A 54,971-nucleotide genomic window follows, 5' to 3' on the forward strand; every position below is an offset into this window, starting at 1 on the left:
GGTTACAAATCACTGGGTTCCAACAAGGACCCACGTTAATCCGCTATACCATCAGGTTACCAAGAGGAATTAAATTATCAGATTTACAAAAGATCCGAACGGATTGGCAAACTGAATTAGGGATAACCGATTTATCCATCTTTCAGGGGAAGGAAAAAGGAACAGGTATGCTTTTGCTGCCACGGCAGCATAGACAAAGTATTTTTTTGCGAAATTTAGTCGATATCCAGGCTTTTCTGGACTTTACCAAAATAGCAACTTTGCCTTTTGTTGTGGGGGCTACTGAAATCGGTGAACCACTTTATGAAGATTTGACTCGGGTTAAACATTTGCTGGTAGCTGGCACCACTGGGAGCGGGAAAAGTATTTGGCTTTTACAACTCATTTTGTCTTTGTTGCTATGGGTGCCTTCTCATATGTTAATGATGTACCTTATTGATCCGAAGAGGGTAGAATTCCCGGGCTTTTCTTTCTTCGGTAATGTAAAGGTGTTTACTGAAGTTGAGGAAGCGAAGGGACTCATATCGTCACTTATTACGCTCATGGAAACTCGTTACAAAGAATTAGGGGAAGAAGGAGTCCGAAATATTGCTCAATATAATCGGAAAAGAAAAGAGCATCCCATGCCGTATGTGGTAGCTGTCATTGATGAATTTAGTGATTTTATCATGCAAGATGAGGAAGGAGAGATAGAAGGAAACATTGTCCGTTTAGCTCAAAAAGCAAGAGCTTGTGGGATCCATTTGATTATCACGACCCAACGGCCAAGTGTAGATGTAGTCACTGGATTAATCAAAGCTAATCTACCAAGTCGAGTCGTGTTTAAGTGTAGCGGGAGGAACGATTACCGAACAGTCCTCGATCAACATCCTCCGTTTAACTTATTAGGCAACGGGGATGGAGTTAGTTTGATGGAAGGGAAGACGCTTGTTCGATTCCAGGGCCCACTCATTGCCAAAGAAGAAGAACAAATGGATCAAATTATTGAGGACTATGGAAAAAATCAATCCGGACCCGCTCCCTTGTCTTTACCTAAACATACTGAACCACAACAAGAGGACGATATGGAAGGCCCGCTAGACGAATTGAAACGCTATATTGCTTTTTCAGGGGAGACTCGCATAACTTACCTTCGAAAACAAATGAAAATGAGAATGAATGATGTAAAAGAACTAATGCAACAACTTGTAGAAGAAGAGTGGTTAGAAGCACCGAAAACAAGGAATGCCGGATATCAGCTTATTTTATCTAGTGAAGAAAGAGAGAAGTATTTAAAAAAGAAAAATCCATAAATGTTACGAAAAAAAGAGCACTGAATTAGTGCTAAGGCTAAACGGTAGCAAACAAGAAAGGCGTTTTCCTTATATACGTTAAGAAATTCGCTTTGGTGAAATCACTGAGTATGCAAAGGGGAGGAAATGTCATATGGATCTGCAGCAAGAAAAGGTAAAAAACTTATTGGGGAAAACAATTATAACTTATTATTAGAACACGGATATTTTCCTATACAAATTGATTATTTTAAAATGGCCTTTGAATCCAGTGAGATAAAACAAAAATCAAATCCCATTCATTGAGTTTGGGCTGGATAAACCACAATCTGCTTAAGCAACCTATGTTACACCGAATCAAACCAAAATAGGGGGAAAAAGGGGATACCTCTAAAAAAGAGCAAAGGAAAAACAAATAATTACTACGTATCAACCGGTTACAAAATCACCAGTCAAAGAAACGAAAAAAAGGAAAACGAAAAGAAAGAGAATATCCAATCGAAAGTTCCTGTTAAGACCACCGTTCCAACGGAAAATGGGTTACAAGTGGATGAAAGAGATCCTGTAGAGGTTAATGAAGGTAAACCAAAAGAGGATAGCCAAATGAATGAAGAGTGGAAAGATACCATGCAAATGGGTGAATTGGAGATCGATTAAGGATTAGCCATTCACTTCCTTAATTATTTTCAGTAAAAGGGAGCCAGCAGTATCTGGCCTCTTTTACTTTTTTAAATCACTTAAAATAATGGTGGTGAGTGGGAATGCCCCCTTGTGGCACACATCACGATAGATGTTAACGCAGGAAAAAACCTGAGAAACGAAGCGATAAGACTTCTAACCGTAGGGACTACGAGGGTAGCCTAATCAATTAGAAACCAATAGGCTTCTGTACTTAGGAATCCCCCACTTCAAGCACTCGTAAGAGGTTCTAAGTGGTAGAATGGTACTTAAAGTTCTACAGGTGTGGCTATTTTGCTGATATGTCAACGGGTTATTGGAAAGAGAAATTTAATGGTCGGGTAAATTGAATATCAAAATACTAATTCTCTATTAATATATTAGTCTGACAAAAAGAGGTGTAAAAAAGTGTCTTGAAATTTCAAAAATGATTAAGTATACAACGTCAAAGGTGCGATAATAAAGGTTTCAAGCAATTCTTAAAAATTACTAATGATTGTTTACAGAACATTTTTAGGGTGATATGATTTTATTTGTAAATAAGTAATTTTTAAAAAATACATCTTTGAAGAGGGCGGGATATGAAGCTTGGAGATATTATAACTGTTAAAACAGGAAGAAACCTTTCTAGAGGAAATAAGAAAAATGATTTATCTTTAGTTGCTTATACATACGAGGATTTAATGAACGATTTAGATGGGGCATTTTTAGACTCAAAAGCTAGTTCTTATAGTGGTTCAAATCCAACAGTTGGCTATTTGAGCCGAGCTGAAGATGTTGTTTTTAGCTTTGTTAGTTCTAAGGCCGGGATAGTGAGTGGGTTAAACCAAGGGAAGATTATAAACCAAAACTTTGCAAAACTCATTATTGAAGATGAACATTTGGATAGCAGCTATTTATGTTTTGCATTGAATGAATCCTACTCAATGAAAAAGCAAATGGCAATTTCCATGCAAGGAAGTACTGTACCTAAATTAACTCCAGCGATTTTAAAAGAGTTGGAGATTCAGTTACCAAGTATTAAGAAGCAACAAATGATTGGAAAAGCTTATTTCTTGTTGAGAAAGCGTCAAGCATTGGCAAAGAAACAAGCAGAACTTGAAGAGCAGCTTTATTTAGAAGTATTGAATAAAATAGACCAACAATAGAAAAAAGTGAGGAAAATTAAAATGTCTGAATTAAACTCAAAATTATTTAGTGCTGCAGACAACTTGCGAAGTAAAATGGATGCATCAGAATACAAAAACTACTTATTAGGATTGATATTTTATAAGTACTTATCTGATAGGTTATTAGAAAAAGTAGTTGAAATAGCAGATGAATCGCTAGGAGAATATAACACACAAGCAAAACAAACTCAATTATATAAAGATTTATTAGCAGATGAAGCGATAAAAAATGACTTGATTGAAACTTTAGTGGATACATTGGGCTATGATATTGAACCAGATTATTTATTCAATGTATTAACTAGTCAAGCAAAACAAAACACGTTTCAGTTGAATGACTTAAATAAAGCCTTTATCGATTTGTCTACAAAATATGATCAATTTAATGGATTGTTTGATGATGTTGATTTGAGATCAAAAAAACTGGGATCAGATGATCAACAACGAAACATTACCATTGCAGAGGTACTAAAAAAACTAAATGATATCGATGTGATTGGACATAATGGCGATGTTATTGGGGATGCCTATGAGTTCTTGATTGGCCAATTTGCCTCGGAAGCTGGTAAGAAAGCAGGGGAATTCTACACACCTCATGAGGTATCCGACATGATGGCTCGTATTGCTGCAATTGGTCAAGAGGACAAAAAATTGTTTAGTGTGTATGACCCAACAATGGGATCAGGTTCTTTGATGCTGAACATTAGAAAATACATTAACCATCCAGATAGTGTAAAGTATCATGGACAAGAATTAAATACAACAACTTATAATCTAGCAAAAATGAACTTGATCTTACATGGTGTTGATAAAGAAGATATGCGATTACGGAATGGGGATACTTTGAACAAAGACTGGCCGACTGATGAGCCTTATACCTTTGATTCAGTCCTCATGAATCCACCCTACTCTGCAAAATGGTCTGCAGATAATACATTCTTAGATGATTCTCGTTTCAATCGTTACGGGAAGTTAGCGCCAAAATCAAAAGCAGACTTTGCTTTTCTTTTACATGGGTTTTATCATTTGAGAGATTCGGGAACAATGGCCATCGTCTTACCACATGGGGTACTATTCCGTGGGGCTGCAGAAGGTGTGATTCGTAAGAAATTATTAGAAGATGGCAGTATTGATGCCGTAATTGGTATGCCAGCAAACCTATTCTTTGGGACATCTATTCCAACAACGGTCATCATCTTGAAGAAAAATCGTACCAATCGTGATGTTTTATTTATTGACGCAAGTAATGAATTTGTAAAAGGAAAGAATCAAAATAAACTTTCCAAAGAAAATATTATTAAGATTGTCGAAACATATAAGAAGCGAGAAGTTGTGGAAAAGTATGCCCATGTCGCTACCTTTGATGAAATCAAAGAGAATGATTTCAATTTGAACATCCCTCGATACGTAGATACTTTCGAGGAGGAAGCTCCTATTGATATGGCTGCAATTGGGTCAACGATCAAAGACATTCGAGAAGAAAAAGCCGAACTAGAATCAAACCTGTATGATATGATTTCTTCACTACAGTTTGATGAAGAAAATGCTGAATGGATCAAGGGTGCATTAGAGGTGTTTAGCCGTGAAAAATAACCATACACCAGAAATTCGGTTTCCAGGGTTTACTAGGGATTGGGAACTGCGTAAGTTGGGTGAAATTTCAGAAAAAGTCACTGAGAAGAATAAAAATAATATTTACTCCGAAACATTGACGAATTCAGCTGAATTTGGAATTATCAATCAACGTGATTTTTTTGATAAGGATATTTCAAACGAGAAAAATTTAAATGGTTATTATACCGTTCGTCCAGATGATTTTGTTTATAATCCAAGGATTTCTACCCTTGCTCCAGTAGGTCCAATTAACCGAAATAAGTTGGGAAGAACTGGCGTAATGTCGCCTCTTTATTATGTTTTCCGTGCATTTGATGTTGATAAGACATATTTAGAAAAATACTTCTCATCCAATAGTTGGCATATATTCATGAAGCTGAATGGAGATTCAGGTGCTAGATCAGACAGATTTGCTATCAAAGATTCTTTATTTCGTGAAATGCCTATTCCGATACCTTCAATTAAAGAACAAACTAAAATCGGTAGCTTTTTCGAACAACTAGACGACACAATCGCTCTCCATCAGCAAGAACTAACAGCCCTTAAACAAACAAAACAGGGATTCTTACAAAAAATGTTTCCAAAAGAAGGAGAGTCCGTACCTGAGGTCCGCTTTCCAGGATTTACTGGAAATTGGAAACAGCGTAAGTTGGATTCAATGGTGGATAGATTGAAGTCCTATTCTTTATCTCGTGATATCGAGACGAGTGAATATACAGGATACAAATATATACATTATGGTGACATCCATACAAGAGTAGCGGATGTTATAGATGATGGAAGCAACCTGCCGAATATTAAAGCTGGAAACTATGAACTTCTAGAAAAGGGTGACTTAGTATTAGCTGATGCTTCGGAAGATTATCAAGGAATAGCTACACCTGCTGTAATCACAATAGATATGCCATATAAGCTAGTTTCTGGACTCCATACAATTGCTTTAAGGCCAAAATCAAAACAAGTAGATTCTTTGTTTCTTTATTATTTATTTTATTCACCAATTTTCAGGAGGTTTGGCTATAGAACAGGTACGGGGATGAAGGTATTTGGAATTAGTGTTACGAACGTTCTAAAATTTGAAAGTACTTTCCCTTCATTAGTAGAACAAGCCAAAATAGGCAAATTTCTAAGACAATTAGACAAGACTATCACTCTTCGCCAACGCGAACTAGAAGCCTTAAAAGAAACAAAAAAAGCTTTCTTACAAAAAATGTTTGTTTAAGCAAATAGAAGAGGGGGATAGACATGACAAAGATACCACATAATGATGAAGCTGAAGTGGAACGGCGGCTGATTAAAGTGTTAGGGGAAGGGCATAATCAGTGGAATTATCGCCCAGATTTAAAAACCGAAGAAGACCTATGGAAGAACTTGCGTCAAAAAATTACGCAAAATAACTTATCAGAAGTTGGGGAACATCCTATTACTGATAAAGAATTTGACAATATTAAAACAGAATTACTATCGAAAACCAAAACCCCCTTTGATGCTGCTAGATGGCTTAAAGGGGAGAATGGAATTTCTCGCATAACGATTGAACGTGAAGACGTTTCCCTGGGTTCAATGTCTTTGGTGTTATACTCCAACCAAGACATTGGTGGCGGAATTTCTACATATGAAGTGGTTCATCAGATTGCAAAACAAAAAGCAAACATTGATGGTCGTGATCGCCGGTTTGACGTGACACTTTTAATCAATGGGTTGCCAATAGTTCAAATTGAATTGAAACAGGTCAGTGCCAAAGATGGTGTATTCCAAGCCTTTTATCAAATCAAGAAATATGCAGAGGAAGGGATGTTTAGAAATAATATCTTTTCTACCCTTCAATTATTTGTCGTTTCCAACGAACAAACGACTCGCTATTTTGCCAATGCGATGCCAAAGGACATGCATAAGAAATTTCTCTTTAGCTGGCGGACAACGGACAATCGGAAAGTAGAAAATCTCTATGAATTTGTGAAACAAGTCTTAAATATTCCAGATGCTCATCGCTTGATTGCCAATTATACGATTGTAAGTGAGGATCAAGACAACAAAGCCCTAATGGTATTAAAACCCTATCAAATTCACGCCATTGAAGCCTTGTTTACATCTGCTATGAAACATGAATCAGGCTATGTTTGGCATGCGACTGGTTCAGGAAAAACGTTGACGAGTTTTGTTTCTACGAAGTTATTAGCTCGCAAACCAGGTGTTGATCGTACAATTATGCTCATTGACCGAAAAGACTTGGACAATCAAACTACCACTGAATTCACCAAATTTGCTTCAGAGTTCAATACCGGTATTTCTACTGGAAATGCTAAGTCTAATAGCTTAATTGTCGGTACCGAAAGTGCAAAAGAGCTAAGTAAAACATTACTGTCTGATGCGAATTCTAATACTGTGATTATTACCACTCGTCAAAAATTAGAAGCTGTCTTGCGTTATGCTCAAAAACTTGAAGAACAAAAAGGCACCCAGCGCTTTAAGAAACTACTAGGACAACATATTGTGTTTATTGTAGATGAATGCCATCGTGCGCTAAGTGCAGAAGGGATGGAAATAATTAAGGGATTCTTCCCAAATTCTACATGGTTTGGGTTTACAGGTACGCCGATCTTTGATGTGAACAAGAAACAAGCTAAGGGCCGATTAGCACGGACCACTCATGACCAATATGGAGATGTCTTGCACACCTATACGATTAAAAATGCGTTAGATGACGGGGCTGTTTTAGGATTCCAAGTTGAGCACGAAGATACCATTGACCCAACATCATTAAACAATTATATTTTTTCTCAACTACGTCACCATGAAAAATACGCTCATTTTAGTGATAATGAAATTAATGATGTTATTGATCAAATGGATGGAATGGAAAAGGAAGCGTACCTTGCCCCCTCTTCCTTCGACAGTGATGAACATATTCAAAAGGTCATTCACAAGATTTTTCGACCGGATAATGCCTATACCAAATTTGATTTCCAAAATGGTCGACCGCAAAAATCTGCTATTTTAACAACAAGTTCCATTGATATGGCGAAACGCTACTATCGGGCAATCAAGGAAATGACCAAAGATCCAGAATGGTTGACAAAGGAATTTGCTGGGCATCCGATTCGAACGGGTCGTACTATTGAAGATCCGGACTTTCCTCGGGTTGCCATCACCTATTCGATACAGGAAAACGATGATAATTCTAAACAAAATCAAGATGAAATAAAAGAAATTATCAAGGACTATAATGAGTATTATCATACAGCTTGGTCGATTGAAGATATTGAACGATATAATGGCGATATCAATAATCGTTTAGCTCGAAAAAAGGGGGAATTTAAGGAATTTGGGAAACAAATTGACCTTGTCATTGTAGTAGATCGCTTATTGACTGGATTTGATGCACCAACGATCCAAACATTATTTGTAGATCGTAATTTAAGTTATGCCAATTTGATCCAAGCCTTTTCTCGAACGAATCGTACCTATCCAGGAAAGTCAAAAGGATTGATTGTGACATTCCGAAAACCTTCTACAATGGAACAAAATGTTAAGGATGCTACGAAGTTATATTCTCAAGAACAAGAGGAATCCAATCTTATTTATCCTACTTATGATGAATCGAACAAACGCTTTAAGAAGGCTCACAAAACGCTAACAACGTTAGTTCAAAATCCAACCGATATTAATGAACACTCACCACTTGAAGCCCGGATTGAGTTTGTCAAAGCATTCCAGGAGTTAAACAATGCCTACGAAGCCTTAGTTACTTATGATGATTACAACGATGATATGGAAAAATCAAAGGTACTTCAAGAACAGGTAAAAGCCTTGGAAGAATATATTGGTATATACAACACGGTTAAAGGGTCACTAATAGATGAAGAGGATCAAGGTGATGAACCGAATCTAGATTTCTCTGGCATTGAGTTCTATGGAGAAAATATGATCAAAATCTATGATATTGACTCAACCTATATTGACCGACTATTAGAAACATACTCAGCCAATAATCAGAATATCCGTGACGATATTGAAAAGGCACTTCAAAAATTAAAGAAATCGGAAATTGTTAAAGGGGTATACCGCGATATCTTGAATGCTATTGACGCAAAAAAAATAGATGTAGAGGAAGATATTCTTGTTGTAAAAAGACGTTTTTTCACTGAAGCCTATGATTTAGCGGTTGAAGAATTTGCAAATACTTGGTTTGTGGATGAAAGGGAATTGCATACATCTGCCATTCAATATGTGATAGGAAAAGACCCTATTCCTAATATTGGAGGAATTATTAACAGCAAGCAATTTGACAAGTACAAAGCCATACATCCAGATGCAAAACCGTTGAAATACGGACCAGAAATGAAGCGTCAGTGGAGAAAAACATTAGATGAGGTAATTGTACCTTTAAATGAAGAGTTGAGATAAAATGGTTTGAAATTAATGTTTTTTAGAATTCCTGTAAATAGTCTTAAAATAGCCGTATATCCTGATTTTTATCGAAAATACGGCTATTTCATTTCTTTGCTACATTCGAGCCGAATCCATTTTGACCAGGTATGTATCACACCAAGCCATTTTGCTGTTACGACCTAGTCACTTCCTTTATTCGGAAAATGGAGGTTTATCCAGATTTCTTCTTCGCCTGTCTAGCTTCTCTGCAGCCCTTCTTTGTTTTTCCCTGGTTGTATTAATGTAAAGTAACGAAATATCCGAATTGGTATGGCCTAGCTGATTCATTATTAATGAAATATCCCCATCTGTTTGCTCAGCTAAGTTTGTTGCATAGGTGTGGCGAAGCTTATGAGGGGACATACGCTTATCAAATGATTTAGTATACTTATAGACTATATCCTCTATTGCCCGATTTGTAAGAGGCTCAGGATGCCCCTTATAGCGTTTAACAAACACATATTCATTATCCCCATCCCCCGCTCCATATCTTTCTTTACGGACCATTAAATAGCGTTGAAGATCTTCTAAAGAAGAGGGGACGATTGAAACCGTATCTTTTTTACCGCCCTTACGAATCACACTAATTTCTTTGCTGGTAAAATCAATATCTTTAATCCTTAAATTAGATAGCTCATTCACCCTTATGCCGGTTCCTAAAAAAATCGATAGAATAGCAAAATCCCTTTCCTTATCCCTTTTATAATACTTTTTTTCACCAGGAGAGAGAGCAGCCTCATAATCATTTTGAACATAATCCAAAAAGTTAATATCCATATCTTCAACGAATATTTTATCCGTAATCTTTTTGGCTCGTTCATTTAAAGTTTCAGAAACCTTTTTTATGGGGATCTTCTCCATCACATTCCGCTCAAAGTAAGGTTTCCCGTCACGAACTTCGGCTTCCATAGTTAGATATTTAAACAAGGAGCGAAGGGAGGACTTATGCCGATTTACGGTTTTACTATCAATTTTCTTGGTTTCATTGTCTTTTTTGGATACTTTGTATTTTTTTCTAGCAATAAATTTAAAGTATTTATTCGCATCGTCTAAAGGCAGCGTGCTTAATGCCTCAACTGGAAATTCCTTTAGAGAAGTGCAAGTGACAATTCCCTCAGACATTAACCACTGAAAAAACTCTCTATAATCCCTTACATAATTATAAAGGGTGAGGGGGGAGCGAATATCTAGTTTATCATCCACATACTTAACGACAAAGGAGGGCATCTCCTTCAGAAGTTCTTCTAATCGTTTTTCATAATATTCGTGTTGCTTAGAAATAGCCAATAGAAGACACCTCACAATTTCTATTTAATACAAACGAACGTTCGTATAATACAATTTTTACGAATTCTTTAGTCTCCTAAATCTGAAGTACCTTATTTTATTAAAAATAATTTTTAATGCAGTCTTATATTCTAGGTTCATAATCACTGCAAAGTCGATATATTTTATATACATTTTTGTACCTATTTTTAAATAGTTCTTTTTTAATTTTAAGATGAAGTTGCCATTCAAATCGCTTATTATCTCGGTTAACTGTTCGCGTGTAATATATAAAATAAATATTATAAATATAATATTTATAGTGAAATACGTTGGAAGTAACCAATTTTCTCTTTTAACAATTTTAAAAATACTTTCGAGTGTAGGGAAGGATAAAAATAGTGTAAGTGCAATAGTCAAAATAGGCCCTAAAGCTGTGAAATTAGCATTATACTTTTCTTTTTTAAGGCTAATGACTTTTTCTATTTTTTGTTGTCGCTCATTCATTAAATTATTTTGGAGAAAATCTTCACAACTACGTTCAAGAAAACTTAGCATTTCTCTAACAGAGCCGTATGTATAGAAATACTTAGAAAACTCAATATTGTAGTTAAGATTTTCCTTAATTAATAAATTAATTAATTTTTTCAAAGAAGTCTTTTCATTGAGTTCAAATACAAGAAGGTTTTGAATAGTTTCCTTTTTCAAAAGTAAAGATTCAATTGAATTTATTGCTCCACCCATTGATAACCTTTGATACAAGAAATTTAATGCCTCAGTATCCTTTAAATCAAGATCTGGAGGAAGATAGGGTTTAACGGATTTTTTATAATCTTTTGCATAAGCGGATATGACTCTATTATTGTTTGCATAAAATCTCAAATACATAGAATTACTATAATATCTTTTGTTTAAGATATTTTCTATTTCACTTGGAGTTTTTAGTAGATAATCATGGATAGGGGCAAATAGTAACTTATAGATTGTTTCGCTAAATTTAACGTTCACTTTATCTTCATATTTATCCATCATATAAGCATATTCACTAAGTATTAAGTGGTAAAAATATTGTCCAGGTATATTAGGCCCGCTATAGTTCGCTGATTTATATATATACGCCGCATATTCTTTAAGTAGTATGTTAATGTTGCTACAACGTGCTTTTTTCTTATAGTCAAATGATTTGTTGCCATTTATCATAAATTCTGGAAAATAGGCACTTTCTATATCCAGACACCAACCATTTAGATTTATTTCATTAAATTCAATATCTTCTAGCTCAAACGATAACCAAAGAATGGCATAACCATGTTTGTAAATTGTAAGGTAAATACCAGGATGATACGATCTTTGCTGTGTATCCCTAATAAAAGGAGGAAAGAGTAAAAATCTATTTTTATGCTCCTTTGAAGCAATCCCTGTATATCTTTCTTCATCACGATATATATCCACTAGTTGATTAATATAATAGTCCTGAGAAACATCTAAATCGTCCACCAAATCATCTTCAATTTCAATTCTAAATCCACTTTCTGTAGCACCAAAGTAAATTTTAGGATTGTCACCAACTTTTTGTATACTTTGCTGGAGATATGATGGTACTGTTTCACCGTTTTCCTTATTCTGCCTATATTTTTCTTTCCGCTTTTGTAACAGTTCAGTAAAAGAGTCCATAAAAAATACTTCTTTATCTGGTCTCTCAGCTGAAATAAATAAACCTGTATCTCTAAGTGATCCTAAGACTTTAACATATTCTTTATTATCAATTGAACCTTTATTATCAAATAACTTAAATGCATAGAAAGCATTATAAAAGCCATGTTTAATTTTAGGGTTGTTTGACATTTTATCCTTCCTAACTGACAAAAATGAACCGAATCTCTATGATTACATCAATTCACATTTTTACCTCTAACTTTATAGACTATCTAAAAAAGGTTTATTTAAGTAGGTATGTATTTCTACCAACACCAGTTATTTGATCTTTATAGCCAAGAAGTAATCTTAACATTGTATTAGGGTATTCCAACAGTTGACGGAGCTCTTTTGTTTTAATATTTGGATTCTTAGCCAAAATTGCCTGTATCTTAGTGATTTCTTGTATATCAAAACTTGTTTTATATACAAGGAAAGGGGAAAGATGTTCAGCTATATTAATTTGATTAAGTTCTTCATTACCAGTCCACTCAAATAATCTAATTTGATTTTGAAAACGTACAATGTTCTCATCTTCAATTAGAAATCTATAAATTAAATCGCTCTTAATTATGGAAGCATCAGTACTTTCAAGATAGCTTTTTTCTAAAAGAAAAACCACTATTCCTATAAAGGTATCTATAATTTGCAAAGGTATCGATTTCTCGGAGTCATGTGATATCACTTTTCTTAAACGATAATTTTTATTTCTATAAGCGGAATGTGCATTCATTTGTTCAATAAGTTTTTTATTTAATTCGATTTTTTCATACTCATAATTTCTATCTATTTTTATTTTAACGTTTACTAATTCTTCAATATTCTTCAAATTGGTAAAGTCCCTCGTCAAGCCATAAAACAAACGTTCCGGTATCTTTATATAGAATAACTCTCTTAATTCCTCAGTATTTAACTCAATTTTATCCGCTGATCTAAATGCATCTTCATTGTTGACAATTAAAATATTTACCCTTATATTTTCGTTAATAACGGTATGTAATGTTTTAAAATACTTTTTAAGACTGGTATCTTTATTGTAATCTCGAAAATGCAATTCGCTTTTCGAATTACATTCTTTATAAATAGCAGCTACTTTTTTCACAATAGAAGCTAAGGATGATGCTGTACCTCCATAGGCACCGTAATAAGAAAATAGTTTGTTAAACTGATCAATTTTATTAGATTCGTCAAAATAAATTAGATAGTTCATTCTTATACTCCTTAGCTTTAATTTATTGACTAAAAAATTTAAAATATGTATTATAATAATTAAGATGTGTTAGTTTCTCAGCTACCGTTTAGGCAGGGCTGCTAACACAGTGTTCGTGATTCGCTTTTCCCAGCTACCGTTTAGGCAGGGCTGAGCGATAAAAAGGGGCTAGAATTTTTCTAGTCCTTTTTATTATACAAACATTTATTCTATGTGTCTATCAACTATTCGTAAAATCGGTATTATACGAATTATTGTGACTATAGAAAACAAAAATGGTTACTTGTCCTCTCATAAAGAAAAAACAAGTAACCACTAAAAATCTATATCATGTTCATAATTATATTCCTCTGAATGCTTTTCTAACCACTGTTCAACATTCTCAAGTTGAGGTCGAGAGTTTTGGTTAGCAATCTCTATACACTTGTTAAATAATTCTTCATCAGTAACATTTATTTTGTATCCATTTAAATTTAAGAATGTACTAGCTGCCAAAAAACCTGTTCTTTTGTTTCCATCTTTAAAGCAATGACCTACAGTAAAAAAGTACATATAAACAGCAGCTTTTTGAAATAATCTTGGATAATATTCAAACTCCCCGAATCCTTGTTGTGGCATTGCAATTTTAGCTTCAATACAACCTTTATCATATCCCTGCAAACCACCGTAGCGTTCTAAAGCTATATCATGTATATCTGTTAAATCATCAAAAGTTAAATATTCAATATTCAATTCTTACTCAACTTTCTTAGAGCCTCATCGTTCCGGTCACATGCTTTATTGGCAAGAGCTTTAATTTTTCTTTTACGTGCATTTTTTTGCATCTCTTTCAGCTCCTTTTCAGTATATGCTTCATCAATAGCCATTTCATTGTCTTCCTCCCTATTACACATACAATCACCTCTTATACCTAGTTAATCAGGAATAATGTGTGATGTATACATTAACTTTATACTAAATTCATACAATATTCAAGGAATCTCGGTATAAAATAGCGACCAATGTCATATAATGTATTTTTTTGTTCCCTCCCCTGCTAACGGTAAAGCAGGGGAGCTTCACACAAATGTAATGGAGAATTTAATAGTAGACAAATCCTAAAGCCTTTGAATATCCTGCTAGTAAGGCCAGCATAGGAATTAATATTACATATTCAGATCAGTTATCCTACTTACTATCAGCAGGTGCACAGTCTTTATAGAATTTATTCATCAACCTTTTTTTTAACAGTAGGATGTGTATAGCCCTCTAAATATTTTTTTGTATCAAATATACTATTTTTGTCGTGTTCACTAACTAGTTGTCCAGGACCAGCAAATAAAGTTAAGCCACTTCTAATTTTTCCCCCACCATGGATATATAACTCTTGCCGCTGTTTACTAGGAAATGTAACCGTAAGTGAACTTTCCAATTCTTGAACTTTGGATTGAAGTTTTTCTTTATCAGCTTTTTCTACCTTATAATTTTCCATTACTTTTTCGAGCTGGGCTTTCAATTCATCAATTGCATGCTGTTTATCTTGATTGTCATTTTCTAATTTGCCAGTATTAACCTTAAATTCTCTAATTGAGGTTGCCAACTCATCAGCACTTCCGGCAATTCTATTCAAAATTAATAATTGTTTGGTAAGCTGGGCATTATCTGTATGGTTTGGATATCTAAGTTGGTGATCAATCTCACTCCAACCTTCTTCAAAAATGGTCCTTACTTGAATCTCTACAATGTGTCCATGTTTTGTCGCTTCAGAAATTATTAGATAATGCCATGAACGATAACCAGCTGGATGCACCTTGAAATGAAATAATTCATTGTCTTTCTGCTCCACTTCTTTGGAGTAATCACCTTCACGATAGTTAATCGTACACTTTTCTTTTAAATTCCAAAGTTCCCGAATAAAGTTATCAATGGAAACAGCCTGATCCTTATATAGATGAAGAACTCGAATACCAATTAAATCAGTAATTTCGGTTTTGTAATTATTAATGTCAATTGTATATTCAGGTTTTTCTTTCTTTTCTCTAATTATTTTTCTAATAATTTTATCAATCAGATGTTCCGGGTCTTTAACTCTCGATCTAACTGAGTGAGCCTCTGGGTGTGTGCGTAACATATTTGAAATATATTCTGCTGTTGGCCTTAACGTATCTTTATAAAAGGAATACTCTTTATAAATGTCTAATAGGGACTTCCAATTTATTTCTGCAGCATCAAAATCAGCTTTACTAATGTTATATTTTACAAAAAATTGTTCTTGGGATAATTCCATGGATTTCAACTCCTAAACATATTTGTAAAGGAATATTATACCATACACCAAATTTCGCAAAATCGTATTATACGAATTGTTTAAAAGGTAGGTACTCCCCATTTACTTTGTTTTAATGTCTTAAGACAACGAAGTCGTGACTTAAAAGCATGTTATATTATTTTTTATTAGGTTTCAACAGGGGTTGAGAACGAAATAGGCCCCGCGTTAATGGCTGTGAATTTAAGAAAATTCACGGCCAACAACTAAGGTATAGAATAATATTCACCCAAAAATAGGGAAAGGTGAATTCGAGTACTCTCAAATTCACCTTTCTTACTATTTAAAAGCTAGTTATGTCCCAGCCTCTTTCGTTAATAGTAATTAATAATGATTTTAAAGTTGTTTTAGGTTTTTTATGGGTGATCTGTATAACATTTCTTTAAGAGATACTGGATCCAACCCCGACTTGCGATAGGCAGCCATAGCCTTGTTCCGCCACGTTTCATTACCTGCACCTGTAAAGTCAAGACGCAGATTTCTAAGTGTTTGTATCGCTTTATGTGCCCATTCTACAAAGTCATTATGGTTCCAGTAGGCAACGTTTTTCTCTAATGTTATTGCTGCAGCCTCTATGGTTGTTGAAGATGTTATAATTACACGAATAAATTCAGTATCCGGCGAAAGACCTTCTACTTTTTGTTTTATCCAAGTTGGATGGTCATTAACTTGCCTCACCTTATAAACGGGAACAGGTTTTGTTCCGTCCGTTTCAGTGTAATCCTCGGCTGCAATGCAAAAATCATTTCCAGCTATCCACCATGGATCAGGTCCTGCATCATCTTCCGTATTTCCTGCATTGTACCCTAAAAGGAGGCCTAATTCAGTGTGTCCCCGTTCAAATCTTTTTCCGTCTTTATTATCCGAGATATCATTTAGAATTGCGTTAACTTTATTATTGAATTTACGATCACTTGATGTCCCTAAACGTTCTAATACACTTTCAACTCTTTCAATTAGAAAAGATAGATGACGGTTTTTTTCAAATTCTGGATCAATGAATAAAGATTCATTAACTAAGTTTCTGAACCATGTTACTGACAAGGTACAATTGGCTGCTTGTGAGTAACGTTGGGAAGCAATTTTGTAAAAACTATGTTCGCTTTGTGCAGCAAGCCAAGCGGCACTACCTGAAAGGTAATACCAAAACCCTCTATAGCCCTTTAATTCTTCACCCTCTAAGTTTGACGTAACAGAGTTAGCATGTTCTAAAGCTTTTTGATAATCACCCGCCCACATAGCAGATTGGTACTTTAACTCATAAGACACAACTTTTTGAAGTTTGTCCATAAGTGGATCCGGTATTTGGGTTGTATCCTGACGCCTTGCAACTATTTGAGCATCTGCAACTTGCCATTCATCGCTCTCGGGCTTCAAAAAGACACGGTACATTTCTAAGAAATCGCTAATTCCCTCTGCACTTTTTGATTCTTCATAACCAAACTGTAGTTCAGCTTGAAGTTCTGGGTGATATAGTTGTATATTTTCACGTTGCAGAAGACGATCCTGTAATTCATCTCCTAATATACAAACCGTTGAATAATCTGTAGCACTTCGAGTGCAACGACCTATAGCCTGTACAATTCTAGTTCTAATGCGATCTTTTAGTAGCAATGACGCAGACATTCGAGATTCTAAAAAACGTTCATGCAAGTTGGTTGCTGCAGGTAACCCTTTCATTATTTCTAATCGACATTCGTCACCAGCTAAGTTGATACCGTCGTATCTATTGGCAAGAATAGTAACAGCTTTATCCGCTGATGTGAAGAAATTTTTAGATTGCTCAATATCCCTTGCCTGATAAGTCGCCCTATCGGTTTCAGATGTAATTTGACTCAGTATTTTTTCAGCCGATTGTTGGTCTGGTACTAGAAATAGTGTTCTCGGTGTTTCTTGTATCAATTTAGTAACTAAGGTTTCAGAATCTTGCTCGCTCAAGGATGTACCTGGGAAAAAGAAAAGCCGCCTACCAACTCCATGCTTGTCCCACCCTTCCGGAGCTTTTATTCTATGAATATCAGATTGGCCAGTAATTCGTTCTAACTCTCCTCCAAGCCCTAGAGTAGCCGACATATATAATCGCTGGTTAGCAGAGACAAATGGAGTATGTGTTGTTGTAGGAGGAATTATTGGTCTTATAAGTATATAGTTCCAATTAAAATATAATTGACAACCACTAAGATGCTCCCTAATCACTGCCCAATTATGCTCTAATTCGGCAATACCTATCGTCGCCTCATCTAGAAATGGTATTAACTGAACTTGTTTATTGTAAAGGTGTGGTGTAGGTATTTTTTCAACCCAAACTTTATCCGTGGGAGAAGGTGAATCAGATCTCATTCTTTGATATTGCTCAATTGGCATGACATCATGAAAAATTTCTAATAGTTGATTATAAACGGAGAGGTGGCTTTTCCTTGATATAAGTAGAGACCAATGTTTTGCAATATAGTTTTCTGCAGCATGAGCATCATCTAAGATTATAAAGTTAGGATTATAAAAAAATGGCCTTACATTAAATAGGCTACTATAAGTGGTGACAGCTATTGCTTCACTATTATTATACTCGGCTTTAGCCCGAGGGTCATAGCTAGCCTGTGAGCCTGTAAATGCAAGTGTGTTAATTCCGTATTTATTACGAGCTTCTTCAACTACTTGATGAACTAATTGTTTATTTGGGCATAAAAAAACGACTCTTTCTTGAAAAGCTCTACGTCTATACTCACCTGTAACAAGGCCAATTAAGGTTTTACCGCTACCCGTAGGTAGCTCCATAGCTACATTTTTCTCTTTCATAGCTTCCTTAGAATAAACTCTTAACACATCCGCTTGATGGGAGAGTAACCCTTCTATTTTTCTGTTGCGTAGGTCATAAAATAAGGATTCAGGACTTTCAATTGTAGACGTGTTTTGATAATTTGACTTAAAAGCCATCCATATCCACCTTCTTTTCTGTATTATCTGATAATACCATGATATTACATTTCATTTATATATCCTACCTAAAAGAACACAAAGGCCCAGAATATCCGATAACTTACATATTTTTTCATAATAAAGATGGAGGCAGGAAAATAAACGACTATCACTCCTAACATTTTCTGTGTTAATTAACCTTTTTTGAAATTTTAATTTGACACAAAGTATATATTTAATGCTTTTGTATCGTTGTTATTTTTATACTAAGATGCGTTCTGAATTAGATGATCAATTAAAACTGTTTCTGGCAATTAACTGATGTATGTTTTGGCAGTATGTTTATAAATCTTTATAAATTATTAATTAAGGGCAATCCTGTATAAATACTTATATTTATTCATATTTGTGAGGTAATGTTTACCGTACTAACGGGCAGGTTAGTGCAAAATAAGAAAGAATACTGTAAATTGTAATTAAAGTCGAAATTATGCAGGTTTAGGTAGGGGGATGAACCAATTGGATAAGACAGTCACTTTTTCATTCAATAGTACAAAATATGAAGGTACAGAGGCAACAGAAACATTTAATTTTAAAGAATTAGGTTTTGATGAGGATTTGGATGATAAAGCACTAAAAAAAGAAATAGATAGAATTTTTCAGGCTTGGGTTTGGGATAAACTTAATATTTCTTATAGTATTGTAATAAACGAAGACAAACACAGTTAGTATAGTTTCTGATAAAGCGAAACTTCTTATTGCATTATGGGTGCTTAACTAATAACGGCTGCCACAGCAGTCCCTCCTTGCCCGTAAATTATGAAATGTAGGGGGAAAATTTCCATTAATGCTTGATTAAATTTGTGTTTGAATGTAGAATCTCTCCTGGGGTGCTTGAAGGGTTTCGTTCAAGCACAAAATAAATTAACCAAAAAACCTCCCTTACAGTGATATAAGGGAGGTTTTTGTCTTTTATGGAGGATTATTTACTTCGGAAGGACGAAAAGGAATCCCCTTGTATTGATCTGTTTCAATGTATAATAGGCTTAGCCTATTAAAAAAGCGTCTTGTATGCAACTACAAGAACGCTTCGAGAGGGGTGAAAAAATGGACGCAAAAACTGTACAAGCAGTGTGTGCTATGTTGACGGTTGTGTTTGGTGTTATGTTCGCCGTGATAGGCCTTGTTTTAAAATAAGGTTTTTCACCCGAATGTTCGAAGTATGCAACTACTTCGGACATCATATTTACGAATACTAAGGTGTGCAACCACCTTAGTATTCTTTTACTTCCGAAGTGGAATGTGCGTATTACTAACCTCATAATAGTCAAATTTGTTAACAATGTAAACAAAAGATAGTCAACAGTTTTTGATGACCTTGTTTGGGAAATCGTAGATGATGCTTGATAATCACCAGATAACCTATGACTTTTTGATAGGGCGTGGGTATGTTTAGAGCTGGTCCAAGGGCGTGTTTATCAATCACCCGTTCCCGAGAGATTATTAGGCACGCAGGGTTTTGTTAATGGTATATAGTTCTAGGAGTCGGGGGAGCGATTTTTTTATGTTCAAAAAGGCCGTTCAAAAGGGTACGATTGGTCGAATGGTTTCTTGTTCAACTACGGGCAGGCGAGTTCAACAAACCTATGGTACAATTTAACATATAAAATTTATAAGGGAGATGTTTAGAATTAGAAAAATAATAGCTTCAGTAATTTTAATGTTAATAATTTTATCTGGTTGTTCTTCTGAAGAAACAACTGATGAAAAAGTTACAGGAGTAGTAAATAATTATTTACAAGCTTTAGAGTCAAAAGATAATTCAGCAATGGTAAAATATACCGATGATTTAAGGTTTCCCGATAAAGAAGAACAAAAGGAACAGTATTCAAATATCGAAAATGAAATTACTGATACAAAAATTGTAGAGGTCAAACAAGTTAATGAAACTGAATTTGAAGCGACGGTTGAAATTGTTTCCGATGGGGACTTAAATGAACTTACATTTCCAGTACAAAAACAAGAAAAAGACTGGAAAATTATTGTTGGACAAGATTTCTAAAAAACTTTGATTACATACATAGATTTTGCTAACGGGGAGCCGTTCCAGATGGAGCGGTCTTTTTTTGTTCGGGTGTGAGTCATATTCACACATTGATATGTGATCGCGAAGCACACATCGGAGCGAGGCAGAAGGTTTTGAAACTAGCAAGGGCAGGATAGTTCTATATTTTTACGGATACCCTATCCATAAAAAGGGAGTGCCCTCATGAAAAAGCCTTACCTAATCATCTTGCTTGTGTTTGTTTTCTTTATAATTCACACGCAAAATCCGATTCAAGTCTTGGCTAAAGATAATTATCTATTTCCGGATAATAAAGAAAAGCAATTTATTAGTGCCGAGGAGTTTCTTCTAAGTGGCAACCAGACGAATTATACCGAATTTAAGGAAGCTAATAAAAATTTTCGGCAAAAATTACTTTACAAGGATTTAAGGTCGTTTATCAAATCAAAAGTGAATGATTATTACTACATAAATTTATACAATGTCTATGCAGATCCACATAGTGGAGTTAGTCCTAATCGCCAAGTGTATTTTTATTGTTCCATACTAAACACTGATAAGTCCCTGAAATATAAATATATAATTTTGGATGCAGAAACCACTATACAAATAGGAAAAGGTGATGGAACAAGTTTTAAATTTAAGGATTGAACCTTCTTGAACTATTGGGAGGTTAGTGGAATATCTTTATGGACACCTTATCAATAAAAAGGGAGTGGGCATCATGAAGAAAATAATTGTTCTTTTTACGATTTTATTAATGTTTGCAACAGATAACCTGGCTATTGCTAAACCTCCAGAGCCAAAGGAAATTAAACCGTATGCAGAAGACTGGTATGTTACACCAGAAGATATTGTTCTGGATATTATATCTCCAGCTATTGGTAAAAGAGTAAGAAAAGAATATGGAGATGGTCTTCTCAGCTGGCAGTCACAAAGGATTGTTGGCATTGTCTATAACAACAACCACTCCTATGATGTTTCTTTGAGGCTCCAAGTACCTGACGAAAGAAATATCCCTGGCAACTATGCAAATGACCTAGTTAGGGTAGGAATATCTCCGTCGTGTGATAGTCCTAAAATTGGGTGTAGTCATGGATTTAAGGTAGAAGTATTAGATTACCAACATAAGTAACGGGAAAAGTGGTACCTTTAATTTTAGAACATTATTTTAATCGACCTTTGAACTACCATGAAAATAAGTTTTTTCAAGAATAGAAAAATGACAATACTTAAGAAGACCCTGCTCAATCGTTTATAAAAAGAGGAGAGCGTTAATTAATAAGTCTATGGAATAGGGTTGACTGGATTAAGGTCAGTATCAGTATTGACACTTCCAAACCATTTTCATTCTCTATGGTGCAGCACTGATTTAGTGTTGCATGGATGGCTAAACCAGCTAATAGTTTGTCAACATTTTTCAATAAAAAGATTTATAACCTCATGATATACTAAAAATGTTCATGCCAAATAACCTTCCGATATTCTCCAATTGGAAGGTTTTGTTGTATTTAGTTAGATATAGTTTCTAAGCTATATCTTGGAAAATGGTTCTACTTTTTAGTAAGGCATATATCCAATGTAAGAGCTTATTTACACAGGCAATCATAGCTACTCTGAAGGGCTTTCCTTCTTCTCGTTTCTTGTCGTAAAACTCTCGTAGTCTTCTATTTCGTGGAATAATCTCATCAGTCGTTTTCTTTTTACGGGCATCCCGAATACCACTTTGTACAGCCATATACAAAGCGTGTCGAAGTCTACATGACCCACGCTTGGTAATTCGATTTACAGATGCAGTGAACTTACCAGAAGAGTACACACTTGGATCAATTCCAGCGAATGCAACGAGCTTTTTGGCATTGTTAAACCGATCTATCTCTCCGATTTCAGAAATAATCGTTGCAGCGATTTTTTCTCCGATTCCAGGGACAGATTGGAGGATCTCATATTCTTCAATTTCTTTAGCGAGGGCATCTATTTCATTCGCAATCTTTGATAGATGCTCTTGGTATTGAAGAACAATTTTGACTAAAATTTCTAGGTTAAAGATATGACTCTGGTAGAGATTTTTCTGAAAAGGGTTACGAAGGGCTGCTTCTCTTAACTTCTGTGCCCTTTCATTTGCCCAAACTTCTGAACGACTCATACATAGTGTAGCTATTTTATCTGTTAACTCTTTCTCACTTACGCTTAATACTGCCTCAGAAGTAGGGAATGCTAATAAAGTAAGCAATGGTACCTTTGAATATAAGCTTCCAAACACACCTCGATACTCTGGAAATACCTGATCGATCAAAGAATGTAGCTGTAACTTTGTTTTCGCTGATATTTCGGCGATACTCTCTTGTTGCCTCGTTAGATTACGAAGGTTTAAGAGTTGAACTCCACGCTTCTTGTAGGGCTCTAAATCTTCTTTATAATACAATTCACAAAGGTGATAGGCATCGATTGCATCTGTTTTTACCTTTCTTAGGCTTGAGCTCTTGGCTCTGTGTGAGATAAGAGGATTAACGATAATATAAACATATTTTTGTTCCTCTAAAAACTGAATAACAGGAGTATGATAATGCCCAGTTGATTCTAAAACGACCGAAGGTTGATGACCATCAGCTGATCTCTCTACTTCTTGAAGGAACTCTAATAATTTCCCCAAACCCTCAAGATCGTGTTTAATACTAAAGCTCTTACGGTATGGTTTACCTTTATCTAAAAAAGCTTGTACCTGACTTTCCCCTTTTGATACATCCAGACCAATGACTGGATTCATACTTTATCTCCTCCTAGAAATGCAATATTAGTCGGTATCCCCTAAGGCTTCTTGTAATGTCATAGGTTCGCTTGTTAAACGGGATCATTGTCCCAACCAGCCTGAAACATGTTTATACAAGTAGGGGGTGAACAGTTTAGCTAACGGAATCAAGTCCCACGGGTGCGACGTTCTACCCCGACTACCGTTATAATAAGACCATATAGAAAAAGGTCAACCAGAAATATCTGGCTAACCTTATATTACGAACGGGTGCTTTAACACAATAAGGAATAAAATTAAAGGGCCTAATTAGAAAAGACAATGAAGATTAATAAATAATCTAACATTGTCTTTTGTATCACTTATTTATGGTACGGTTCTCCGTTGTGTATCTATGATCAGTTTATAAATGGGGTAAATATTTTTTCATACCCATAATAATAAATTCGTTTCCTTTTTGTAAAAGTCTCAGAATCAACTCACAATACTCTTTATTATTAACTCCAAAATAACCACCTATTGAAGTAGATAAACCTTTCTCGTTAAAGACCTTTAATACTTCTGAATAATCTTTTGAAGCAACTATTGTTTGAAACTTATCCTGTAATAAAGAACTGATTTCATTTAAATTAATATAATCCTGAATGCTTTTAATTTTTTGTTTGATTACCTCAATATTAGCTCCTGATACGTCGTATGTCGTTAATTTATATTTTATTTGTGAAGCGATTGCCTTAGATAACTGTTTTTTAAACTGATTGTTGAATCGCTCTTCTATAACATATTTTTTTGCTCTTTCTATTCTTTCTTTATCTGGAAATGCAAAATGCTCATTAATAGCTTCTAGGACTTCCTCAATACAGAATAGATTTTCTACCTCAGCAATATCTAGGACAAATATATCATGAGAATTTAGATACTCTATTTCTTCTTCACTTCGAAAATCTCTATCAATAATTCCATAAGATTTCAAGTGATGCAATTGATTATTAGAATTCATTGCTTTTGTATATTCAACTACATTTAGGGAACTTCCACATGGTACTATATAATAATCCTTGTAAATTTCTCTATATATAGCAGTATCATAGCTCTCTTCTGTTCCCTCAACAAAAATTGTATTTTTCCTATTCCCCAAAATGTCCAATAAACATTGTTCAGGTAAATTGGTTTCCGAATTAACAAATTCCCACTTCCAATTCTGCCCATTGTATTCTTTTACCCAGAGTTTTTTTGCATATTCATGTGAAGCAGCAAATTGTGTATCGTGAGTAATATAAATAAAGAAACAATCGTTACGAACTTTTTCAATAGCTTTCCATAACCTATTCATAATAGATCTATGTAAATGTACTTCAGGCTCATCAATTATAATAGTTTTATCACTTGGGACAGCTAGACATTGGGCAATAAGGTACAAAGCAACTCGCTCTCCATCACTCATTTCTGTACCTTTATAATTATCTTTATTATACTCAACAACTACTTGCGCATCTTCTATTTTGATTTTTCTATGAGGGTATATTTGGCTCCATATATCATATAAATGATCAAAAACTGTTATTGGAACTTTTTCATGTGGCTTGCCTTCAAGCTCTCTTTCCTTACATTCATTAATAAATTTTTCATTTTGCAAATTTCTCTTAGCAATAATTGCTGATAATGCTGCATCAAAGTCATTAATCATAGTGGTAGTATATTTACCCCAATTCCAACGGTGACCTTTTCCTTGATTAGGTTCTCCATTCTCTATTCCGAAAAGCAATACATTTTCTGATTGCTTGTAACTTCTTAATTGGATAAAATCATTAAAACTCAAAGACCTTTGTGCACTCACTCTATGTATATTTTCCAAGTCTTGTTGTTCAATCCATGCTCCTAACCTACTTTTTCCTGAACCATTTGCTCCTATTATAACTAATGAGTTATTCTTAAATCTTTCAATTTGAACTTGATTATCTTCACCAGGTAATTTAACTTCAAAAACCAATTTACATTCCCCTTTTAAATATGATATCTAATATTAATTATATCAAATCAAAAGAGTCTAACTATCAATATAGTTAGGCCATTTGGTTTAAGATAGCAACCCTCATTTACTTATGATGCAGTTTACCCCAACAAAATCTACTATCATTTTATACTCTTCTTAAAATATGGATTATACGAATTTTTATGATTATAGAAAAATAAAATGGTTACTTGTCCTCTCATAAAGGGGTAGCGTCAGGAAACCGCATTTATCTTAACTTAGATGTGAGAACTATTAGAATATCAATGGTTCTCACATCATTTACATATATTCGATGTAAAGGTTTAAATAAGTTTGATTATTTATGATGTCTTATAAAAATAAATTAACGCCACCGGTAGCTTGAAAAACTACTTTTTCTATTTATTTGTATTTAATTTTTCCCACTCACTTAAATACATCCGTTTTGTTATTTTATTAGGATTTTCGAGTTTACAAATCAATTCCAAACTATTACCATCAGGGTCATTAAAATGAATTTTAGCGTGAGCATAGTTATCATGTGCCATTACAAAAGGTTCTACTGGCTCAAAGCCAAAAGCCTCCCTTGGTTCACATCCTTTACTTTTGAGCCAACTAACCGAATTTTTTAATCCTTCTAACGATACTTGAAATGCTATGTGTCTTATTGAAGGATGATATTCAAGTTCTACCTTATCGGTTTCCCATAAGCCCAACCAGCTTTTATTTTTTTCAATCCATAAAAATGCCAAACTATCCTCTACGCTGTGGTCAAACTCTAAACCAAGTTCTTTATAAAATTCGATAGACCTTTTCAAATTACTTACTGGTAAATGTGCTTCGTATAATCCTTTAATCATTAATAAAACCCCCTTGTATTAATAATACAACCATATAAATTTATTACTTCAGAGAATAGTTATAAATTCTCTACAACTTTATATGTAGAATAAAGAATGATTATATTTTACTCTACAAACATCCATTAGCACACTAAGGAAAACCGATACAATAGTAAAGTTCTTTATTCTTAAAATTTGTCATAGACCATACCACGTAATTTCAATAATTCATCCTTCAGACGTTTGTTTTCTTCTTCAAGTTTTTTTATTCGATTATTTTTAGCTGCGATAAGCGAATCTTTATTGGCATCCGTCATATTACGTTTTATGGTTTGCGGTGTATTTAACCCTTCTTGCTGCTTTCGTAATCTTTCTATTCGGTTCCGTATTTCTTGATTGTTATAGAGAAAAGCCTTAGATACACCTGATTCCATGGCAACTTGATTAAAGTTAATTTTAGCCTTCGTTTTGATAAGACTTTGAATAGCCTTGTCTACCTTTTGAGCCGCCTCTTGGCTTTTCATCTGGGCATGTTTTTTTACACCTTCGGTATTTCTAATATGCTTACTTCTCATGAGTGCGTTCCTCTCCAATATATTCGCGACCTTTTTTCCCGGCAAAATGATGAGTTGTACCATTTTTCAAAGTTTCTAGAATAGGCTCTAGTTGATCTAGAGTGGTTTGATTCTTATCTATCCATACTTGTCGCCCTAAAGCCCTGCCTCGCTCAATTACATTTTTAACTTCCGTAATTTCCATTTCAAATTGGGGAATGAATTCGGGTGTAGTACAGAAATTACGACAAGACAGACATGGGTTCGCTTGAGTGGGACATGGCTGCTTAATAGGTTTCATACAATAGGCCAAGCTCCATCTTCACAGCGTCTAAATTATGGCGTATATATTCCCATTCAATGATATCTTCATTCTCAATATCCGAAAGTTCAATTTTAACTGGACGTTTACTTTCAATGTCAACCCGAAAAATACCTTGTTTTGTAGCTTCTTCCCAAGAATTACGCATGGTAGTATCGAGAATTTTTGCATAATGCAAGGTCATTTCTGGGGAAGCGTGTGCCATCCATTTTTGAACATGCAGTATGTTCATTCCGTTATTAAGAAGCTCTACACCCTTGGTATGCCGAAAGGCATGATTTTTGATAAAAAAGGGCTTTCCTGAATCGTCAACTATTTTTTGTTCTCCAGTAAAGCGCTTCAAACTTCTGCGAATGTCATAATAATTATAGGGTCGTCCTCTTCGGATACCTTCTAGCTGCACAAAATAAATAGTTTTTAGGATTATTAATCGTATTGCTTTGATCTTTAGTCACTTTTACTACAGCTTCTACTACCTCTGCTACTTCTTTTGTAATTGGCACACGATGATTCATTACTTGTGTTTTTCTAATATCTCCGCATAAGTACCATCCTTGCGGTGTTTGTTCTAAACAATTATCATAACGTAGATTAAGAATGTCCGATATTCTCCAACCAGTTGCCCGAAGTAATACAATAATCGGTACGTATTTTGATGGTTTTAAGAACTCTAGCTTTTCCTCAATTTGCTAAAGAACCCCTTCAGGAATGTATTTGATATCATTTTCAGACTTTTTTACCGGTCTAGGGATATCTTCTTTAAATAACAATAGATTTACAGGCAACGCAGGTGCCTCATCGAATTGCAGTTTTTCAATTGTTTCCAAGAATACATTTAGGACGATTATAACTTCTTTTTGACTGTATTTTGTCATGAAACTTCTTATTATGAAATATTAGGTAATCTTCGATATCTTTCCGTGTTAAGGCATTTAAATCCTTCCAAGAAGGATTTTTATCATGTATAAATGTCAAAAATAACTTTAATATTCTAACGTCAAGAGTACATTGGCCAAGGGATAAATGACTGATCCTAAATTTTAAATATTTTTTTGCTAAAGGACGAAAGGGAATAGGGATATCCTCGAAATTCAGGATATGTCTTGATTCGTGATCGGGAAATCTTGCACTAGGAATATTTCTAACATCCCAGATATCTTTATCAAATTCATCTCTTGTATCATAGAAGTCTTTATAAAACAAAAATTAACGATTAAGTAGATTTTCGTAATTCCTAATTAGAAAGCTTCCTTCTCCCATAAATTCGTATGCTCAAACCTAATTCACTTAAATGTGATCTTAATTGCATCAATGCTTTACTTATTTCTAAATCTGCAAAACTATTAATATTGGGATAATATTTCTTAAGAAAGATAGACAGCTGTTTAAAGGACCGGGCATAATTGTGTACTGCAGAATACAATTGAAGATCATCTTTTTTAATACGAGTAAGAATAAAAAACTTAACCTCATTTTTAAGCTTAGATGGAGATACTGAAAAATTCATTTTACGATGAGTTTTTCCCCATTCCGATTTTCTAAAATCATTAAAAGCCGCATCATCGGCATCCCAAATGTCATTTTCGAAATACCCAGAGATTTTTTTGGCTATTTCACTAACTTTATTTTCTGGGAGTAGGTATCCAATAGATAAATTCATTCGTTATTCTCCTTATTTTCTTTGTTGATTTTCATTCTTTCTTGAGCTTTTTCCCAGTCTTTTCAAATATCTTTATCCGAAGGATGGATATACATCTGCATTGTTGTTTGGATATGAGCGTAGCCAGCCCGATTCATTAAATGTTCATCTCTCCAGCCAGCCTTTCTTAGTTCCGTTAATGATGTGTGGCGTAACATATGTGGAGTGAAATAAATGCCTGTTTTATCACGCAGACGCTGAACCAGCACTACTACATCGGTATATTCTAACGGTTGTCCTTTTTTTTCCCCTGACAGCTTAATAAAAACGTGATTTGTATCCACTTCATCAATATGAAATTGAGCAATATAATCAAAGTACATATTAATTAGATCCTCAGATACATCGATACTTCGGGGGCTACATACCGTCTTAATTTCAGCTAGATTAAACAATTGACCCCGATCACGTATATGGATTTTTCTCGCATCAACCTCGAAATCCTCAAGCCATAAAGTAAGTGCTTCACCAATACGCATAGAGCTTTCCCAAAGTAGCTGTATTAAAAATTGATCCCTTATATTACACAAGCATTCATAATTAATGCTATTTGATCTTTCGAAAGTGTTTTCGGCTGTTGTTTAGGCACTTTTAGTTTCAGAATATGAGATGCAAAGGATTTATTTTTGTTTATATGGTGCAGAAAACTTTTAAACCCCTTGCGGGACCCAGATACTTGTTTCTTTAAACGTTCTGTCAGCTGAATACTATAGTCCTCATGTCTCATTAGGTAGTCATAAAATCCGAGAACAGTATTGATGATAATATTTACTGTCTTTGCTTTTCTAATTGGTTGTTTTGGGAAGATAGGGGACACCTTTACATCCTGGTGCGGGTTTTGTAACCACCGCATAAAATCCGCCATTTCATCTATTCCGATATCACGAAATTCTTTGTTTATTTGTTCTAGGAATTCATAGAATAGTTTTAAATGATATGAGAACGACCGTAAGGTGTTACGTGAAGCCCCACTATTGTCCTTAAACTTTAAATAATGTAAAACTGGTCGGACTGGCTCATTATTATGATCTATTAACATGTACCGAACCTTTCCTTCTTTTGTAGAAAGGGTAATTACTCTCATAAAATCCTCCTGTTGAAATTGTTCTTTTATTCATTCTAGAAAGCTCTCAATCTCTTAATTTCAGATAATCTCCCTCCTTTCTTTATTTACTATAAATACTATAATAAAAATTAGTGTGGTTAAATAGTCTTTAAAGAAACAAAAAAACGGATAACTTTACATTGAATACTGTAAAGTCATCCGTTTTGGATGGTTAAGATAAATGCGGATTTACAACGTTAAGCAAATTTCAATCTAAAAAAGTCGATTTCCTCTACGTAAAGGACCGACTTTTTTGTGGATTTGTTCAACTAAAGCTACCTATTAGTTCAATAAAAAATGCTTCATCAGCAACACCTAAATGTTAAAGGTGTAGCGTTAATTTATTATATTGAAAGGAAATTTAGTGATAAAAGAACAAGCCTTAGTATCCATGCTTTGCATATGCCGATACCTTCGAGGTTTGTGATACAAATAATTTTCTTACATAGAAGGAAACCTACTAATAAAATCAATTCGGGAGTTTTTAACATGAAAAAAATCTTTCTCAGTGTAATGATTGCTTTAGCTATTTTTCCTTCATTAACTCATTCAGAGAATATCCACTTTTGGTTCAAGTATCACTGTGCAAGGTGGTAACTGTAATTTCTTATATAACTCACGTCTCAGACGCCCACTCAGGTACGCATATACTCTGGTGGTTTCGCCTTTTTCGTGTCCCATTAAATTTTGTATAACCTCTAATGGTGACCACATTATTAATAAGTGTAGTTGCATAGCTATGTCTAAGTTGATGTGGGTGAATGCACTTATTTATTCCTGCTCTTTTGGAAATCTGTTTTATGACATATCTCATTTGTGCAATACACTCATTCGATGTGGTGCTCGAATCGTAACGAACAACGCTTGTTGATCATCAGCTCTTTCTTCTACACGGAGGGTAAGTATCAACCGGTGGAAAAAGAAAATCGAGTAGGAGGGGGTGACTAACCCCCGACCTCTCACACCACCGTACGTACAGTTCGGTATACGACGGTTCAATTAAGTTTGACGTAGAAATTCATACCTTTGATATAGACTTTTGAGCCCTCGATTGCTCCAGTAGGAGTTATCGAGGGTTTTGTGTAAGATTGGACTAGAGGCTATTCTCCAAAATTTCTTTCTGGTGTTTCCCCATTCGTATGCCTTTTGGTCAGGAACGCCTAGACTTTTGAGTTTTCTTACTCTTGTCTTCGGGTTCTTCCATTGTTTCCATTCAATCATACGAAGTCTTCTTCTAATCCACTCATCAAATTCTTTGAATTTACTTGGCGTATCAGCCAACGCAAAATAGCCACACCAGCCCGTTAGATATTGATTCAATTTCTCGATTCTAACTTCCATTGGGATTGGTTTAGAACGGGAGGTTATCTCCCGTATTTTAGCTTTAAGCCTCTTAATACTTTCATTTGCTATTCGAACCTTCGGTTTCATATTAAACGTAAAGCTAAAGCCTAGGAACTTTCGTTTTCACGGGCGGTCAACCGCTGATTTCCCTCTATTCACTTTAAGCTTTAATTTCTGCTCGATGAAGCATATAATCGAGTTCATCACTCGTTCCCCAGCTTTCTTCGATTTCATGTAAATATTACAATCATCGGCGTAGCGGACAAACTTGTGACCTCTCCTTTCTAACTCTTTATCAAGCTTATCCAAAAGGATATTCGAAAGAAGAGGGCTCAGAGGACCTCCCTGTGGTGTTCCTTCTTCTGCGTCATAGACTACACCATTTATCATGATTCCTGCTTGGAGGTATTTCCGTATCAGTTTCAAGACCAATCGGTCTTGGATTCTGTTTGCCAGTATCCCCATCAACTTATCATGATTCACTTTGTCAAAAAATTCCTCCAAATCCATGTCAATCACCCATCTATAACCTTCGCTTATTTATCTCCTTGCTTTCCGAACAGCTCTTCGATTTGGTCTGAACCCATAACTATATTCTGAAAAGGTTGGGTCAAAAAGCGGGGTTAGAATTTGGGCGATAGCCTGTTGGATGAACCGGTCTGTCACGGTTGGAATTCCTAGTAACCTTACTCCACCGTTCATTTTCGGGATTTCGACTCGACTGACTAGGTTAGGTTGATAGGTACCTTTCCTTAACAAAGGGTCTCCCAGTTCTCATAGAGATGTCTTCGTAGGGATTTTACGGACATTCCATCTATGCCGTGACTCCCTTTATTCTTCTCCACACGTTTAAGTGCTTCTATTAAGTTTTCCCGTGACAAAATCAGATCCATTAACATGTGATAGTTCTCAAGAGCTGCTTCAACCTTTAGTTTTTTTCTTTGGGCATTTCACTGATTTTTTCTAAAGCTAAATTGTTAGTTTTACTTTTACCATCTTTCCCTGCAGCATATCCAGGTAGAGCCAAACTCAAAACTAATAAACTTGCTAGAAAAATTAAAAAACCAGGCTTTAACAACTTTTTCATTCTGCTTACACATCCTTGAATATAAATTTTGAATACCCTTTCCGACCCTCCTTTTTCTCTTCAGATACATCTATCATTATAGTAGAATTGTCATGATAATTTGGTGTATATTCACAATTTTCAAACAATAGCATCGTTTAATTGATATATTCTTTCTGATGGCCATACTTTGCATTTAGGAGTTCAAAAATATGAACAAGGGACGGCTTTTTCGGATAAATATTGAACCCCTGGCTAAAGTGCCAGGGGTTCATATGGTCTACATTTATAAAGTATACGATTAATAAATTAAATTGACTTTTTTAATCCACAACTTGAGCATTCTCTTATAAATTTACCCTCACCCACAGAACTTTTGAAGTGAGCGTTATTGCAGTTATCACATCGACCGCTGTTTTTATCTGGCATTTCTTTAAAGTCATAAATTTTGTCAAAATCAAAGCCAATAAATGCTTCAGAAGTTTTTTCCATGATTGCCCCCTGTTTAGATGCCCCTCTTAGACTGTTGATAAGGTATGTGGAGTGTATCTAAGTCCTGGTTGAGCTACAATTTTTATTTGTTTTAAATGCCCTCAGACAATAACTCCAATTATACTTAAAAGCTTGAAGAATTTCTTCACTTTTATTATTGGGGAAACAGTAGATGTCTAGAACCAAATTCGAATGATTAGAACACTAATTAGCATTAACCAAATAAAGTATCACCATTAATGTAAACAAGGTCATTATTAGTATGCTTCCTATCTTTTCTATACTTGTTTGTTTAGAGGAAATATAGTTGATTAAACTCGAATTGATTATAATATCAGTGTTATTATTTAGTGCCACATTGAAGAAACCTTTTGATTTCTTAGTTGTAAAAAGGTAAGACGAAATAGAGAATTGGTTCCCATCAGTCAGGATCACATCAACCCAAAATTTTCTTAAATTATTGTTACCATAGTGCTTGTCAAACCTCAGAAATATTTTATTAACTTCATCGTACCGTACACGTCTTTGTGAAAAGTCTTTATATATAAAATGGTCACCCTTAATAATAATTTTGAGTTGCAGCATCAAATATAAAATACCAGCAAAAATTGCTCCCATAGCCAACCTAATTTTTCCAATTCATACGAGATAGCGATCCTGTTGGGCAAACAGCTTACATTCCTTCTATAAAAATATCCACTGAAAATTGGAAAAAGGAAGATAATAAAGCACCATTGTTAAGAAATGACGGTGCTTTCTTTGTAAGGAATAAGCATCTGCAAGGCTGGCTTTCTGAATCTGATTTAAACGGTCTAAGATGGATGGATGAAAAAACTGTTCGATCTCCTTTGTGGATAGTTGAAGATGACCAACCTATTGTTTCTATAGTATTAGAAAAACCCAAGATGACAATTACACCTGTTATCCATAACGAACAAGTGATATATAACATTAACATAGTCGTACAAGCTGGAATAAACGAAAAGTTAAAGGAAATTAGTGAAAATAAGTTAATTGCTAACACTGAAAAAAATAATAAGGGATGAGATTTTAAAGACTTTTGAGAAAGGAGTAGAGATAAATTTGGATGCTTATAAGTTAGGAGAAATATTATATCGTGAGAACCCCCAGAAATGGAATAAAGAGATAAAAGAAAAGCGATTTTTCTTAAATAAGGATAGTATCGAGCAAATCAACATTCAAGTTAATTTAGTGAACTCAGGAAAATTGAAATACCAAGACGACATTATTAAGAACGATAAAAGAGTAATTCTGGAACTATATTAAGTAGCGAAATTACATAGAAGGAGCTTCATTAATTACACATAAGTCAATTCTTAATGTATGGAATTGACTTTTTATTCTAATAGGGGTACAGTCAGGAAAATGCGGATTTACAACGCTAAGCCCATTTCCCCGACTATTCCCCCAGTTTTAACAACGTTAAGAAAGTTTCAAGGGTCTTAAAGAATCTAACGAGACCATTTTCTCCGAATTAAAATGGTATTCTCCAAGTAAATTAATATGTTCCCAACCTAGAGGTGACATATGGTGCAATAATTCTTCATTAAAACTACCTGACCGTTTTTGATATTCAACTGCCTTTGTTAGATGTAAAGTATTCCAGATACTGATGGCATTAATGATTATATTTAAGGCACTGGCCCTTTGCAATTGATGCTGTATGGTTCGTTCCCTAAGCTCTCCTTGTTTTCCGAAGAAAATAGCTCTTGCCAGTCCATTCATCGCTTCTCCTTTATTCAATCCTTTTTGTATTTTTCTTCTTAATGATTCATCCGAAATATAATTCAAAATAAAGATCGTTTTTTCTATTCGGCCCATCTCACGTAAAGCGGTAGCCAAGCTGTTTTGTCTTGAATAAGAACCTAGTTTCCCCATAATAAGGGATGCTGAAACTGTTCCTTCATTTATAGAATGAGCTAATCGCAAAACATCCTCATAATTTTCTTTAATGACCTTTGTATTTATTTGTCCACGTAAAATGGCTTCTAATTTTGGAGATTCACTTGCTTTATCTATTGTAAATAATTTCGAGTCTGATAAATCCCTTATTCTTGGAGCAAATTTAAATCCTAATAAATGAGTCAATCCGAATATTTGGTCTGTGTAACCAGCAGTGTCTGTATAATGCTCTTCTATGTTTAGATCCGTCTCATGGTGCAACAAACCATCCAAAACATGAATCGCATCCCTTGAATTAGTATGAATAATCTTTGTGTAGTAAGAAGAGAATTGATCACTAGTAAAACGGTAGATGGTGGCTCCTTTTCCGGTTCCATAATGTGGATTTGCATCTGCATGTAGTGATGAAACACCTAGCTGCATTCTCATACCGTCTGACGAGGATGTTGTACCGTCTCCCCAATAAGAAGACAATTGTAGCTTGTGATGAAAATTTACTAATACAGCTTGGGCTTTATTCATTGCGTCTTCATACATGCGCCATTGAGACACATTGGCTAGTTGCTTATATGTAAGCCCGGGTGTTGCTTCAGCCATTTTGCTCAAGCCAATATTCATTCCCATTCCTAAAAGAGCAGCCATAATAATGATTGTTTCTTCTTTATCTGGTTTTCGTTTGTTAGAAGCATGTGTAAATTGCTCATGAAATCCTGTTATATGGGCAACATCCATCAGTAAATCGGTTAATTTTATTCTTGGTAGCATCTGATACAGGCTTGCACTAAATTTCTTTGCTTCTTCTGGAACATCTTTTTCTAATCGTGCAAGTGACAGCTTTCCTTTTTCAAGAGAAACTCCATCTAACTTGTTGGAATTAGCAGCTAACCACTGTAACCTCCCATTAAGGCTGCTAGTTCTCTCTGTAATATAATCCTTGAATGATAAACTAACCGATAATCTTGTATTCTCCTTCGTTTGATTCCATGTATCTTCGGAAAACAAATATTCCTCAAAATCTCTATATTGTCTACTGCCCACAATAGAAACATCACCAGCCCGAATATGCTCCCGAAGTTCTGTTAAAACAGCCATTTCATAGTAATGCCGATTGATTGTTGTACCATCATCCTCGTATAAATGCTTTTTCCACCGTTTTGAAATAAAATCCAAAGGTGAGTTATCAGGTACTTTTCGCTTCCCAGATTCGTTCATTCCTCGTATAATCTCTACAGCTTGTAAAAGTGGCTCATTCGCCTTTGTGGAATGAAATTCCAATACCCTTAATAGGGTTGGCGTATATTTTCTAAGAGAATAAAATCGTTTTTGCAGTAAGTCTAAATAGTCATAGTCGGCAGGACGTGCAAGCTCCTGAGCTTCTTCCACTGAAGAAACAAAAGAATTCCATTCAATAACCGATTCTAAAACCTCAAAAACGTCTAGTTTTTCCCGTTTTGCTTTGATTAAAGCTTGTCCGATGTTCGTATAGTGTATAACCTTCTCATTCAGCTTTTTCCCGTTTTGTTTCTGAATTTCTTCTTGAGCCTTACGGCCTTTTGATAACAGACTGAGTATTTGTCTGTCGTGAATTTCAAAGGCTTTATCCGTTAAATCCTGAGTAAGGTGTAATAAATAGACGGTTAAAATCGAGTATCGTTTATTTTCTTGAAAGTCACGGAACGCATAAGGCTCATATCTTGAACCTAAGCGAGATAGCTGTAACAAGCGATTGCGATGCAAATGATTAATTTGTACCGTTTCTAATTCTATACCTCGTATGTATTCGAGTCGTTCTATTACTTTTAGAAATGTTTCGGATGAAGGATGACCCGGTGGTTCCTTTAACCAACCCAATATCGTTTTATTGGATTCGGATGGATGCTGCGAAGTAATGATCTCTTCAAGCTTTTCTTTTTGGTTATTTGTTAGAGTTTGACTAACCGTATTAAATAGCTTCTTTTCAGCCATTGCCCTTGCCTCCCACACCAATCTCTCAAGTGTAGTGATAGCAGGCAGAATGATTTTCTTTTTTCTTAGAAAATCTATACATTCATGTAGTAGATGCATGGCATCGCCATTTTCCAAAGCTAATTGATGAAGATGCTTAAATGCTATTCGATATTCTTTTAGTGTAAAAGTTACAAAGTCGTATTCACTTCGAATTTCTTTCAAATGATCCCAAAGTGTATTTTCTCTTTGAGGATAAAGACTAATCGAAGATGAAGTGGCACCGATTTGTTTCGATATATAATGTATGACTGAATCCGGGATGTTTTTGATATGAGTGTATGGCCAACTGGGATACCGAAGAACAGCTAATTGAACGGCGAACCCTAAACGGTTTTCTTCTCTCCTTCGTTTATTGATAATTTCTAAATCCCGTTTGGAAAAAGTGTAGTAGGTTCCTAGCACCCACTCATCTTCAGGAATTTGCATAAGGACCTGTCGCTGTTCCGATGTAAGCAATTCTCTACCTCTCGCAACTTTCATACAGTATCATCTCATTTCTGTAATTATTCAGTTAATTAGTTCAATTATATATCAATAGAGTGTACTCTATTGATACAAGTATAGTAGACTGATAAAATCATAGTTAAGAGTGTCTCATAAGACTTGTCTCAAAAATGAGGTGAAATTTTGCGGAAAATCGGTTATGTACGCGTCAGTTCGACTAGCCAAAATCCTTCAAGACAATTTCGGCAATTGAACGAAATTGGAATGGATATTATTTATGAAGAAAAAATTTCAGGAGCCACAAAAGATCGTGAACAACTTCAAAAAATGTTAGAGGATTTACAGGAAGGTGACATTATTTATGTTACAGATTTAACTCGGATCACTCGAAGTACGCAAGATTTATTTGAATTGATTGATTTAATACGAAATAAAAAGGCAAGCTTAAAATCACTTAAGGATACATGGCTAGATTTATCAGAAGATAATCCATATAGCCAATTCTTAATTACGGTAATGGCTGGTGTTAACCAATTAGAGCGAGACCTTATTCGTATGCGTCAGCGTGAAGGAATTGAGCTCGCAAAGAAAGAAGGGAAGTTTAAAGGACGGTTAAAGAAATATCATAAAAATCACGCAGGAATGAATTATGCAGTAAAGCTATATAAAGAAGGAAATATGACTGTAAATCAAATTTGTGAAATTACAAATGTATCTAGAGCTTCTTTATATAGAAAGCTATCGGAAGGAAAAAAATAAGAATTCATTACTTATATTAAAAATTTCCGGGGATTGTGAAACAACGTACCTAACCAAGCAGGCTATTTCTATAAGGAAGTATCAATATTTGTTTATCTAACTAGGCACGATCATCAAAGGGTTCCGAGTACATTTTAACGGAGATATACGCTAAACTCAGATTTAAAGCAAGGCTGTATTTTCCGAGAACACTTTATAAAAAACAACCTTAGTCAATCACAAACGAAGGTTGTTTTTATAAAGTCATGGTCTAATTAAAACAATTGCTGTCCCAAGAGCATACTTGAGACTGAAAAGGCACCAGCAGATGCCCAAAAACTAAGGGACCCGAATTGGCGGCAAGCGGTCGCTCAAGGTAATGTTAATGGTTTAGCACGCGCGTTTAATTTGAAGAGAAAATCGACTAATCTGAAAAGCAATATGGCTATTAAACGTGTAATTGTTGACGGTGTGCAAGTAGGGCTTACGCAGAAGAAGAGAATGTGTTGAGAACTGTACAACGCAACCTGAGAACAGCACAAAGGATTATTATTGAAAATGTGTAGTTTCGTTGGGAAAACGGTTGCTTGACTGCGAGCACGTTAAAGTTTTATCAAAATGGATAGCTAGGCTGGATGAACAAAATATATGCTAAGCCTTTGTCGTGACGGGCTTAGCATTTTTTTCTTGCTCTAAGTTGGTCCGGCCGATATAAGCCAGGACTCATCATGTGCTAGTTTACGGCTGTAATATCAGATGAATAGAACGAAGTTGTTGAGGGAATTATAGTTCAAGATGTTTCTATTTCCAATTGTTGGATTTGAGGTGAGCTTTTGCCTAAGATTACTCCTATTCAGTCATACATGATTATTATGCTTTCGGTTGGATTAATGAACCACGTTATTATTATCCCTTTACTACTAGAAGCATCAAAGCGAGATGCCTGGCTCGTAGTGCTTCTTGTTTTTGTCGCTTCACCTGTTTGGATTGGTTGCTTGAACTACATCATTCAAAACATGAACAATCAACACATTAAAAAGTGGCTAGATCAGCACTTTGGAAAGTTTTTATCTGCAATCTTAGTGATTATTTATAGTTTGTTATTATGGCTCATGGGCTTTATTTCCTTAAAAGATACTCTAACATGGACAATCGCATCTTACTTGCCGCAAACACCGATACTAGTTCTTGCGGGAACAACACTTGTTGCATGCTTCTTTGCTGCTTTTCAAGGACTCCGTACAATTGCAATTGTGAGCGGAATATTGTTGCCATTTGTTGTTATTCTAGGTCATCTTGTGGCGATTGCCAATTTTCAGTTTAAAGATTATACCCTTCTTTTTCCTTTGTTAGAAAACGGGACAGCTCCATTATGGAAAGGTGTTCCTTACGTTGCCGGGGGATTGCTGGAGTTGTCTTTGTTGATGTTGCTGATTCAGCACAAATTAACAAAAAAAACAGGATTTAAAAGCTTGATGTTGATGTGCTTCATCCTTACAGGACTTACGTTAGGACCATTGATGGGTTCGATTGCGATATTTGGCCCTGATGAAGCGGCTAACCAAAGATACCCCGCTTACGATCAATGGAGAACCGTGAGACTGGGAGAATATGTGGAGCATGTCGATTTTTTTTCGATTTATCAGTGGCTATCCGGTACATTTATTCGTGTGTCCCTTTCTATCTATCTCTTAGGAGAAATGTGGAATTTACAAAAACGCAGATGGTTACCCGTGTTATTTGGCGCATTGGCCATGCTTGTTGCCATTTTGCTGCCGATGAGCGACATGGCTTTTCTAGACTTGTTAGGAAGATTTTATTTTCCTTCATTTTGTATCTTTACAGTAGGGACCTTGATCCTGTATGTCAGTCGAATTTTCATCTTAAGAATGAGCCAAAAGGAGTGACTAGCTAGAATGAATAAACTATTCCGACGAATGATAAGATTATTTGGAAATCAGGGTGCAGAAAGCAAGAGGCCATCGCCTAATACAGAGGTAACAGTCTTGCAACCGCTTAATGAACAATCACTAATCCAACACTTTAAAATGTGTCAAGATGTTAAGCACCATATTTACAAATTAAAACCTAATGATGAACAATCGAGAATCCTATTGATTTATTGTGAGGGTTTAAGTGACAACCAAACGTTCATTCATGAGACAGTGCTTCCTCATTTGACCCGATTTTATGAAAACAATGGGTTTCATCTTCATGAGGAAATTGCAGAGTCGAGCCAACTACAATTAGAGTTCGTTACTCTTGAGGAGTGGGAGCAAACGGCCGAAACGGATATTTTTGAAGGCAAACTGCTTTTGTTTATTCCGACTCTACGTTCCTTGTTCTCCCTCGATATCTCAAAAAAACCGGCACGAAATCCGGAAGAATCCACTATTGAGGTCTCGGTACGGGGGCCAAAAGATGGATTTGTGGAAGAACTGGGAGTCAATGTGGCGTTAATTCGGAAACGAATCAAATCAACCAGTATGGTTTATGAAACGAAAAAAGTAGGCGTTCGCACGAAAACAACCGTTGCAATTCTATACATTCGTGACATTGTTGATCCTAAGATTGTTCAAGATGTAAAGAATAAATTAGATGATCTTAACATTGACGGAGCGTTTAGCGCCACTCAGCTAGAAGAATTAATGGAACCGACAAAAGCATTGTTTCCTTTGATGGGGTATACAGGCAGACCAGACTTTACCGTTAACTGTATGCTAAATGGCCGTGTAGCGTTGATTGTGGATGGTACACCGGCTGCCTTAATCGCGCCAGCCAATTTGTTCCTGCTCCTGAAAACACCTGAAGATATCCACTTTACTGCTTTGTCGACTACATTTGGTCAAACGCTTCGTTTACTTGGCTTGTCCGTATCGCTACTGCTTCCTGCATTTTTTGTTGCCATTCTTTCCTATCATCAGGATCAACTACCATATTATCTACTTGCAACATTGTGGATTAACCGGTTGGGTATCCCTTTTGATGTAACAGTTGAAATGTTTATTGTACTTATCTTCTTAGAAATATTACGGGAAGCAGGTGTCCGACTCCCTTCTGCAGTCGGATCCACGGTAACGGTTGTAGGCGGACTTATACTGGGGGATGCGGCCATTCGTGCAGGATTCTTATCCCCTGGTATTGTTGTCATCGGAGCAATTACACAGATTTTTGGTTCAACTTTATCGAGCCTTTCATTAGCTGGAACAATTAGTATTTTACGCTTCTTTCTTTTCATTCTGTCTGCCATGCTTGGCGTTTATGGCTTCTTTCTTGGATTATTTATTGTGCTCAGCCATTTAGCCTCATTGCGTTCATGTGGCTTGCCTTACTTGGCCCCGATATCACCTCCATTTAAAGACTTTGCCGACGCTTTGTTCCGATTACCTTGGCAATGGCGAAACACACGACCGGACATGTTGAAGACACGAGATTCTACAAGGCAAGGGGACAGGCATAAATGAGGAGATATAAAAGTATGGTTGCACTTCTCCTCCTCCTCACCCTTACTGGGTGCTGGAGCAGATATGAAGTGCAAAACATGAACTATGCAACGGCTGTTGGAATTGACTATATCGATGGCCAATACACACTATATGTGCAATTGCTTGATTTCTCGACAGTGGCAAAGCTGGAGGGACAGCAAAAAGCGGAGCAGCCCCCGGTTTGGGTGGGAAAAGGCGAAGGTTCCTCGTTTACAGAAGGGGCAAATGATTTGTACAGTACATCACAACAGCGCTTAAACTGGGGACAAATCTCTGCCATCTTGTTCAGTGAGAGATTGATGAAAGAAAACAAAGTCGGAGAAGTGCTGGAATTGATCAACCGTTATCGTGAAATAAGGTACTTGCCCTGGCTGTTCAGCACAAGAGAGCCTCTTGAAGAAATCTTGCTGGCAACACCATTTTTTAGATTATCGCCAAAGGCATCAATTCTTCTCAATCCCGAGCAAAATTTCAGACAGCATTCTTTCCTTGCTCCGGTCCGCCTGCAACAATTTATACTGGACTCACACGAAAAGGCAAGAACTAGTTATATACCGGAATTATCGCTTCGCAAAGGTCAATGGCAGGAAAGTAATAAACCAAAAGAGCTTCTTAGGTATTCAGGCATCCAAGTATATGAACTAGACAATTATTATGCACGAATGGATCTTAAGGATCTGTCGGGAATGCCCTGGCTAAGTACTCACACGATCCGAGTGCCTCTTGATTTGTTTGCCGAAGAGAAGCTTGCGGCTGTTCTTGTCGCAGAAAAACCCGAGTATGACGTGACCCCAATTGTAAAATTGGACAAAGCGTTTTTCGACATTTCTGTTAATGTGAAAGCCGGAATCAATGAATTGCATATTGACCTTACTGAAAAGGAACTCACACAAATGGCTCAGGAAAAAATAGAGGAGCAAATCCGCAAAACGTATCAAACTGCTTTTAAAGAGGGTATAGATATTTACAATTTGGGCGAATCTTTGTATCGCAAACATCCACATCAATGGAAGAGCATTGCCACAGGAAAACAGCAACTCGTTTTAAACCAAGATTCCCTGCGCCATGTAAAGGTTGAGGTGAATATTGTTTACCCTGGAAGATATAAATTACATGAACATGGTGAATCCACCTCGTGATTCTGGCAAGTGAAATTATTAACTCACCTTGCTTCTTCTGCTTAGCGTTGGGGAAGCAAGGTTTTTGTTTCCAAAAAAATAGTTTAACGTTGTAAATCCGCATTTTCCTGACGGAACCCCTAATACATCTGCTTAGCGTATAATATTCGCGTTTTGTCGGCAGGACCCCTATATATACTTCATAATCGATTGAGTTGGCTTTCCTTCAGGTTTTTATCAAGTTCCTCAGCTTACCTGCTCTTTATCTGTTTGTTAAGAACGTTTTAAAAATGCCTTTATACTTTTAACACCGGCCTTGTTTGCAAAGGAAAATTATACTTGCAGAATGCAACATATTTATCCGTTTGGAAAGAAAACAAAATTTTTTTGTTAAATGAGACAAATGCCTAGTCTAGGGACATAAGTGAAACATACCATAGAATTGTAAATTGGTTTTAAAAGGTATTTAACCTCATTTTACACTCGATATTGCTTCTTTTTTTAGAAGTGAAAAAATTTAAAAAGGGTGATAAAAAAATGGAAGCCCAAACGGAAAACTATAAATATTTATTGGGATGGTGTACGGACATTTATGTTCATTGGGAGAGTGTGAAACCGAAGTTCTCAAACCTCTTTGACTTAAGAACTTTAGAGGAATGGGAAGAGACATGGCGTAATTTAATGAGTAAATTACAAAAAAATTTAACAGTAGACTCTGAGGACTTTGAGACAGCTACAAGTCTGTATGAACAGTGGGAGGTGCTATACAAAGAAGCACATCCAAATCTAGAGGGTAATGAATCCGATGAGAGAGAAAATTCGGATCAGGATTTGAAAAGTGAAACATTAATGGCAATAAAGCCTTTTGTTGATTATGGTCTAAAAGAAGTTGCTCTTACTTCCTATGAACATGCGCTAACTGAAATTGCCGCAATGGCCTACCTTCTGGGAAAAGGCTTTGATCAACAAACAGCTTATAAAACCGTTGAATCTTGGGAAGTAAATGAAATGTTCGAAACCGAATATGGAAGATTCAAAATGAATAAATATTAAAATAATTTATTAGACTTTCTTTCTTTTTTTAACACTCTGATGTATAGATAGAAATTAAACTTTAAACTCTTGTATTTATGATTATTACGAAACGAGGAATCAACTTTTGCAAACTGCACAGAAACTCATGGTTAGTATACCTTTTCCATCAAAATGGGGCATTTCGGCTTCTATAGCCGGTCGACCCATTATTTGGGGAGTACTCATCATTAATTCTATTACAGGTAATAATAAAGTATCTGGTACAATTAATTTTCGTGGTACACCTATTCAAATTAATGGGTATTGGGAAGAAAACATCAAACAAATAAGTTTTGATTCACCATATGCCTCATTTTATGGTAACTTAACTATATTTGATGATCCCTCGATTAGAATTCGTCATTTCGTTTTAAGTGGACGGTTTATTATGAAACCTCCCTCTTTGCTTGCAGGTGAGTACGGAACTTGGATTGCTACAACTGATACAGCACTCACTGAACCTCCTATATATCAGAACGGCGTTCCTCCTGCCGGAGTCTTTTTAACATCAGATATCCTGTACTAAATCACTACCCTCCCGTTACACTATGGTAAGATATCTTTATATATATCACATATATTAGGCGCACTAGTCCGTTAATCCACTTGAATAAATTATTTTTGTGTCACCCCGAATAATACTCTTTTTTTAGATTATGGTAATGGTTTCACATCAACCGGTTTTTAAATAGTATTTAGGAATGGATTCATTTTGACAATCGATTGTCCCCTTATCCATAAAGCCGATTATTTCTCGTAAGTTGAGGAAAAATCGGCTTTATTCATGACGAATTATGCTTAGCGTATGTTTTAAGCGCTTTTTGTTGGTGGGATCCCTTATATATAAAATAGCCTTATAATCAAAACGGTTGCTATATTTCATTGCTAAAAACTTTTATTGATTCCAAATTCTCTTTAAATCCAATGGAACGAATACCTTATTCCCATGTATCTCCCTATGTATGATAGGATTTGAAAAGCATTGATCTAAACTTAACCCTTCTTTTTTATGCCTAGCTCTTATAAAGTCTTCGGGTAATCGCATAACACTTACTCCTTTTATATTTTTTATAAAACAACTCTTGGTAAAAAAGCTTAGTTTTTATTCGCTCTCTGTAATATACCAAGAATGTTGCGACATAAAGCTTAGAATTGTAATTTTTACGAACGTGTGCTTCAGTTATTTTTTTTTATGAGACTAGGCTTGTTTGTTTTGTTGTCTTACTTGTTGTTCATTATTTTTGCTTGTAAACTCATTTCCTTATTGATTTTATGCTCCTTGCGTACTGCCTTGGGAAGCTTGGCTTCCATCTTGGGCTTATTGCGATTCTTCTTGTTCGATTTGTTGAACGCGTGGTTCAACGCTGTGTAGAACGGATTGAGTTTGTAGCCTCTTGGTAAAGCTGCTTAGCTTGTTGATTGCAAATGTTTCGAAGCTAGCCTGCAAATCCTGGTAGATCTGTCTTTACGTCATTTTTTACTGTTATAAATAACGCCGCCTTTAATTTTTACTTTATTAGAATGATGTATAAGAATATTTTTTATAACTTCCAATTTTATCCTGCTTTTAAATGACCAAAAACCCACAGTTATGTAATTATATTTGATAAATGGCACCATTTTTTTGATAGAAGCCTCTTTTCCTCTGTACTACATTTTTTATCTTCATTTCCTGACACCTAGGCCGCTACTGTTTGGTGATTAAGGACCTTAATTTTATTGATGTTAAGTTAAAATGTTCGTATAAAAAGTGGAAGGAGAAGATAATATTCAAAGTAAACAACCAATAGAGAGGACGATAAAAATGAATCTAAAGTGGTTAAGGCTATTAACAGCAGTTTTTCTATCTGCCATCATGTTATTGGGGTGTAATAATATAGAAGAGGATAAGGATCCACCACCACCTGAAGTGGATGTAGATCATGACACAGAAGAACCCATTGAAGATCCTGAAGATGCAAATGACCCAGATAATATAGATGAAAATGATGTGGACCCAGATACAGAAGAGCCAATTGAAGATCCTAAAGATGTAAACGATCCAGATAATATAGATGAATAAATATTAACAGCAATAAGGCACACCGTTTGTTTTCAAACGGTGTGCCTTATTACTCCAAATTTAACTGTTATGATAAAGCTCAATTGTTGTTTTTTTAACCAATAGTACAAAAATACATTTAAACATTTCAACTCTACTAGTTTTCCTTTATAAGCATGGAACATATCAACTATTTTTAAAACATTTTATTAATTTCCCAAGATTCAACCGTTAAATAAACGGTCTATGCCAATTAAATAGGTTATTGCAGCACTTCCTTCAGCTCAGGGTATTGCGAAAACTGGCTGGAATATTGAGGATGATAATAAGACATGTAATTATGATATTGTATAATTTTTATAACTCCCCTTTCTTAAATTGAATATATTTAGTTTTATCTTATTTTCCTAATTATCCTAGGACTAGACATTTGCCTACATACCCTAATTTGAAAAAACAAATAAAGAAATAAGTAATAGCAAAAGTTAATCATCTTTCCTTTCTTTAATAGCAACGTAAACGAAACTCCTTTTTTATTTTCCATTTATTTCATCGTTAAAATCCCTGTGACTAAACAAGCTAATAACAAAACTATTTAGAGGTGTCTCATTAGAAAAATACCAAGGGCCTTATTGGTTACCGTTTCCATACTTATTCTTTTATCCATAGGGTTACTATTTTTAGTACAAAATACAAGAAACACAGAGAATCACGAAAATGAAACTGTAGCTGTCAAAAACAGATTTAATACCCCTATAACCAGAGTCCAAAATGTTGAAAGCGAAAAAAAGTTCTTCAAATAAACAGCATTGCCATGGATGATCATAAAGGGGTACTGCCGACTAAACGCAGATATAATACGCTAAGGAATTTTTTAGAAGGTAAAAGCCTGATTTTTCTACGTTAAGCAGAAAAACCAGGCTTTTTTATATCCTAAGTGGACGCAGGGCATGTATCGAGTTCAAAATCTCTGGTATAAATGAATATTCTCCTAGAAAGTTTATGTGTTCCCATCCCAATGGTGATATGTGAGGAAGCAATTCCTCTTGATATTTTCCTATATTTTTAAAATGTTCAATTGCTTGTGATAAATACACGGTATTCCAAATGCTGATGGCATTAATAATTAGATTTAATGAGCTGGCACGCTGTAAATGATCTTGTAATGCTCTTTCTCTAAGTTCTCCCTGTTTTCCGAAGAAAGTAGCTCGTGCCAAGGCATTCATGGATTCTCCTTTATTTAATCCACGTTGGATTCGCCGAAGTAATGAGTGACCGACAACTACTTGAGTATTGTTTATATTACCTTTTATCCGATTCATTAAAACATTAGCCTACATAGACGTTACAAAATTGTTTAGGTTTTCGTTGAAGTTACGTGTTTAACGTATTCAGGTTATATTTTATTTAGGGCTTATATGTATACCTTCATTCTCTCGCCAATCTGCGTAGAGTATACGTTTAACATTATCATAGCCATTGGTAGTTAATTGATTATCTAACCACTGTTGATTAAATCCGAGTTCATGTAAATTATCCCTTAATACTTCCCCATCTATAATTAACGCTGTTGGGAGGTATACTGGACTTTCTAGAAGAATAATATCTTGCTTTTCTGGTTTTTGATACTTCGATTGTAATAATATACTGATTTGCCCATTAGCTTCCAATATACCGTATTTGACTTCGCGAACAGAAAAAACCTGATTTTGTCGAAGTATACTTAATACTTGATTTACATCCAATTTGTTCTTTTTAAGTAACTTTCTATCCATTACACCATCCCGAATAATGATGTTAGGATCGCCCAATAAGAGAGAACGTGTCGATTTATTTTTTAGAGTCAAGAACTCTATCCCCAACATGAGAAGCGTCCACAATCCGATGGCATATAAAAAATGAAAAATCCCTACCTTATTTTCATAAATGGTATTTCAAAAAAATCTCCAAGCACTAATACAAAAACTAAGTGAAACGGGGTTAACTGAGAGATTGATGTTCTACCGGTTATGATAATGATAAAAAATAAGGTGACAAAACCTACTATGACTTTGATTGTCAGTAAACCCAAAAAAACTTCACCCAAAATTTATTCCTCCATTTTATATTTCACTCGATTTCAAAAATCCTCATGTTTTAAAATATTTATATTACAACATGTAAGCTAATTAAAATCAGAAAGATAAATAATACCGGTTTTTTCAACTTATAATAATGGAGAAAACAGGCGGGCACTCTGTTCAACAATCCGCTCGGTCAGAGGTCGTTCCAGCAAGTCTTCAATTTTTAATGGAATAGAATCAGTAAGATCACGTTCGAACTGATCTGTGAGTTCCCTCGCCACATCAGCACTGTACAAGACTTGACACACCTCATAATGCAGGCGAAAACTTCTCATATCATAGTTTGCTGAGCCTACGGCAGCAATCTCCTCATCGATGGTCAACACCTTCGCATGTATCATTCCTTTGTCGTACTGGTAGATTTGAACTCCAGCTTCTATAAGTTCTCCGTAATAAGTACGGCTTGCAAGACCCACGATTTTTTGATTATTGTGGCGAGGAACCAGCAATCTTACAAGGACACCACGAGCTACTGCTGTCTTTAATGCCATGATAATATCCGTTTCTGGTACAAAATAGGGTGTTGTTAAATCAATAGTCTTGGTCGCCTGTGTTATACATATAAAGTAAGCTTGCCGAATGACTGGGGTAGGAATTCCAGGGTTTCCTTCCAACGTATGGATATACGCTTTATGCAATGACCTAGTTTTTGCGGATATGTCCATTTCTTTATCATCAAGGGTGCTCAACTCTGATCCCAATTCGGCTGACCATTTGGAATCATCTGCTGTGCCGATTGAATTGATTTTCGTTACCTCTGATTTTGTTTTCAAATTTATTTTTGATTTTATCCGTTCCGGCACAGCGATTTCCCAATGAACATCAAAGACAGGCTGCAAATCGGCTGATGCTTCTCCTATGACTTGCAAATGAGTATCCCGCCAGAAGCCAACGTCAGGTTTCAATCCTGTATATTCATATCCTATGTTAATGCCACCATTAAAAGCTATCTTTCCGTCGAGTATGGCCATCTTACAATGATCCCGATAATTCCAATTGGACAAAAACCAGGGAAATCGCAAAGGAAATATTGTCCTGCATTCTATCCCTGCTTCAACCATCTGCCGGATTTTTTCACGCGGGAACTTATAACTCCCCAAGCCATCTCTCATAAAACGAACCTGCACTCCAGTTAATGCTTTTTCGATTAGCAGTTCTTGATACGATTGCCAATTTGGTATTCCGAAAAATGAAATATTCCAGATCAATTGTTTTTTGAGCATCTTGTAGGGATTCAAGGAGTTGTTCATATTTCACTATTCCATTGTTAAACACTTGGACTCGGCCCATTCGAAGCCCATTCACAGTGAAATGCCGTAAAGAATCGGCAATTACCGATGCTGAATCACTGAATGTCTCAGGTAATTTGTTAGATTCATTATTAGAAGATGTCAATCTTTTCCGGTGAATAAACTTAGGATTTGATATGCTAAGATATAGCAAGAAACCAATGACAGGCAAAAGAAGGACGATTATTATCCAATTCAATGCCTTCGCAGGCCTACGTACTTCCCAAATTGCTATGAATAAGATAAAGAACATATTTAACAGGTATAGATAAAAAATCCACTCCAACTGGAATCCCTCCTTCTGTTTCTCTTAACATGTACAAACTATGTAACCAGTATACGTATGGAATATGAAGGGATTGTCTGTTATATATTATGGACTACCTTTATAAGAACTTTTATAAGATATTAAGAACGAAAAAAAGAGAATTAAGGTTGGGTAAGTTCTGACATCACGAAAGGCGTAATGATCTGGGCACTGTCCTAAATAGAGACTTAGTGATTTTGAAGAGCCACCACAGGTGCTCACAGGAAAAGATTTTAATTATTTAAAGGACATGCTATCGTGGAACCTTTTAGGATTCAAAAAGGCACATTTTGCAGCAGGCCAGTGCCAAGATTAACAGATCGTAGTAGCCCTCGAAAAGGCATGCATGATGCACGAAAGACATTATCAGCGCATTTTGCAGCATTTGGAGCAAAATGTGAACCAAATGAATCAATAAGGGGACATACAAAATGAATAACAATCAAAACAAGATTCAATATCCAGAAACACCTATACCAAAAACACCTGAGATGAATGAACGTGACTTCCTAAACGATATGCTTTCGTATGAAAAGTACATTACGGCATCTTATTCTACGGCAATGAATGAGGCAAGCCACGCTTCGCTATATCAGGACATTCACGCGATTTTCGACGAAACGAAGAATTTGCAGCGTGAACTGTATAATCTGATGTTTCAAAAGGGATGGTATTCGCTTGAAGCGGAACATCCACAAAAACTTCAACAGGCGGCACAGCAGTTTACAGGGTACATGTCCCAGTTTCCGCATAATCCTCCAATTGAATAAGGTCGTAAAAAGCTATGGTAACCAGTCCATAGCTTTAAATTATTTAATTTTTTCATATAGACTAACTTTAGTTAAACCGTTGTAACTTTTCCAGAAAATCCATTTGGCGAATAGGGGATTGCTTGTGAAGGATTTTCCTAGCAATATGATGTCAGAACCCAGAATTAGGAACCACTTGGGGATGAATTCAAAAATTTCAAGGTGTTTTTTAACTACAAAAGGCAACTTTTATAAAGGTTCATTGCCTTTTGCCACATGGGGTCAATAGGGGGAGTATTTCAGATTATTCATTTTGGGCTGCTTCCAGTGCATTCTTTACATCAATTAAGCCATTGCCGAAATCGCTATCATTTCCTAGGATTCCTAAATCATATGCAGAATTCTTAATAATGTCTATTACTTCTCTGTTAGTTAAATTAGGGTTTGCAGAAAGCAAGAGGCCAGCAAGTCCTGCCACATGAGGCGAAGCCATAGAAGTACCTGATAAAGCTGCATACTGCTGGTTAAAATAGGTGCTCGTAATTTGGACTCCGGGAGCTGAGACATCGATATAATCTCCATAATTTGAGAAAGATGCTCGTCGTCCTGTGTTGTCGACAGCTGACACACTTAAAACTTCAGGATATGCTGCTGGAAAGCTCGGTTGTATAGTATTTTCATTTCCTGCTGCAGAAATCATGACTACATTTTTATTGTATGCATAATCGATTGCCTCTTTCAAAAGAGAAGAAGGCTGATAATTGCCTAAACTCATATTAATGACATTTGCTCCATGGTCCACTGCCCAAATAATCCCTTTTGCTATATCAAAGGTCGTTCCATATCCTTCAGCACCCATTGCCTTTATAGGCATTATTTTGTTATACCAAGTGATGCCAGCAATGCCTTCTTGGTTGTTTGTTTCCGATGCAATGATTCCGGATACATGGATGCCATGGCCCCTGTCATCATCAGGAAAGTCGTTATTTTCCAGAGCATTGTATCCATTTGTTAATCTTCCGCTCAAATCAGGATGGTCCAGATCAACCCCAGTGTCTATAACAGCAATAATAATATGTTCATCCCCTGTTGTAATATCCCAGCCTGCTTCGGCTTGAATGATCGGTAAGTTCCATTGATATTGTTCGCGGTATAGCAGATTATTAGGAAGTCCAATTTTATTTTGCAGATAAAGATAATTGGGATAGGTGTACCACGGAAATTAACTGTACCCATTACTCTGGTGCCTATAATGGAATTAATGGTAAGTATACCTCTAATGATTGGTCTTCCAGCTATAGAAGCATCAATACCCCATACAGATGGAAATGGGATACTAATCATGGTTTGGGTGCGGTTTGCAAAGTGGTCCTCTCCCTTATTCAATTTTAAAATATTCTTATAAAAACACATATTAGCGTTTTAGAAACATTTAATAAAATCTTTCATTAACTTCCCATGATTCAACTGTTTTAAAAGCAGTTTGTGGGTCATATCCTTTTCCCAGTAAATAAGTCATTGTTGCTTCTTGCAAACCATAATTCAGAAAAGGTATTACAGTACGCAAAGTTTCACTTTTTACCCCCCATAGGGAGTATAAAAACTGGGGTATGAAAAGGGGTATAAAAACATTTGGTTTCTCAGATCCTTCCTTATAAATACTTCGAACTTAATGCTATCTTATAAATAAGGTAATATTTGGGTTGTTTGTACCATTAAAAATCCATATTTGCCTATCTGAGAATAAAATATAAGAAGGAGTAAATAAGAGAAAACATTAATTTATATTGGGAGGAAATCGTCTTAAAATTAGTCGTTAACATCTTTTTTGTTAATGGTTAATGAATGATGGTATCTCTAACAGCAGCATAAAAAATATCTTTGATTTGAAGATATCCCTTTGCCTTTAGTTCTTCCTTTAACCACTTTTCATTTTTGTTGATAAATTTTAAATTACGCTTTTGCACTTTCCCTTCAATGACAACGGCTATGGGTAATCCGCGGTATTCCACTTTCATATGTAAATCTTTTGGAGTAATAGGAACTAATTCTTTTCTTGGAAAAATGCTAATTTCACCTGTTGCTTCCAAAATCGCATATTCAATATCGTGAATATCCGGATATCCTGATGTTCTTAAATTAGACAACAGCTCAGGTAAAGGATATCTACTTTCCTTTAAATTTCGATAGATAATCCCGTGTTTAATTAGAAAAGTCGGTTTTCCGATAATAAAAGGGTTTAACTTATTTAATAAACTTAACTTTGATATAAATAGATGAATGCATGTTATTACAATGATTCCAATAATCCCCTCCATCACTCCGTTTACTTTAATAGAACCAAAAGCTAAATAAGATAAAAAAAGAATCGCTCCAAAATCATGTGGGCTAGAGCTGATTTCCCTAAAATTTTTACTGCTACAATAAACACAATATAGATAAAAATAACTTTAACTAAAAAAATTGACACTTCTAACACCTCGTAAAAAAATTCACCTTAGTCCGAAATTGGACTAAGGTTTTTAAACTTTTTTCAATTAAAAATGGTATCTTTTTTTCGTCATGTATGAATCTAAGCTAAATCCTTATCCTTTTAAAATAGGGGTCACTTTATCAATGGCTTCTTGTAATTTTTTACTGTTTAACCTATACATTTGTTTGGCCTCTTTTGATTCCGTTCCAAGAGCAAATAGTTCTAAGTCTGCTTGACATTTTTTCAAGGTTGAAAGAATTAAGGGTCTTTCTTGTGGGGGTGCGACTTGTAATTTATCGTCAAACAGATCAACTGTTAACTCTCCATAAGAATTTACCTGTCCAAGAAAAACATTTTCAATTGTTACCCCTAGTTTTTCCAATTCGATATGTAACCAAGCCCGACTTCGTCCAATTGTCGAAAGTGGCTCATCCAATATTTCGCCATCCATAATGACGGTTTGTGGCTCCTTTATTGATGCAACCGATAAGTTTGCATCCTTTGCTGTTAAAGGTTGATTTTCTTTCTTTAGCATCACAGATAAATCACCTGTTGCCTCTAAAACAGCAAATTCTACATCAGAGACTTGAAAGACATCCTTCCTGCGAAGTAGCTCTAACAGTTCATCTGTCGTATATCTTTCCTTTTTTAAATTATCTTCCATAATCTTCCCATCTTTGATAAATACAGTTGCTTTTCCTTCTATAAAATTGCGAAAACGTTTACTTTTTAATGAAATTAAACCAGCGAAAAAGGGAATAGCCGCAAAAATGACAATTCCAATGATTCCATGAAAAATGTTCCGTTCCAGTCCCATAGCCACTTCAGCACCTATACTTCCAATGGAAATACCGGTGACATATTCAAAGAAAGATAGTTCGGAAATTTGCTTTTTCCCTAACCATTTTGTAATGAAAAATAAAACAGCAACAAATAATGCTGAGCGTACAGCTATATCTAACCATTCAGGCACTGCTTACACCCCCTGTAAATATAGTTTTTCTAGAAACCTTTGTACTGAAGTTCCTCTCCTTCTAGTTCTCCTACTCTTTTTTTTAAATCTTTTGTTACTTCGTGTACTACCATCATAGCATCATGCAAAGTTCGCTTCGATTCATCATCAAGAGTCCGTAATGCTAAACTTGAGAGACTTGCTTCTACCCCTTTTAGACTGGCAAAACACTGTTTAACATCTGATCCTACTGTCATCCTAATTCTCCTTATCCTTTTGGTTTAAAAATCAACGACCCTAACATACCGAATATAATGGCAGCTGAAATACCGGCACTTGTTACTTCGAATACTCCTGTAAGAATGCCAACTAATCCGTGTTTTTCAGCTTCTTGCATGGCACCATGTACGAGTGCATTCCCAAAGCTTGTAATGGGTACGGTAGCTCCAGCCCCAGCAAAATCAATTAAGGGTTCATATAAACCTACCCCATCTAAAATAGCACCGACCACTACAAGAGTACTTAAGGTATGTCCCGGTGTCAGTTTAAACACATCAAACATAATTTGACCGATGACACAAATCAAACCACCAACAACAAAAGCCCAAAAATAAATCATTTTATTGTCCACCCCCGTATTCAATCGAGACCGCATGGGCGATACAAGGTATGGTTTCGTTTTGCTGGAAGGATAGGGGTGATAATAAAGCGCCTGTAGCAACTACTAACATTCTTTTAAATTCACCTTTTTTCATGCGATTTAATAAATGACCATACACTACTGTTGCTGAACACCCCGCGCCACTTCCTCCTGCGAGGACTGGTTGCCCCTCCCGATAAATCATAAGACCGCAATCTTGATATTGTTCTTCACTAATTGTAGTTCCATGCTTTTTAAATAGATCCATAGAAACTTCCTGTCCAATTTTCCCAAGATCTCCGGTTACAATTAAATCGTAATAAGATGGCTCAACATTTCGTTCCTTTAAATGGGCTTCAATGGTATCAACCGCAGCTGGCGCCATAGCCCCTCCCATATTAAATGGATCGGTAAGACCCATATCAATCACACGGCCTATTGTAGCAGAAGTGACACGAGGTCCATCCCCAGAATCACTTAAGAGGGCCGCACCGGCACCAGTAACAGTCCATTGTGCCGTAGGAGGTTTTTGTCCACCATACTCAGTTGGATACCGAAATTGTTTTTCAACAGCTGTATCATGACTAGAAGCTCCTGTTAACAAATATTTAGCCCCATTCGTATTAACAATATAGGCACCTAGAGCCAATCCTTCCATAGAGGTTGAACAGGCACCGAACAACCCAAAATAAGGCGCTCCAATGGATCTACTAGCAAAACTTGTCGGAGTTATCTGGTTGATCAAATCCCCTGCAAGGATAAATTGAACCTGATCTTTTTGGATTCCTCCTTTTTCCATTGCCTTTTGACAAGCTTCTTCGA

At 35.6% G+C, this 54,971-nt stretch carries 47 protein-coding genes and 7 pseudogenes (1 of these 54 only partly in view); 21 read left to right on the forward strand and 33 right to left on the reverse strand.

The window, feature by feature from the left end; genetic code table 11:
• The 6 genes from AC1Q59_RS15925 to AC1Q59_RS15950 form a co-directional block, all read left to right on the forward strand.
• Window positions 1–1,292, forward strand: partial view of an FtsK/SpoIIIE domain-containing protein gene (locus AC1Q59_RS15925; RefSeq protein ID WP_492366835.1) — the 3' portion only. It extends 196 nt beyond the left edge of the window; 1,292 of the gene's 1,488 nt are visible here — the last part of the coding sequence; its start codon lies off the left edge, out of view; its stop codon occupies window positions 1,290–1,292.
• Between the two features lie 126 nt (window positions 1,293–1,418).
• Window positions 1,419–1,577 (forward strand): hypothetical protein, encoded by a 159-nt coding sequence (locus AC1Q59_RS15930; protein WP_492366836.1) that lies wholly within the window; start codon window positions 1,419–1,421, stop codon window positions 1,575–1,577.
• A gap of 953 nt (window positions 1,578–2,530) precedes the next feature.
• Entirely contained in the window at window positions 2,531–3,097 is a 567-nt protein-coding gene (locus AC1Q59_RS15935; protein ID WP_492366837.1) for a restriction endonuclease subunit S, read from the forward strand.
• Between the two features lie 21 nt (window positions 3,098–3,118).
• Window positions 3,119–4,711, forward strand: coding sequence for a type I restriction-modification system subunit M (locus tag AC1Q59_RS15940; protein WP_492366838.1), 1,593 nt, complete (start codon window positions 3,119–3,121; stop codon window positions 4,709–4,711).
• Complete coding sequence (locus AC1Q59_RS15945) at window positions 4,701–5,954, forward strand: restriction endonuclease subunit S (RefSeq protein WP_492366839.1); 1,254 nt, start codon at window positions 4,701–4,703, stop codon at window positions 5,952–5,954. The genes AC1Q59_RS15940 and AC1Q59_RS15945 overlap by 11 nt, the downstream gene beginning before the upstream one ends.
• Window positions 5,955–5,977: 23 nt before the next feature.
• On the forward strand, window positions 5,978–9,139 hold the full coding sequence (locus tag AC1Q59_RS15950) for a type I restriction endonuclease subunit R (protein ID WP_492366840.1): 3,162 nt from the start codon (window positions 5,978–5,980) through the stop codon (window positions 9,137–9,139).
• Between the two features lie 177 nt (window positions 9,140–9,316).
• On the opposite strand, the gene xerS is transcribed toward AC1Q59_RS15950, so the two are convergent.
• From xerS to AC1Q59_RS15985, 7 genes are all read right to left on the reverse strand, one after another.
• Window positions 9,317–10,450, reverse strand: coding sequence for a tyrosine recombinase XerS (gene xerS, locus AC1Q59_RS15955; RefSeq protein WP_492366841.1), 1,134 nt, complete (start codon window positions 10,448–10,450; stop codon window positions 9,317–9,319).
• A gap of 57 nt (window positions 10,451–10,507) precedes the next feature.
• Window positions 10,508–12,274, reverse strand: coding sequence for a hypothetical protein (locus tag AC1Q59_RS15960; RefSeq protein WP_492366842.1), 1,767 nt, complete (start codon window positions 12,272–12,274; stop codon window positions 10,508–10,510).
• 94 nt (window positions 12,275–12,368) lie between these two features.
• Window positions 12,369–13,334: a DUF3800 domain-containing protein gene (locus AC1Q59_RS15965; RefSeq protein ID WP_492366843.1), complete on the reverse strand. Its 966-nt coding sequence runs from the start codon at window positions 13,332–13,334 to the stop codon at window positions 12,369–12,371.
• A gap of 315 nt (window positions 13,335–13,649) precedes the next feature.
• On the reverse strand, window positions 13,650–14,066 hold the full coding sequence (locus tag AC1Q59_RS15970) for a type II toxin-antitoxin system death-on-curing family toxin (RefSeq protein WP_492366844.1): 417 nt from the start codon (window positions 14,064–14,066) through the stop codon (window positions 13,650–13,652).
• Complete coding sequence (locus AC1Q59_RS15975) at window positions 14,063–14,200, reverse strand: hypothetical protein (RefSeq protein ID WP_492366845.1); 138 nt, start codon at window positions 14,198–14,200, stop codon at window positions 14,063–14,065. Before AC1Q59_RS15975 ends, AC1Q59_RS15970 begins: the two co-directional genes overlap by 4 nt.
• A 338-nt stretch (window positions 14,201–14,538) precedes the next feature.
• Window positions 14,539–15,600, reverse strand: a complete 1,062-nt coding sequence (locus AC1Q59_RS15980; RefSeq protein ID WP_492366846.1) for a RelA/SpoT domain-containing protein — start codon at window positions 15,598–15,600, stop codon at window positions 14,539–14,541.
• Between the two features lie 375 nt (window positions 15,601–15,975).
• On the reverse strand, window positions 15,976–18,573 hold the full coding sequence (locus tag AC1Q59_RS15985) for a DEAD/DEAH box helicase family protein (RefSeq protein WP_492366847.1): 2,598 nt from the start codon (window positions 18,571–18,573) through the stop codon (window positions 15,976–15,978).
• 501 nt (window positions 18,574–19,074) lie between these two features.
• On the opposite strand from AC1Q59_RS15985, the gene AC1Q59_RS15990 reads away from it, so the two are divergent.
• The 4 genes from AC1Q59_RS15990 (at window position 19,075) to AC1Q59_RS16005 (ending at window position 21,755) form a co-directional block, all read left to right on the forward strand.
• On the forward strand, window positions 19,075–19,284 hold the full coding sequence (locus AC1Q59_RS15990; RefSeq protein WP_492366848.1) for a hypothetical protein: 210 nt from the start codon (window positions 19,075–19,077) through the stop codon (window positions 19,282–19,284).
• Window positions 19,285–20,236: 952 nt separating this feature from the next.
• Entirely contained in the window at window positions 20,237–20,617 is a 381-nt protein-coding gene (locus AC1Q59_RS15995; RefSeq protein WP_492366849.1) for a hypothetical protein, read from the forward strand.
• Between the two features lie 207 nt (window positions 20,618–20,824).
• Complete coding sequence (locus AC1Q59_RS16000) at window positions 20,825–21,271, forward strand: hypothetical protein (protein WP_492366850.1); 447 nt, start codon at window positions 20,825–20,827, stop codon at window positions 21,269–21,271.
• Window positions 21,272–21,296: 25 nt separating this feature from the next.
• A complete protein-coding gene (locus tag AC1Q59_RS16005) occupies window positions 21,297–21,755 on the forward strand; it encodes a hypothetical protein (RefSeq protein ID WP_492366851.1) in 459 nt (152 codons plus the stop codon).
• Between the two features lie 393 nt (window positions 21,756–22,148).
• On the opposite strand, the gene AC1Q59_RS16010 is transcribed toward AC1Q59_RS16005, so the two are convergent.
• The 10 genes and pseudogenes from AC1Q59_RS16010 to AC1Q59_RS16055 form a co-directional block, all read right to left on the reverse strand.
• Window positions 22,149–23,387, reverse strand: coding sequence for an IS110 family RNA-guided transposase (locus AC1Q59_RS16010; RefSeq protein WP_492366852.1), 1,239 nt, complete (start codon window positions 23,385–23,387; stop codon window positions 22,149–22,151).
• 385 nt (window positions 23,388–23,772) lie between these two features.
• Window positions 23,773–25,359: a DUF4435 domain-containing protein gene (locus AC1Q59_RS16015; protein ID WP_492366853.1), complete on the reverse strand. Its 1,587-nt coding sequence runs from the start codon at window positions 25,357–25,359 to the stop codon at window positions 23,773–23,775.
• A gap of 401 nt (window positions 25,360–25,760) precedes the next feature.
• Entirely contained in the window at window positions 25,761–26,222 is a 462-nt protein-coding gene (locus AC1Q59_RS16020; protein ID WP_061792571.1) for a VOC family protein, read from the reverse strand.
• 170 nt (window positions 26,223–26,392) lie between these two features.
• Complete coding sequence (locus tag AC1Q59_RS16025; RefSeq protein ID WP_492366854.1) at window positions 26,393–26,779, reverse strand: DUF6262 family protein; 387 nt, start codon at window positions 26,777–26,779, stop codon at window positions 26,393–26,395.
• On the reverse strand, window positions 26,769–27,059 hold the full coding sequence (locus AC1Q59_RS16030) for a hypothetical protein (protein ID WP_492366855.1): 291 nt from the start codon (window positions 27,057–27,059) through the stop codon (window positions 26,769–26,771). Before AC1Q59_RS16030 ends, AC1Q59_RS16025 begins: the two co-directional genes overlap by 11 nt.
• On the reverse strand, window positions 27,046–27,423 hold the full coding sequence (locus AC1Q59_RS16035) for a tyrosine-type recombinase/integrase (RefSeq protein ID WP_492366856.1): 378 nt from the start codon (window positions 27,421–27,423) through the stop codon (window positions 27,046–27,048). The genes AC1Q59_RS16030 and AC1Q59_RS16035 overlap by 14 nt, the downstream gene beginning before the upstream one ends.
• Before the next feature lie 22 nt (window positions 27,424–27,445).
• Window positions 27,446–27,766: a tyrosine-type recombinase/integrase gene (locus AC1Q59_RS16040; protein ID WP_492366885.1), complete on the reverse strand. Its 321-nt coding sequence runs from the start codon at window positions 27,764–27,766 to the stop codon at window positions 27,446–27,448.
• Between the two features lie 3 nt (window positions 27,767–27,769).
• Window positions 27,770–27,955, reverse strand: a complete 186-nt coding sequence (locus AC1Q59_RS16045) for a hypothetical protein (RefSeq protein ID WP_492366857.1) — start codon at window positions 27,953–27,955, stop codon at window positions 27,770–27,772.
• 359 nt (window positions 27,956–28,314) lie between these two features.
• Window positions 28,315–28,740 carry a hypothetical protein gene (locus AC1Q59_RS16050; RefSeq protein WP_492366858.1) on the reverse strand — a complete coding sequence of 142 codons (426 nt, stop codon included), beginning with the start codon at window positions 28,738–28,740 and terminating at the stop codon, window positions 28,315–28,317.
• Window positions 28,737–29,863, reverse strand: a pseudogene (locus tag AC1Q59_RS16055) (tyrosine-type recombinase/integrase). The gene AC1Q59_RS16050 and the pseudogene AC1Q59_RS16055 overlap by 4 nt, the downstream one beginning before the upstream one ends.
• A 318-nt stretch (window positions 29,864–30,181) precedes the next feature.
• Here AC1Q59_RS16055 and AC1Q59_RS16060 point away from each other — a divergent pair.
• Window positions 30,182–30,481, forward strand: a complete 300-nt coding sequence (locus AC1Q59_RS16060) for a YoqH family protein (protein WP_492366859.1) — start codon at window positions 30,182–30,184, stop codon at window positions 30,479–30,481.
• 19 nt (window positions 30,482–30,500) lie between these two features.
• Here AC1Q59_RS16060 and AC1Q59_RS16065 read toward each other — a convergent pair whose 3' ends face one another.
• The 4 genes and pseudogenes from AC1Q59_RS16065 to AC1Q59_RS16080 all read right to left on the reverse strand — a co-directional run bounded on the left by AC1Q59_RS16065 (window position 30,501) and on the right by AC1Q59_RS16080 (window position 32,786).
• The gene (locus AC1Q59_RS16065; protein WP_492366860.1) at window positions 30,501–30,698 is read right to left on the reverse strand and encodes a tyrosine-type recombinase/integrase; all 198 of its coding nucleotides are present in this window, start codon (window positions 30,696–30,698) and stop codon (window positions 30,501–30,503) included.
• Window positions 30,699–30,883: 185 nt separating this feature from the next.
• Window positions 30,884–32,127, reverse strand: a pseudogene (gene ltrA, locus AC1Q59_RS16070) (group II intron reverse transcriptase/maturase).
• A gap of 29 nt (window positions 32,128–32,156) precedes the next feature.
• Complete coding sequence (locus AC1Q59_RS16075; protein WP_492366861.1) at window positions 32,157–32,315, reverse strand: hypothetical protein; 159 nt, start codon at window positions 32,313–32,315, stop codon at window positions 32,157–32,159.
• A 288-nt stretch (window positions 32,316–32,603) separates the two neighbouring features.
• Entirely contained in the window at window positions 32,604–32,786 is a 183-nt protein-coding gene (locus AC1Q59_RS16080) for a DUF8096 family protein (RefSeq protein ID WP_492366862.1), read from the reverse strand.
• Between the two features lie 734 nt (window positions 32,787–33,520).
• Between AC1Q59_RS16080 and AC1Q59_RS16085 the strand changes: the two are divergent.
• Window positions 33,521–34,073: pseudogene (locus tag AC1Q59_RS16085) on the forward strand (Ger(x)C family spore germination C-terminal domain-containing protein).
• Window positions 34,074–34,229: 156 nt separating this feature from the next.
• Here the strand turns inward: AC1Q59_RS16085 and AC1Q59_RS16090 are convergent.
• Window positions 34,230–37,196, reverse strand: a complete 2,967-nt coding sequence (locus AC1Q59_RS16090; protein WP_492366863.1) for a Tn3 family transposase — start codon at window positions 37,194–37,196, stop codon at window positions 34,230–34,232.
• 147 nt (window positions 37,197–37,343) lie between these two features.
• Here AC1Q59_RS16090 and AC1Q59_RS16095 point away from each other — a divergent pair, with 147 nt between their 5' ends.
• From AC1Q59_RS16095 to AC1Q59_RS16125, 7 genes are all read left to right on the forward strand, one after another.
• Window positions 37,344–37,919 carry a recombinase family protein gene (locus AC1Q59_RS16095; protein WP_063477457.1) on the forward strand — a complete coding sequence of 192 codons (576 nt, stop codon included), beginning with the start codon at window positions 37,344–37,346 and terminating at the stop codon, window positions 37,917–37,919.
• Between the two features lie 812 nt (window positions 37,920–38,731).
• Entirely contained in the window at window positions 38,732–39,805 is a 1,074-nt protein-coding gene (locus AC1Q59_RS16100) for a GerAB/ArcD/ProY family transporter (protein ID WP_492366864.1), read from the forward strand.
• Between the two features lie 30 nt (window positions 39,806–39,835).
• Window positions 39,836–41,362, forward strand: coding sequence for a spore germination protein (locus AC1Q59_RS16105; RefSeq protein WP_492366886.1), 1,527 nt, complete (start codon window positions 39,836–39,838; stop codon window positions 41,360–41,362).
• The gene (locus tag AC1Q59_RS16110; RefSeq protein WP_492366865.1) at window positions 41,359–42,522 is read left to right on the forward strand and encodes a Ger(x)C family spore germination protein; all 1,164 of its coding nucleotides are present in this window, start codon (window positions 41,359–41,361) and stop codon (window positions 42,520–42,522) included. The genes AC1Q59_RS16105 and AC1Q59_RS16110 overlap by 4 nt, the downstream gene beginning before the upstream one ends.
• A 516-nt stretch (window positions 42,523–43,038) precedes the next feature.
• The gene (locus AC1Q59_RS16115) at window positions 43,039–43,554 is read left to right on the forward strand and encodes a hypothetical protein (RefSeq protein ID WP_492366866.1); all 516 of its coding nucleotides are present in this window, start codon (window positions 43,039–43,041) and stop codon (window positions 43,552–43,554) included.
• A gap of 106 nt (window positions 43,555–43,660) precedes the next feature.
• Entirely contained in the window at window positions 43,661–44,101 is a 441-nt protein-coding gene (locus AC1Q59_RS16120; protein WP_492366867.1) for a hypothetical protein, read from the forward strand.
• Window positions 44,102–45,379: 1,278 nt separating this feature from the next.
• Window positions 45,380–45,637, forward strand: a complete 258-nt coding sequence (locus tag AC1Q59_RS16125) for a hypothetical protein (protein WP_492366868.1) — start codon at window positions 45,380–45,382, stop codon at window positions 45,635–45,637.
• A gap of 905 nt (window positions 45,638–46,542) precedes the next feature.
• Here the strand turns inward: AC1Q59_RS16125 and AC1Q59_RS16130 are convergent.
• The 4 genes and pseudogenes from AC1Q59_RS16130 to AC1Q59_RS16145 all read right to left on the reverse strand — a co-directional run.
• A pseudogene (locus tag AC1Q59_RS16130) lies at window positions 46,543–46,938 on the reverse strand (Tn3 family transposase); the annotation flags it as partial.
• Between the two features lie 81 nt (window positions 46,939–47,019).
• Window positions 47,020–47,463, reverse strand: a complete 444-nt coding sequence (locus AC1Q59_RS16135) for a DUF421 domain-containing protein (RefSeq protein WP_492366869.1) — start codon at window positions 47,461–47,463, stop codon at window positions 47,020–47,022.
• Between the two features lie 62 nt (window positions 47,464–47,525).
• Complete coding sequence (locus tag AC1Q59_RS16140) at window positions 47,526–47,702, reverse strand: hypothetical protein (RefSeq protein WP_492366870.1); 177 nt, start codon at window positions 47,700–47,702, stop codon at window positions 47,526–47,528.
• A 120-nt stretch (window positions 47,703–47,822) separates the two neighbouring features.
• Window positions 47,823–49,314: pseudogene (locus AC1Q59_RS16145) on the reverse strand (phospholipase D-like domain-containing protein).
• 235 nt (window positions 49,315–49,549) lie between these two features.
• On the opposite strand from AC1Q59_RS16145, the pseudogene AC1Q59_RS16150 reads away from it, so the two are divergent.
• Window positions 49,550–49,753 (forward strand): annotated as a pseudogene (locus AC1Q59_RS16150) (hypothetical protein).
• Window positions 49,754–49,766: 13 nt separating this feature from the next.
• The gene (locus AC1Q59_RS16155) at window positions 49,767–50,105 is read left to right on the forward strand and encodes a spore coat protein (RefSeq protein ID WP_492366871.1); all 339 of its coding nucleotides are present in this window, start codon (window positions 49,767–49,769) and stop codon (window positions 50,103–50,105) included.
• A gap of 283 nt (window positions 50,106–50,388) precedes the next feature.
• Here the strand turns inward: AC1Q59_RS16155 and AC1Q59_RS16160 are convergent, their stop codons facing one another.
• From AC1Q59_RS16160 to spoVAD, 7 genes and pseudogenes are all read right to left on the reverse strand, one after another.
• Complete coding sequence (locus tag AC1Q59_RS16160; RefSeq protein ID WP_492366872.1) at window positions 50,389–51,111, reverse strand: S8 family peptidase; 723 nt, start codon at window positions 51,109–51,111, stop codon at window positions 50,389–50,391.
• A 29-nt stretch (window positions 51,112–51,140) separates the two neighbouring features.
• Window positions 51,141–51,470 carry a hypothetical protein gene (locus AC1Q59_RS16165; protein ID WP_492366873.1) on the reverse strand — a complete coding sequence of 110 codons (330 nt, stop codon included), beginning with the start codon at window positions 51,468–51,470 and terminating at the stop codon, window positions 51,141–51,143.
• 452 nt (window positions 51,471–51,922) lie between these two features.
• Window positions 51,923–52,554: pseudogene (locus tag AC1Q59_RS16170) on the reverse strand (DUF421 domain-containing protein).
• A 115-nt stretch (window positions 52,555–52,669) separates the two neighbouring features.
• The gene (locus AC1Q59_RS16175) at window positions 52,670–53,530 is read right to left on the reverse strand and encodes a DUF421 domain-containing protein (protein WP_492366874.1); all 861 of its coding nucleotides are present in this window, start codon (window positions 53,528–53,530) and stop codon (window positions 52,670–52,672) included.
• Between the two features lie 29 nt (window positions 53,531–53,559).
• Window positions 53,560–53,766 carry a DUF1657 domain-containing protein gene (locus AC1Q59_RS16180; protein ID WP_492366875.1) on the reverse strand — a complete coding sequence of 69 codons (207 nt, stop codon included), beginning with the start codon at window positions 53,764–53,766 and terminating at the stop codon, window positions 53,560–53,562.
• 11 nt (window positions 53,767–53,777) lie between these two features.
• The gene (spoVAE, locus tag AC1Q59_RS16185) at window positions 53,778–54,128 is read right to left on the reverse strand and encodes a stage V sporulation protein AE (RefSeq protein WP_492366876.1); all 351 of its coding nucleotides are present in this window, start codon (window positions 54,126–54,128) and stop codon (window positions 53,778–53,780) included.
• Window position 54,129: 1 nt separating this feature from the next.
• A partial coding sequence (spoVAD, locus tag AC1Q59_RS16190; protein ID WP_492366877.1) for a stage V sporulation protein AD occupies window positions 54,130–54,971 on the reverse strand: 842 nt, incomplete at its 5' end.

The sequence above is a fragment of the Cytobacillus sp. MT66 genome, from assembly GCF_058792595.1.

Coding starts and splice junctions, on each gene's coding strand:
- AC1Q59_RS15930 (WP_492366836.1), top strand. CDS start 1,419: ATGTCATATGGATCTGCAGCAAGAAAAGGTAAAAAACTTATTGGGGAA.
- AC1Q59_RS15935 (WP_492366837.1), top strand. CDS start 2,531: ATGAAGCTTGGAGATATTATAACTGTTAAAACAGGAAGAAACCTTTCT.
- AC1Q59_RS15940 (WP_492366838.1), top strand. CDS start 3,119: ATGTCTGAATTAAACTCAAAATTATTTAGTGCTGCAGACAACTTGCGA.
- AC1Q59_RS15950 (WP_492366840.1), top strand. CDS start 5,978: ATGACAAAGATACCACATAATGATGAAGCTGAAGTGGAACGGCGGCTG.
- AC1Q59_RS15960 (WP_492366842.1), bottom strand. CDS start 12,274: ATGTCAAACAACCCTAAAATTAAACATGGCTTTTATAATGCTTTCTAT.
- AC1Q59_RS15965 (WP_492366843.1), bottom strand. CDS start 13,334: ATGAACTATCTAATTTATTTTGACGAATCTAATAAAATTGATCAGTTT.
- AC1Q59_RS15975 (WP_492366845.1), bottom strand. CDS start 14,200: ATGGCTATTGATGAAGCATATACTGAAAAGGAGCTGAAAGAGATGCAA.
- AC1Q59_RS15980 (WP_492366846.1), bottom strand. CDS start 15,600: ATGGAATTATCCCAAGAACAATTTTTTGTAAAATATAACATTAGTAAA.
- AC1Q59_RS15985 (WP_492366847.1), bottom strand. CDS start 18,573: ATGGCTTTTAAGTCAAATTATCAAAACACGTCTACAATTGAAAGTCCT.
- AC1Q59_RS15995 (WP_492366849.1), top strand. CDS start 20,237: ATGTTTAGAATTAGAAAAATAATAGCTTCAGTAATTTTAATGTTAATA.
- AC1Q59_RS16000 (WP_492366850.1), top strand. CDS start 20,825: ATGAAAAAGCCTTACCTAATCATCTTGCTTGTGTTTGTTTTCTTTATA.
- AC1Q59_RS16010 (WP_492366852.1), bottom strand. CDS start 23,387: ATGAATCCAGTCATTGGTCTGGATGTATCAAAAGGGGAAAGTCAGGTA.
- AC1Q59_RS16020 (WP_061792571.1), bottom strand. CDS start 26,222: ATGATTAAAGGATTATACGAAGCACATTTACCAGTAAGTAATTTGAAA.
- AC1Q59_RS16025 (WP_492366854.1), bottom strand. CDS start 26,779: ATGAGAAGTAAGCATATTAGAAATACCGAAGGTGTAAAAAAACATGCC.
- AC1Q59_RS16030 (WP_492366855.1), bottom strand. CDS start 27,059: ATGAAACCTATTAAGCAGCCATGTCCCACTCAAGCGAACCCATGTCTG.
- AC1Q59_RS16045 (WP_492366857.1), bottom strand. CDS start 27,955: ATGACAAAATACAGTCAAAAAGAAGTTATAATCGTCCTAAATGTATTC.
- AC1Q59_RS16050 (WP_492366858.1), bottom strand. CDS start 28,740: ATGAATTTATCTATTGGATACCTACTCCCAGAAAATAAAGTTAGTGAA.
- AC1Q59_RS16060 (WP_492366859.1), top strand. CDS start 30,182: ATGCTTCATCAGCAACACCTAAATGTTAAAGGTGTAGCGTTAATTTAT.
- AC1Q59_RS16065 (WP_492366860.1), bottom strand. CDS start 30,698: ATGAGATATGTCATAAAACAGATTTCCAAAAGAGCAGGAATAAATAAG.
- AC1Q59_RS16075 (WP_492366861.1), bottom strand. CDS start 32,315: ATGAAAAAGTTGTTAAAGCCTGGTTTTTTAATTTTTCTAGCAAGTTTA.
- AC1Q59_RS16080 (WP_492366862.1), bottom strand. CDS start 32,786: ATGGAAAAAACTTCTGAAGCATTTATTGGCTTTGATTTTGACAAAATT.
- AC1Q59_RS16090 (WP_492366863.1), bottom strand. CDS start 37,196: ATGAAAGTTGCGAGAGGTAGAGAATTGCTTACATCGGAACAGCGACAG.
- AC1Q59_RS16105 (WP_492366886.1), top strand. CDS start 39,836: ATGATAAGATTATTTGGAAATCAGGGTGCAGAAAGCAAGAGGCCATCG.
- AC1Q59_RS16110 (WP_492366865.1), top strand. CDS start 41,359: ATGAGGAGATATAAAAGTATGGTTGCACTTCTCCTCCTCCTCACCCTT.
- AC1Q59_RS16115 (WP_492366866.1), top strand. CDS start 43,039: ATGGAAGCCCAAACGGAAAACTATAAATATTTATTGGGATGGTGTACG.
- AC1Q59_RS16125 (WP_492366868.1), top strand. CDS start 45,380: ATGAATCTAAAGTGGTTAAGGCTATTAACAGCAGTTTTTCTATCTGCC.
- AC1Q59_RS16155 (WP_492366871.1), top strand. CDS start 49,767: ATGAATAACAATCAAAACAAGATTCAATATCCAGAAACACCTATACCA.
- AC1Q59_RS16180 (WP_492366875.1), bottom strand. CDS start 53,766: ATGACAGTAGGATCAGATGTTAAACAGTGTTTTGCCAGTCTAAAAGGG.
- spoVAE (WP_492366876.1), bottom strand. CDS start 54,128: ATGATTTATTTTTGGGCTTTTGTTGTTGGTGGTTTGATTTGTGTCATC.